The 56,259-nt window shown below is 61.2% G+C and carries 61 protein-coding genes (1 of these 61 only partly in view); 31 read left to right on the forward strand and 30 right to left on the reverse strand.

Translation table 11 applies throughout. The features are described from left to right. From ACR0JI_RS16025 to ACR0JI_RS16090, 14 genes are all read left to right on the forward strand, one after another. The coding region (locus tag ACR0JI_RS16025) for a zincin-like metallopeptidase domain-containing protein (protein WP_480880018.1) at positions 1-317 on the forward strand (317 nt) is incomplete at its 5' end. Between the two features lie 23 nt (positions 318-340). Beyond that, positions 341-550 (forward strand): DUF6330 family protein, encoded by a 210-nt coding sequence (locus ACR0JI_RS16030; protein WP_093993965.1) that lies wholly within the window; start codon positions 341-343, stop codon positions 548-550. An 87-nt stretch (positions 551-637) separates the two neighbouring features. After that, the gene (locus ACR0JI_RS16035; RefSeq protein WP_093993966.1) at positions 638-1,027 is read left to right on the forward strand and encodes a DUF3768 domain-containing protein; all 390 of its coding nucleotides are present in this window, start codon (positions 638-640) and stop codon (positions 1,025-1,027) included. 158 nt (positions 1,028-1,185) lie between these two features. After that, complete coding sequence (locus tag ACR0JI_RS16040; protein ID WP_480495402.1) at positions 1,186-3,168, forward strand: ParB/RepB/Spo0J family partition protein; 1,983 nt, start codon at positions 1,186-1,188, stop codon at positions 3,166-3,168. 72 nt (positions 3,169-3,240) lie between these two features. Continuing rightward, a complete protein-coding gene (locus ACR0JI_RS16045; protein ID WP_092765105.1) occupies positions 3,241-3,834 on the forward strand; it encodes a regulator in 594 nt (197 codons plus the stop codon). 102 nt (positions 3,835-3,936) lie between these two features. Continuing rightward, positions 3,937-4,590 (forward strand): DUF6927 domain-containing protein, encoded by a 654-nt coding sequence (locus tag ACR0JI_RS16050; protein WP_093993968.1) that lies wholly within the window; start codon positions 3,937-3,939, stop codon positions 4,588-4,590. Between the two features lie 125 nt (positions 4,591-4,715). Next, a complete protein-coding gene (locus ACR0JI_RS16055; protein ID WP_093993969.1) occupies positions 4,716-5,042 on the forward strand; it encodes a type II toxin-antitoxin system PrlF family antitoxin in 327 nt (108 codons plus the stop codon). Then, complete coding sequence (locus tag ACR0JI_RS16060; protein ID WP_093993970.1) at positions 5,039-5,557, forward strand: type II toxin-antitoxin system YhaV family toxin; 519 nt, start codon at positions 5,039-5,041, stop codon at positions 5,555-5,557. Before ACR0JI_RS16055 ends, ACR0JI_RS16060 begins: the two co-directional genes overlap by 4 nt. Positions 5,558-5,704: 147 nt before the next feature. Continuing rightward, on the forward strand, positions 5,705-5,857 hold the full coding sequence (locus tag ACR0JI_RS16065; RefSeq protein ID WP_017467972.1) for an antitoxin PaaA2 family protein: 153 nt from the start codon (positions 5,705-5,707) through the stop codon (positions 5,855-5,857). 102 nt (positions 5,858-5,959) lie between these two features. After that, complete coding sequence (locus ACR0JI_RS16070; RefSeq protein WP_480495398.1) at positions 5,960-10,222, forward strand: strawberry notch-like NTP hydrolase domain-containing protein; 4,263 nt, start codon at positions 5,960-5,962, stop codon at positions 10,220-10,222. 121 nt (positions 10,223-10,343) lie between these two features. Further along, positions 10,344-10,730 carry a DUF6878 family protein gene (locus tag ACR0JI_RS16075; RefSeq protein WP_480495396.1) on the forward strand — a complete coding sequence of 129 codons (387 nt, stop codon included), beginning with the start codon at positions 10,344-10,346 and terminating at the stop codon, positions 10,728-10,730. A gap of 1 nt (position 10,731) precedes the next feature. Beyond that, positions 10,732-11,193, forward strand: coding sequence for a DUF6915 family protein (locus ACR0JI_RS16080; protein WP_480495394.1), 462 nt, complete (start codon positions 10,732-10,734; stop codon positions 11,191-11,193). A 99-nt stretch (positions 11,194-11,292) separates the two neighbouring features. Beyond that, on the forward strand, positions 11,293-11,595 hold the full coding sequence (locus tag ACR0JI_RS16085; protein WP_164193116.1) for a hypothetical protein: 303 nt from the start codon (positions 11,293-11,295) through the stop codon (positions 11,593-11,595). 125 nt (positions 11,596-11,720) lie between these two features. Further along, entirely contained in the window at positions 11,721-12,449 is a 729-nt protein-coding gene (locus ACR0JI_RS16090) for a DUF736 family protein (protein ID WP_480495391.1), read from the forward strand. A 166-nt stretch (positions 12,450-12,615) separates the two neighbouring features. Here the strand turns inward: ACR0JI_RS16090 and ACR0JI_RS16095 are convergent, their stop codons facing one another. Together ACR0JI_RS16095 and ACR0JI_RS16100 are read right to left on the reverse strand one after the other, a co-directional pair. Continuing rightward, positions 12,616-14,955 carry a S8 family peptidase gene (locus ACR0JI_RS16095; protein WP_235958037.1) on the reverse strand — a complete coding sequence of 780 codons (2,340 nt, stop codon included), beginning with the start codon at positions 14,953-14,955 and terminating at the stop codon, positions 12,616-12,618. Positions 14,956-14,986: 31 nt separating this feature from the next. Further along, on the reverse strand, positions 14,987-16,069 hold the full coding sequence (locus tag ACR0JI_RS16100) for an AAA family ATPase (RefSeq protein WP_081536350.1): 1,083 nt from the start codon (positions 16,067-16,069) through the stop codon (positions 14,987-14,989). Between the two features lie 683 nt (positions 16,070-16,752). Between ACR0JI_RS16100 and ACR0JI_RS16105 the strand changes: the two genes are divergently transcribed. The 5 genes from ACR0JI_RS16105 to ACR0JI_RS16125 all read left to right on the forward strand — a co-directional run bounded on the left by ACR0JI_RS16105 (position 16,753) and on the right by ACR0JI_RS16125 (position 23,899). Beyond that, positions 16,753-17,682: a DUF2493 domain-containing protein gene (locus ACR0JI_RS16105; protein ID WP_093993982.1), complete on the forward strand. Its 930-nt coding sequence runs from the start codon at positions 16,753-16,755 to the stop codon at positions 17,680-17,682. Positions 17,683-18,220: 538 nt separating this feature from the next. Continuing rightward, positions 18,221-18,427, forward strand: a complete 207-nt coding sequence (locus ACR0JI_RS16110; protein WP_007120662.1) for a hypothetical protein — start codon at positions 18,221-18,223, stop codon at positions 18,425-18,427. Between the two features lie 561 nt (positions 18,428-18,988). Next, the gene (locus tag ACR0JI_RS16115; protein WP_480495384.1) at positions 18,989-19,582 is read left to right on the forward strand and encodes a helix-turn-helix domain-containing protein; all 594 of its coding nucleotides are present in this window, start codon (positions 18,989-18,991) and stop codon (positions 19,580-19,582) included. Next, complete coding sequence (locus ACR0JI_RS16120) at positions 19,569-21,902, forward strand: relaxase/mobilization nuclease domain-containing protein (protein WP_480495382.1); 2,334 nt, start codon at positions 19,569-19,571, stop codon at positions 21,900-21,902. Before ACR0JI_RS16115 ends, ACR0JI_RS16120 begins: the two co-directional genes overlap by 14 nt. A gap of 8 nt (positions 21,903-21,910) precedes the next feature. After that, positions 21,911-23,899 (forward strand): type IV secretory system conjugative DNA transfer family protein, encoded by a 1,989-nt coding sequence (locus tag ACR0JI_RS16125; protein ID WP_480495461.1) that lies wholly within the window; start codon positions 21,911-21,913, stop codon positions 23,897-23,899. A gap of 111 nt (positions 23,900-24,010) precedes the next feature. On the opposite strand, the gene ACR0JI_RS16130 is transcribed toward ACR0JI_RS16125, so the two are convergent. The 19 genes from ACR0JI_RS16130 to ACR0JI_RS16220 form a co-directional block, all read right to left on the reverse strand. Further along, positions 24,011-25,795: an ATP-dependent helicase gene (locus tag ACR0JI_RS16130; RefSeq protein WP_093994449.1), complete on the reverse strand. Its 1,785-nt coding sequence runs from the start codon at positions 25,793-25,795 to the stop codon at positions 24,011-24,013. Beyond that, positions 25,788-27,593, reverse strand: coding sequence for an ATP-dependent nuclease (locus ACR0JI_RS16135; RefSeq protein WP_093994450.1), 1,806 nt, complete (start codon positions 27,591-27,593; stop codon positions 25,788-25,790). The genes ACR0JI_RS16130 and ACR0JI_RS16135 overlap by 8 nt, the downstream gene beginning before the upstream one ends. A 106-nt stretch (positions 27,594-27,699) precedes the next feature. Then, entirely contained in the window at positions 27,700-28,791 is a 1,092-nt protein-coding gene (locus ACR0JI_RS16140; protein ID WP_480495379.1) for a beta family protein, read from the reverse strand. Further along, a complete protein-coding gene (locus tag ACR0JI_RS16145; protein WP_480495377.1) occupies positions 28,760-29,992 on the reverse strand; it encodes an ImmA/IrrE family metallo-endopeptidase in 1,233 nt (410 codons plus the stop codon). Before ACR0JI_RS16145 ends, ACR0JI_RS16140 begins: the two co-directional genes overlap by 32 nt. Before the next feature lie 249 nt (positions 29,993-30,241). Then, entirely contained in the window at positions 30,242-31,318 is a 1,077-nt protein-coding gene (locus tag ACR0JI_RS16150) for a TrbL/VirB6 family protein (protein ID WP_093994453.1), read from the reverse strand. Positions 31,319-31,330: 12 nt separating this feature from the next. After that, complete coding sequence (locus tag ACR0JI_RS16155; protein WP_093994454.1) at positions 31,331-31,744, reverse strand: hypothetical protein; 414 nt, start codon at positions 31,742-31,744, stop codon at positions 31,331-31,333. Further along, the gene (locus tag ACR0JI_RS16160) at positions 31,741-31,935 is read right to left on the reverse strand and encodes a DUF4177 domain-containing protein (RefSeq protein ID WP_093994455.1); all 195 of its coding nucleotides are present in this window, start codon (positions 31,933-31,935) and stop codon (positions 31,741-31,743) included. The genes ACR0JI_RS16155 and ACR0JI_RS16160 overlap by 4 nt, the downstream gene beginning before the upstream one ends. Next, positions 31,932-32,918, reverse strand: a complete 987-nt coding sequence (locus tag ACR0JI_RS16165) for an ATPase, T2SS/T4P/T4SS family (RefSeq protein WP_093994456.1) — start codon at positions 32,916-32,918, stop codon at positions 31,932-31,934. Before ACR0JI_RS16165 ends, ACR0JI_RS16160 begins: the two co-directional genes overlap by 4 nt. A gap of 4 nt (positions 32,919-32,922) precedes the next feature. Further along, the gene (locus ACR0JI_RS16170) at positions 32,923-34,302 is read right to left on the reverse strand and encodes a TraB/TrbI/VirB10 family type IV secretion system protein (RefSeq protein ID WP_480495374.1); all 1,380 of its coding nucleotides are present in this window, start codon (positions 34,300-34,302) and stop codon (positions 32,923-32,925) included. After that, entirely contained in the window at positions 34,299-34,994 is a 696-nt protein-coding gene (locus ACR0JI_RS16175) for a TrbG/VirB9 family P-type conjugative transfer protein (protein ID WP_093994458.1), read from the reverse strand. Before ACR0JI_RS16175 ends, ACR0JI_RS16170 begins: the two co-directional genes overlap by 4 nt. 1 nt (position 34,995) lies before the next feature. Beyond that, on the reverse strand, positions 34,996-35,649 hold the full coding sequence (locus ACR0JI_RS16180; protein WP_480495372.1) for a VirB8 family type IV secretion system protein: 654 nt from the start codon (positions 35,647-35,649) through the stop codon (positions 34,996-34,998). A gap of 17 nt (positions 35,650-35,666) precedes the next feature. Continuing rightward, entirely contained in the window at positions 35,667-36,476 is an 810-nt protein-coding gene (locus ACR0JI_RS16185; protein WP_093994461.1) for a type IV secretion system protein, read from the reverse strand. After that, entirely contained in the window at positions 36,476-37,630 is a 1,155-nt protein-coding gene (locus tag ACR0JI_RS16190) for a lytic transglycosylase domain-containing protein (RefSeq protein WP_211096263.1), read from the reverse strand. Before ACR0JI_RS16190 ends, ACR0JI_RS16185 begins: the two co-directional genes overlap by 1 nt. Then, positions 37,620-37,787, reverse strand: coding sequence for a hypothetical protein (locus tag ACR0JI_RS16195; RefSeq protein WP_168770641.1), 168 nt, complete (start codon positions 37,785-37,787; stop codon positions 37,620-37,622). The genes ACR0JI_RS16190 and ACR0JI_RS16195 overlap by 11 nt, the downstream gene beginning before the upstream one ends. Continuing rightward, positions 37,784-40,159 (reverse strand): VirB4 family type IV secretion/conjugal transfer ATPase, encoded by a 2,376-nt coding sequence (locus ACR0JI_RS16200; protein ID WP_480495369.1) that lies wholly within the window; start codon positions 40,157-40,159, stop codon positions 37,784-37,786. The genes ACR0JI_RS16195 and ACR0JI_RS16200 overlap by 4 nt, the downstream gene beginning before the upstream one ends. Next, positions 40,149-40,427, reverse strand: coding sequence for a VirB3 family type IV secretion system protein (locus tag ACR0JI_RS16205; protein ID WP_093994521.1), 279 nt, complete (start codon positions 40,425-40,427; stop codon positions 40,149-40,151). The genes ACR0JI_RS16200 and ACR0JI_RS16205 overlap by 11 nt, the downstream gene beginning before the upstream one ends. Continuing rightward, positions 40,420-40,713: a TrbC/VirB2 family protein gene (locus tag ACR0JI_RS16210; RefSeq protein ID WP_480495367.1), complete on the reverse strand. Its 294-nt coding sequence runs from the start codon at positions 40,711-40,713 to the stop codon at positions 40,420-40,422. Before ACR0JI_RS16210 ends, ACR0JI_RS16205 begins: the two co-directional genes overlap by 8 nt. Next, a complete protein-coding gene (locus tag ACR0JI_RS16215) occupies positions 40,710-41,330 on the reverse strand; it encodes a lytic transglycosylase domain-containing protein (protein ID WP_480495365.1) in 621 nt (206 codons plus the stop codon). The genes ACR0JI_RS16210 and ACR0JI_RS16215 overlap by 4 nt, the downstream gene beginning before the upstream one ends. A 43-nt stretch (positions 41,331-41,373) precedes the next feature. Further along, the gene (locus ACR0JI_RS16220) at positions 41,374-41,727 is read right to left on the reverse strand and encodes a hypothetical protein (protein ID WP_093993890.1); all 354 of its coding nucleotides are present in this window, start codon (positions 41,725-41,727) and stop codon (positions 41,374-41,376) included. Between the two features lie 202 nt (positions 41,728-41,929). On the opposite strand from ACR0JI_RS16220, the gene ACR0JI_RS16225 reads away from it, so the two are divergent. Both ACR0JI_RS16225 and ACR0JI_RS16230 read left to right on the forward strand, forming a co-directional pair. After that, a complete protein-coding gene (locus tag ACR0JI_RS16225; RefSeq protein ID WP_093993891.1) occupies positions 41,930-42,190 on the forward strand; it encodes a hypothetical protein in 261 nt (86 codons plus the stop codon). A 124-nt stretch (positions 42,191-42,314) separates the two neighbouring features. Continuing rightward, positions 42,315-42,572, forward strand: coding sequence for a helix-turn-helix domain-containing protein (locus ACR0JI_RS16230; protein WP_068241761.1), 258 nt, complete (start codon positions 42,315-42,317; stop codon positions 42,570-42,572). Positions 42,573-43,085: 513 nt separating this feature from the next. Here the strand turns inward: ACR0JI_RS16230 and ACR0JI_RS16235 are convergent. From ACR0JI_RS16235 to ACR0JI_RS16265, 7 genes are all read right to left on the reverse strand, one after another. Continuing rightward, a complete protein-coding gene (locus ACR0JI_RS16235) occupies positions 43,086-43,781 on the reverse strand; it encodes a hypothetical protein (protein WP_480495362.1) in 696 nt (231 codons plus the stop codon). A gap of 126 nt (positions 43,782-43,907) precedes the next feature. Then, entirely contained in the window at positions 43,908-44,432 is a 525-nt protein-coding gene (locus ACR0JI_RS16240; RefSeq protein WP_480495458.1) for a L,D-transpeptidase, read from the reverse strand. A gap of 140 nt (positions 44,433-44,572) precedes the next feature. Beyond that, a complete protein-coding gene (locus tag ACR0JI_RS16245; RefSeq protein WP_480495360.1) occupies positions 44,573-45,130 on the reverse strand; it encodes a methyltransferase family protein in 558 nt (185 codons plus the stop codon). After that, on the reverse strand, positions 45,127-46,044 hold the full coding sequence (locus ACR0JI_RS16250; protein WP_480495358.1) for a cation diffusion facilitator family transporter: 918 nt from the start codon (positions 46,042-46,044) through the stop codon (positions 45,127-45,129). The genes ACR0JI_RS16245 and ACR0JI_RS16250 overlap by 4 nt, the downstream gene beginning before the upstream one ends. Next, on the reverse strand, positions 46,034-46,789 hold the full coding sequence (locus ACR0JI_RS16255) for a transglutaminase-like domain-containing protein (RefSeq protein WP_480495356.1): 756 nt from the start codon (positions 46,787-46,789) through the stop codon (positions 46,034-46,036). The genes ACR0JI_RS16250 and ACR0JI_RS16255 overlap by 11 nt, the downstream gene beginning before the upstream one ends. A gap of 96 nt (positions 46,790-46,885) precedes the next feature. Beyond that, positions 46,886-47,464, reverse strand: coding sequence for a cation efflux transmembrane domain-containing protein (locus ACR0JI_RS16260; RefSeq protein ID WP_057796923.1), 579 nt, complete (start codon positions 47,462-47,464; stop codon positions 46,886-46,888). Positions 47,465-47,567: 103 nt separating this feature from the next. Next, complete coding sequence (locus ACR0JI_RS16265) at positions 47,568-47,996, reverse strand: MerR family transcriptional regulator (RefSeq protein WP_013959865.1); 429 nt, start codon at positions 47,994-47,996, stop codon at positions 47,568-47,570. A gap of 171 nt (positions 47,997-48,167) precedes the next feature. Here ACR0JI_RS16265 and ACR0JI_RS16270 point away from each other — a divergent pair, with 171 nt between their 5' ends. From ACR0JI_RS16270 to lnt, 10 genes are read left to right on the forward strand one after another with little or no spacing between them, the layout of a single operon-like run. Then, positions 48,168-48,770 carry an SCO family protein gene (locus tag ACR0JI_RS16270; protein ID WP_480495353.1) on the forward strand — a complete coding sequence of 201 codons (603 nt, stop codon included), beginning with the start codon at positions 48,168-48,170 and terminating at the stop codon, positions 48,768-48,770. 5 nt (positions 48,771-48,775) lie between these two features. Beyond that, the gene (locus tag ACR0JI_RS16275; protein ID WP_090735045.1) at positions 48,776-49,198 is read left to right on the forward strand and encodes a disulfide bond formation protein B; all 423 of its coding nucleotides are present in this window, start codon (positions 48,776-48,778) and stop codon (positions 49,196-49,198) included. After that, positions 49,195-49,854, forward strand: a complete 660-nt coding sequence (locus ACR0JI_RS16280) for a DsbA family protein (RefSeq protein WP_480495350.1) — start codon at positions 49,195-49,197, stop codon at positions 49,852-49,854. The genes ACR0JI_RS16275 and ACR0JI_RS16280 overlap by 4 nt, the downstream gene beginning before the upstream one ends. 23 nt (positions 49,855-49,877) lie before the next feature. Continuing rightward, entirely contained in the window at positions 49,878-50,345 is a 468-nt protein-coding gene (locus ACR0JI_RS16285) for a copper chaperone PCu(A)C (RefSeq protein WP_480495348.1), read from the forward strand. After that, positions 50,345-50,971: an SCO family protein gene (locus tag ACR0JI_RS16290; RefSeq protein ID WP_480495345.1), complete on the forward strand. Its 627-nt coding sequence runs from the start codon at positions 50,345-50,347 to the stop codon at positions 50,969-50,971. Before ACR0JI_RS16285 ends, ACR0JI_RS16290 begins: the two co-directional genes overlap by 1 nt. Further along, positions 50,968-52,341, forward strand: a complete 1,374-nt coding sequence (locus ACR0JI_RS16295) for a peptidoglycan DD-metalloendopeptidase family protein (protein WP_480495343.1) — start codon at positions 50,968-50,970, stop codon at positions 52,339-52,341. The genes ACR0JI_RS16290 and ACR0JI_RS16295 overlap by 4 nt, the downstream gene beginning before the upstream one ends. A 3-nt stretch (positions 52,342-52,344) precedes the next feature. Continuing rightward, the gene (locus tag ACR0JI_RS16300) at positions 52,345-52,800 is read left to right on the forward strand and encodes a DUF411 domain-containing protein (RefSeq protein WP_480495341.1); all 456 of its coding nucleotides are present in this window, start codon (positions 52,345-52,347) and stop codon (positions 52,798-52,800) included. A gap of 12 nt (positions 52,801-52,812) precedes the next feature. Continuing rightward, complete coding sequence (locus tag ACR0JI_RS16305; protein ID WP_038008344.1) at positions 52,813-53,595, forward strand: ZIP family metal transporter; 783 nt, start codon at positions 52,813-52,815, stop codon at positions 53,593-53,595. 28 nt (positions 53,596-53,623) lie between these two features. Further along, a complete protein-coding gene (gene lspA, locus ACR0JI_RS16310) occupies positions 53,624-54,082 on the forward strand; it encodes a signal peptidase II (protein ID WP_480495339.1) in 459 nt (152 codons plus the stop codon). Then, positions 54,049-55,656 (forward strand): apolipoprotein N-acyltransferase, encoded by a 1,608-nt coding sequence (gene lnt / locus ACR0JI_RS16315; protein ID WP_480495337.1) that lies wholly within the window; start codon positions 54,049-54,051, stop codon positions 55,654-55,656. Before lspA ends, lnt begins: the two co-directional genes overlap by 34 nt. On the opposite strand, the gene ACR0JI_RS16320 is transcribed toward lnt, so the two are convergent. Continuing rightward, positions 55,637-56,149, reverse strand: a complete 513-nt coding sequence (locus tag ACR0JI_RS16320; protein WP_480495335.1) for a L,D-transpeptidase family protein — start codon at positions 56,147-56,149, stop codon at positions 55,637-55,639. The genes lnt and ACR0JI_RS16320 overlap by 20 nt on opposite strands. 62 nt (positions 56,150-56,211) lie before the next feature. Next, positions 56,212-56,259 carry the 3' portion of a heavy metal translocating P-type ATPase gene (locus tag ACR0JI_RS16325; protein WP_480495333.1) on the reverse strand. The gene runs 2,319 nt beyond the window's last position, so 48 of the gene's 2,367 nt are visible here — the last part of the coding sequence; the start codon falls outside the window, past its right edge; its stop codon occupies positions 56,212-56,214.

Genomic DNA, 56,259 nt, shown 5'->3' on the forward strand with positions numbered 1-56,259 from the left:
GGGCGCATGAGCTCGCCCATGCCACCAAGGCGCGCCATCGGCTGAACCGCGACTACGGCCTCTCGCGCTTCGGCAACACGGCCTATGCCCGTGAGGAGATCGTCGCCGAGCTGACCTCGGTGTTCCTTGGCCAGACGCTCGGCTTTACGGCCCATACGCTCGAGATGAATGCCGCTTACCTCTACAATTGGCTGCGCGTTCTGCGCTCGGACAAGGGCGCCATCTTCAAGCACGCCGCTGACGCGCAGCGCGCCTGCGACTACCTGATCGCACGGTCGGAGGCGGGGAGGGCAGGGGCGGACGCCGAGGCCGCCTGACCACAGGGAGAACGGAGACGCCCATGTCACGCAAGGAACCCAAGACGCTGCGAGTGGCCTGCTCTGAAGGTGGCCGCCGCAAGATTATCACCTTCAAGCGCAGTGCCTATTGGTGGAGCGCGTCCGAGGGTGCCTATCCACTCTCGGCAGCGCTCGAGACCATCAAGGAACAGGGTGGCTGGGTCGAGACCATCCCCAACCCGAATTACCGACCCAAAGGGCTGTTAGGGTAGGGCGCCTTCGGCCTCGATTCATCCGCCGGGCGGAAAAGGAAAAGCGGGCTTCGGGAAGGGTGTTTCAACTTCTCAAAGGACAGCCCCATGACCAGCACCGCTCAATCCCAGACAGACAGCCCTGATCCGAGTGTGATCGCGGCGCAGAACGACGCGTTTCGCAAGCTCGCATGCCTCGGGGTGCCGCCCGCGCAGCCTATCCAGGGCCGGATGCATGTGACCCGCTCGCTTATGGAGGCCGGTGACGGCTTCATGGCCGAGGCGGTGAAGGCGACCGGCGAGTTTGCCACGTTCGAGCCTGAAAATGACCCAGAAGGCTGGCACGATTTCGGGGCGGTCGAGGTCCGCGGCGAAACCGTGTTCTGGAAAATCGATCTCTATGAAGCAGACTCGGATTTCCGCTACGGGGCTGAGACCCCGGACAATCCTGCCACCACCATGCGCATGCTGACCATCATGCTGGCGCGCGACTGGTAGAAGGGCAGGGGACACCCCCTCCTGACACCCCAGGCGATGAAGGCCCACTGACCCCTCAAAGGGAAAGTGGGCCTTTTGTCGTTGTGATCCCTGAAGCCGGGGATTGGTCACGCGCGTGAGCGCGCGGGCCACACCTCACCCTCCTGGAAGGATATCCCATGACCACAAGCTTTGCTCCCCTTACCGTTGCTATCGGCGATCTCGTCCCGCATCCCGCCAATGTACGCAGCAACGCGCCGGAAACTTATGACCCCGAGAACATCGCGCATCTGAAGGCCAGCATCGCTGTGCTGGGCCTGCTCCAGCCTCTCCTGGTCCAGAAGATCGACGGCAAATATGCTGTCCTCGCCGGTGGCCGGCGCCATGCAGCCCTGAAGGAGCTGGTTGCCGACAAGGCCACCAAGGGGTTCACAGCGAAGACCAAGGTGGACTGCCGCCTTGTCCCTGAGGACTGCGACGTCACCACGGCGCTGTCGCTCGCCGAGAACATCACCCAGGCACCGATGAATGCCATCGACGAGTTCGAGGCTTTCGCCCGGATGATGGAGGTCGACGGCCAGACGCCCGAGACCATCGCAAAGACCTTCGGCACCACGGTGGCGGCCGTGAAAGGCCGGTTGCGCTATGGCCTGATCCACCCCGACATCCGCGCCGCAGCCCGGGGCAAGGTGATCACGCTCGATACGATGAAGGCCTTTGCCGAGCACCCGAGCCAGGAGGCGCAGTGCGAGGTCTTCGAGGCGCTCACCAAGGACGGTGGCTATCTGCAGGCCTATACCGTCCGTCAGGCCCTCAAATCCCGCGGCGTGCAGGTCAGCGACGACATCGGGGCTTTCGTGCGCGAAGACTACGAGGCGCGTGGCGGTGCTGTCGCGGCTGACCTTCTGGAAGAGCATTCCGTGCTTGAGGATGCGGCGCTGGTCGAGACCATTTTGCTCGAGAAGCTCGGTGCCGCCGCCGAAGAGGCTCGCATAAAGCTGGGCTTTGCCTGGGCCGATGCGATGGTCCGCTATGATTACGCGACCATGGCCGACTACGGCCGCGTCTATCCCGGCCCCAACGAGCCGGATGAGGCTGCCCAGAAGCGCATCGATGAGATCACCGCCGAGCTTGAGAAATTGCAGCTCGAGATGGAGAATGAGGGGCTCGAGGACGGTGCCTACAACGCGCTTTACGACCGTGTGGACGCTCTGGAAGAGGAAGCCCGCGACCTGCAGGAGGCCTACAGTGCCGAGGACCTCGCGCGGTCTGGGGTGATCGCGTCGTGGTCGGGCGGGCAGATCACGCTCCATGTGGGCCTCGTGCGCCCCGAGGACACCGTCAAAGAGGAGGGCGCGCGCGGCACCTCGGCCAACCCGACCGGGGAGGAGGCCCCGGACGCCGGCGAAATCACTTATCCAGCCTCACTGGCCGAGGATCTCAAGACCGAGCGAGCCATGGCGCTTGGGGCCGCGATGGCGCTGCATCCGGAAGCCACGCTCGATCTGACGCTCTTCAAGCTGGTCAGTGACGTTCTGGGCACCGGCGTGAGCGTTACGCAGGCCATCAAGGTCGAGGCCCGCAAGGAATACCGCAACCACGCCAAGATAGACGAGATCGACGCAACCTCGCTCGAGCAGGTGGCGGCGGCGCATGATGCGCTGGACCTCTCGTGGCTTGATGACGCCCGTTCTCCCGCGGATCAGTTCGCGGCGTTTCGGGCTCTTCAGGCAGGGGAGAAGGCAAAGCTCGTCGCCTATGCCACCGCCAGCACCACGCAATCCTGCTTCGCGCGGGACCGCCAGCGCGACAGCCTGATGCATGCGTTCGAGATCGAGATCATGCCGGACATCCGCGCCCACTGGACGCCGAACGCGGCGCTCTTCAACCGCTTCAAGAAGGCCTGGCTGCTGAAGATCCTCGGCGAGGAACTGGGTCTGGCCCAGGAGGCTGTGACGCTGGCCTCTTCGAGCAAGAAAGAGATCGTCGCCTTCTGTGACAAGCTCTTCGCCGAGCCCTTCGCCACGCTGACGGATGCACAGCGCGCTGCCGTGGCCGCCTGGTGCCCGCCGATGATGCAGACGGCCGGTGTCGCCTGTGATGAGGTGGAGCTCACTGCGGACACCCCGGACCCTGACGGCGAGGTCGCGCAAGCGGCCTGAGCCATCATACGACCCGCGCGAGGCATTTCCTGCGCGGGTCGACCCTCCCACACCCAACGGAAAGACATCCCCATGGCTATTCTCAAGTTCTCTGCCTCCGCAGTTGCGGCGCAGATCGCGCATGCGCGCGCCTGCAAAACCTTCCTGCCCAACTGGAACGGGCCCGTGGACAGGCCCGCCCTGATCCTCATCGTCGGCAATGGTGTGCATCTGCGCTCGAACGGCATCGATGGCACGACCACCCGCATCGTCACCACCGAACAGGCCGATCCGTCCTTTGCCTTCGCCGACGGCATGAACCCGTTTCGGGATACCGACTGGATGGCGCAGCGCCGCATGGCGTTCCGCGATCTGACCGGCCAGTTCTACACCGACATCCTGGATGACGTGCAGGTGCTCATCGACCGGGGGCGGGGGGCCATCCGGCTCGCCACCGATGGCCACAGCATCCGCGTCTTCGTGCGCCGGGCTTCGGACTATCTCATCGGCGGGACCTACGAAGTGCCCTCGGGCCTCGGCGGTACCTTCCGTGTCATCCTCAAGGATGCCTGCGACACCTTCGCGATCGTGCAGAACTGCGGCAATTGCGAGGATTTCGACGCCATGCAGCCCTACCGCGTGCCGCTCGATGCGCTGATGGAACTCGATGACCGGAGGGCGGCTTAACGCGCCCTTTCTCAAACAAGCATCGCCAATACCCTGCCGGGCCTGCGGCCCTCTCGGGACATTGGCGACAACAATTTTCCCTACGAGAGAAAGGACTCTGAAATGGGTTGGCTCTTCTACACCGACGGCCGCGTCAAAACCTACGCGGATGAGAAAGCGGAGATTACCAGGCTTTGTACCTTCGAAGGCGACAGGCGCAGAACCGAACTGATCAAGGCCTGCAAGGTCGGCTCCACCTGGTATGCGGCGGCAAGGGTCACCAATCTCGACGGCACCGCTGTCGAAGACGCGACCTATGTGACCGATGTTGATGGCTCCATCACGTTCGGGGCTGTCTTCCTCACCCGATACGATGACGGCTGCTGGGGCTACAAGGACATGGAGGAAAGCGCTGGCCCGAACGCGTCGCGCGCGCCCCTTGGGCTGATCGATCTCCTCTCCGACCTGAAAGACCCGGACAGCTACGCCAAGGACTGGCGTCAGCGCTGCCGGGATTGGGCTGCGATCCCGGACTACGAGGAAGGCGACAAGATCAAGCTCGCAGCACCGGTGACGCTCACCGATGGCAGCACCTGCCAGATCGTCACCGCGACGCACTACAAGAGGGGGCAGCAAAAGCGCCGCTGCTACCGCATCGAGGAAACCGGTGGACTCGTACGGCTTTCGAAAGCCTCGCTTGCGGGCTCGGAGCTGCTCAGCTCCGCGAAGGGTTCTGCTAGCCCGGTGCTGGCGGAGTATCTCGCGGGGCGAAATTAGGTCCTGCGCCGAACCGTTGATCGACCTGCCCGGCGACAGCAGATCCTGCGGCTTGTCTTGACAAGACAATGCAAATGCATTACCTGTCGCGGGTAGCAAAGACCCTTTTCTTTTAGGAGACTGCCATGACAGTCCTCGCACAAGATGTCTCGAAGCTCACGGATCGGTATCAGACGACCGTGCCGGCGGGTGTGCGCAAACAGCTCAAGTTGGGCAAGGGCGACCAGATTCGCTACTGCACCGAGCCGAGTGGCAGGGTCTATATCGAGCCCGTGCGCAGCGACGAGGAAGATCCCGCGCTCGGCGCCTTTCTCGATTTTGTCGAGGCCGATATCAAGGCGCATCCGGATCGCATTCGGGCGTTTGATGGGGCTTTGCATGACCGTCTTGCAGCACTGGTCGGAGAGGTTGAGGTCGATCTCGATGCGCCGCTATCGCCCGAGGATGAATGACCGGCGATAGCGTGCCCGCCAAAGCGCCCCTTGTCGTAAACGGATGGTCGATTTATGCGCATCCGCTCTTTCTGGACCAGCTCGAAGGGCTGATTGAGGAGGTTGAAGCGCGTAAGGCACGCGATCCAAAGACCTGGCGCAAGAAAAACCCGACGAAACGGCTGGCCGCCATCTTCAAGCTGGTGACCGAGGCCATACCGGCGGATCCGGGTGCCGCGGCGTTCCGGCAAGGCAGTACACTCGGCGATCACCGCAAACACTGGTTCCGGGCGAAATTCTTCCAGCAGTATCGGTTGTTCTACCGGTTCAACAGCGATGCGAAGGTCATCGTGGTGGCATGGGTGAACGACGACAAGACCCTGCGCGCCTACGGCAGCAAGACAGATGCTTATGCGACGTTCAAAGGGATGCTGGAAGATGGCAATCCACCTGACAATTTCGACGCGCTCTTGGAAGAAGCTGCGGCGGCGTACAAGCGGTTCGAGACGTCCCTTGAAGCGGCGCCCGATCGGTAGGTGGCCCGGTTAGCTGTGAACCTTACGGCCTTGACGTTTACGGCACCATTGTGGGTGATGTAGCATCAACCCATCGCATAGTCGGAGAAAGCGCAATGGACCCAACGGGTAAGGAACAGCCGCACTTCGGTCTCGAGGAGCATTTCCGTGGCGGCTGATGTCAATTCGTATGACGCGTGGTTTCGCGCGCAGGTACAGGCCGCGCTTGAGGATGCGCGCGCTGGAACTTCACAGGTTCAGGTAATGCAGGCCGCGCAGGCTTTGATTGATGCGAAGCGCCAGGGCCAATCCAAGCCCTGACCAAGCCTTGGAGGTCAGCGCTGTCTGACCTCGTCACCTAGAAAAGCAAAAGCGGGCTTTTTGTCCTTTGGAACTCAGACCCTGAACCAAAGGAAAATCCCCATGACCAAGCCCAAACCGGCAAACCTGGCTACCTCAATCTCCGACGCTAACCTCGCCTCTGCCCTCGCGCAGATCGGCGCGGAGGTCGACCACCAACCCCTGCGCAGCTCCGCGCTCGCGCGCAGCATGCGCGAGACGTTTCATGGCAGCGATGCCGGCGGTGCCTGGGACTGGCGCATGGCATATGACCTGATGCAGGCCGCGGCTGTCCAGGTGCTGCTGCGTGGGGACGGCGTGGCAGGTGACATCGCCGCTGCAAGGCTGCTTGCCTCGCGGCTGCTGACGGAAACGCGCCGCTCCGAGCAGCAGATCCGGCTGCAGCAGTTTTCCACGCCGCTGCCATTCGCGGCGCTGGTCTTACGGGCCGCGGCGATCCGCAAGGGCGAGACCGTGCTGGAGCCATCCGCCGGCACTGGTGCCCTGGCCGGTTTCGCCGCCCGAGCTGGTGCCACCCTTGTGCTCAACGAGATCGACCCCTTTCGCCAGCGCCTCCTGCGCGTGGTCTTCGGCGGCGAGGTGACGAGCCATGACGGCGAGAATATCGACGATCTGTTGCAGACACCGGTCTTGCCCGATGTCGTGGTGATGAACCCGCCCTTCGCCTCTTCGGTCGACCGATCCCGCGACAAGCACATCGCCGCCAAACATCTCATCGCGGCCGCGAAGCGCCTGGCACCCGGTGGGCGGCTGGTTGCGATCATGCCGCTCGGCTTCACGCCCGAACGCGATGCCGCGCATTGGTCCCGCGCCTGCGGCCCCCTTACGCCGCGACTAGTGTTGACGATGCCGGGGCAGGTTTATCGCAAGCTCGGCACTTCTGTCGAAACCCAACTCATGGTCTTCGACAAGGTGCAGGTGGACGGCGAGTTCATCCGCGCCAGTGTGTGCGATCTGGATGAAGCCCTTCCTTTTGTCGACGCCGTGGCCGCAACCCGGCCCGAGATGCGCCCCGTACAACAGGCAGTGGCGATCCCTCACGTTCGGCGGACCGTTCTATCATCTGCCCCGCGCAAGACCCCAGCTGCGCCTGTCACCGCTTCCAAACCCCGGGCCAATGCCGTCTGTCCGCTCAGTTTCACGAGCCTTCAGACTCCGCGCGACAACACGCCCATCTCGGACATCTATGCGCGCTACCGGCCGCAGCGGATCGAGATTGCGGGTGCGCAGGAACATCCCACGCCGCTCGTTGAAAGCATCGCCATGGCCTCGGTTGCCCCGCCCATGCCCTCAAACATGGGCAGTGATGACTTGCGGCTGCCCGCACGGTTGATCGGGGAGGGACATCTCTCCGAGGCGCAGCTGGAAACCATCATCATGGCGCATGATGCCCATGGGCGCGATCTGCCCGGTCGGTTTACCATCGATGACGACCAGACCAAGCTGACGCGCGCCGATGATGACCCTAATGCACGGGCCTATCGCCTCGGCTATTTCCTCGGCGACGGCACCGGTTGCGGCAAAGGGCGGGAGTGCGCAGGGCTCATCCTTGTGAACTGGCTGGCCGGGCGCAGGAAGGCGATCTGGGTCTCCAAATCCGCCACGCTTATCGAGGACGCGATCCGCGACTGGACCGATCTTGGCGGCTCGCCCGCCGACATTCAGCCGCTCTCCAAATGGAAACCGGACCAGACCATTCCGATGGGCGACGGTATCCTCTTCGTGACTTACGCCACGCTGCGCTCGGCAGGCAAATGCGGCACCACGCGGCTGAGCCAGATGTTTGAGTGGATGGGTGAAGACTTCGACGGCGTGCTGGCTTTTGACGAGGCCCATGCCATGCAGAACGCCGCAGGGTCTGAGCAGGGCAGGGGGGGCAAACCCTCCCAGCAGGGCCTCGCGGGCCTGCGTCTGCAACTGGCAGCACCCCGCGCCCGCGTCTTCTACATCTCGGCCACGGGTGCCACGAGCGTGCACAACCTGGCCTATGCCGCGCGGCTAGGGCTCTGGGGGCAGGGGCCGGAATACCCCTTTCCAAGCCGCGAGAGCTTCGTTTCTGCGATGGAAGCCGGCGGCGTGGCTGCCATGGAGGTGGTCGCGCGTGATCTCAAGACGCTCGGCCTCTACACGGCCCGCGCCCTCAGCTTTGATGGGGTGGAGTATGACGTGCTCGAACACGCGCTCACTCCGGCCCAGATCGAGATCTACGACGCATACGCGGCTTCGTTTCGGACGATCCACCACAATCTCGAAGCCGCGCTGACGGCGACCGGCGTCAACGACGCCTCTGGCGAGACCAATGCCTCGGCCGCACGCGCCTCGGCCAAATCCCGCTTCGAGAGCACGAAACAGCGCTTCTTCAACCATCTCCTGATGGGCATGAAGGCGCCGACCATCATCCGCGCCATCGAGGACGATCTGGCGGCAGGCAACGCCTGCGTCATCCAGGTGGTCTCGACGGGTGAGAGCCTGCTGAAACGCCGACTTGAGACAATGGACCCGGAGGACGAGCTGGTCGAGGGGGCCTTGACGCCGCGCGACTATGTGCTGGGCTACCTCGAACAAGCCTTCCCGATCCACGCGCAAAAGCTCGTGGAGATCGACGGTAACATGGTGGCGGAACCCTTGCGGGATGAGACCGGCGCACTGGTTGTCTCGCGCGAGGCGCTCGCTCTGCGCGATGCGGCCATGATGGAGTTGATGACGCTGGCGCCGATCCCCTCGGCGCTCGATCAGATCCTCTGGGCCTTTGGTGAAGAGGCTGTCTCCGAGGTCACGGGCCGGTCCATCCGGCCCCTCAAGGCCGAGGATGGTCATCTCTTCATCGAGAAGCGCGCCGCCAGCAGCAATTCCTCCGAGACCCAAGCCTTCATGGATGGAGAGAAGGATATCCTGATCTTCTCGGATGCGGGTGGCACGGGCCGGTCCTATCATGCGGCGCAGACAGCAAAGAACCAGAAGCGTCGGCGTCACTACCTGCTGGAGCCCGGCTGGCGCGCAGATGCGGCCATCCAGGGGCTCGGCCGAACGCATCGTTCGGCCCAGGTCAGCGCGCCGTTCTTCCGGGTCTGCACCTCGGATGTGCATGGCGAAAAGCGTTTCACCTCGACTATAGCCAAGCGCCTCGACCAGCTGGGGGCCTTGACCAAGGGTCAGCGCGAGACCGGCTCGCAGGGCATGTTCCGCGAGGAGGACAATCTCGAAAGCCCGATCGCACGGGCGGCGCTGCGTGGGTATTTCGCCGATCTTGCCGCCGGGCGCGCTGAGGCGATGAGCTACGAGAGCTTCACCGACTGGACAGCCCTGCGGCTGATCGACAAGGACGGGGTGCTGCTCGAGGAGCTGCCGCCGATCCAGCGGTTTCTCAACCGGGTGCTTGCCCTTCCCATCCACATGCAGAACGCGCTCTTTGCCGAGTTCATGCGCCGGATCGCTGATCAGACGGAACGGGCGCGCGCGGCGGGCACGCTCGATCTCGGCGTGGAAACCCTGCGCGGCGAAAAGATCGAACAGGTCTCCACAGAGGATCTCTGGACCTGCCCGAAATCTGGCGCCGTGACGCGGATCATCGGGCTCGAGGTGACGGACCCGGTCCACGTGCTGTCGGCGGATGACGCCATATCGCGCAATCCCGACAAGCTGGCGATGGTTAATCGCGCCTCCGGTCGCGCGGCGCTCATCTCGGCGCGGCCCATGCAGATGTATGATGCGGACATCGTTACGCTGATGCGCAAGTTGGTGCGGCCAAACGGGTCGAGCTATCTCGAAGAGGCGCGGTTCGAGTCCTCGGCCTGGGAAGAGATCAGCAGGCCCGAGTTTGCAGGACTTTGGGATGCCGAGGCTGCATCCCTGCCAAAAACCACCACGACCAAGCTTTACCTGCTGACTGGGCTGCTGCTGCCGATCTGGAAGGACATTCCGACCACCAATGAGCGTATCTACCGCGTCACGCCGGACGGGGCGACCGCCATGATCGGGCGCACGCTGAGTGAGGAAGGGGCGGCCGCGCTGCGCGCCCGCTTCCTCGTCTCCAATCCCCAAACACCGGAGGATATGCTGACCGCCGCCCTCGGCACCACCGTACCTGTGGATCTGGGCCGGGGTCTGACCCTGACCCGTCGCCGGGTCGCAGGCGAGATGCGCCTTGAGTTGGGCGGCGTGGACAGGGGCATGATTGATGGCCTCAAGGCCCTCGGCTGCTTCACCGAGATCATCGCCTTCCAGCTACGGGTGTTCCTGCCGCATGGGGACGGGATCGACACGGGCCGCATTCTGGCCCGGATCGTTGGGCAGGGAACCACCAAAGCGGCAGAACAAGCCGCCTGAAAAGTCAAAGCGGGCTTTGGGTCGGGCGTCGCGGATCGGGATTTGGCCGGTCTGCGCTTTCCGGCCGTGCGCTGACCAATGCCACGCCCGGCCCCCCAAATTCAGATAAGAGGACAGACCCATGACCAATCCCCAGATCGATTATGCCGCAATGGCGGCTCAGTGGCGTGCAGAGCGCGAAACCACCTTGAAGGCAACCCGAGCGGAACTGATCGCGCAATTGCGCGCGCTTGGCATCAACGAGGTCACCGCCGAATACGAAGGCTATGGCGACTCCGGCAATGTCGAGAATGTGAAGGTTCAGCCTGCAGAGGTCCGACTGCCGGAGGCGCTTGCCACAGAGATTGGCGATTTCGCCTGGTCGCTCGCCTATCACCATCACCCGGGGTTCGAAAATAACGAGGGCGGCTACGGCACGCTGACCTGGGACTTGCGCAACGACAGCATCACCCTCGATCACGCGGACCGCTATGTCGAATGTTCGCACAGCTATGTCGAGGGTCTTTGAGATGGCCCATCCGCTTCATCATGCTGAAAGCTCTGCCCGGAAATTCGGCGGGGTGCCGTCTGACTATCAGTCCATACATGACTGGTTCGATGCCTCGAAAGAGCACCTCGCGCTCTTCACGCACCGGGCCTTGCGCCACCATACCCAAGGTCTGTTCGATGCTGAACGTGTCTTCGGCCTGACCCTGACCAATAGCGCGGGTCGGGACATCCCCGTGCGCTGGATCGGCGAGCAGCATGTCCGTGAAGACTGCCAGGGCCGCATCCCGAGCATGGCGGACTGGCTGCGACGGATACAGCCTGAGCCATGGATGGCCAATGGCCACATCGACCGGCATTCCGGCGATGAGCCCTGCGGCGACCCAAGGGTTGCCTGGGCCTCCGAGGTCGTGGCCGGAAGAACGGTTCTCGGCCTGAAGGATTGGATGGCGGCGCGCGCGACGCAAGCCACGCAAAGCGCATGACAGGACCCGGCTTTTTGCCAAACGAATGCAGCGCGGAAACTCGGTTGGACGACCGGGCTTCTTGCATCGTTTCCCACCATTCGTCGTCTGGAGGACCTTATGACACTCGATGAAATCAAGGCCGCCGTGGATGCCGGGCAGACCGTGCACTGGGCCAATACCGGCTACGTTGTCCACAAGGACCGGCTCGGTCAGTACCTCATCACCTATGTGCCGAATGATAGCTGCATCGGCCTGACCGACCGAAGCGGGCACCGGTTGAACGGCAAAGAGGCGGAGTTCTTCATCGCGCAATCGAAGGACGCCGCGGAAAATCCGGGCCGCCAATCAAGATCAGACGGACAGGAGAGGGGCGCAGCACCCGGGCGCGCGGTGGCACACCCATTCGGACGACAGCCCTGACCCACGGGCGGGGATGAAAGGAAAGCAGGCTTTCTGATTTGTGATCCCAGGAGGGGTCGAGAAAGCAATCCCGGATGCGCTGGCAAGAACGTCAGGCACCGGCCAATCCAAGAAGGAAATATCCCATGTTCGCAGGAACCCTCACCCGCAATGTCGAGACCGCAGCCGCCGAGTACACCGGCATGATCCACTCGACGCGCTTTGATATCGCTATCCAGCTGGAAGCGCGGGCCAAGATGTCCGAACGCAGCCCGGATTACGACGTGACGGCGGTCAACAAGTCTGGCCGCAAGGTGCGCATCGGTACGGCCTGGAACGAGACCGGCACGACCAGCGGCAATCCCTACATCTCGATGCAGATCGATGTCGGTTTGGGCCCGTTCCGCGTCAATGCCGTGCAGACGAAGGAAGCGCGCGCGGCCCAGAGCGGCGAATTCGAGATCATCCCGCTGGTCTCGAACGGCCTGATGAAATCCGGCTCGATCTCGGGCGAGCTCACCGCCATGGACGCTGAAAACGCCTTCACCGGCTACATCGCCAATATGATGTTCGATCTGGAGTTCATGCTGATCGAGAACAGCTACAAGTCCGAGGAGACCCACCCAGACTACCGCATCGAGGTCAGCTCGCCCCGGGGCACGCCGATCCGCGTTGGCTCGGCGTGGATGGCGAAGAGCAGCCGCACGGGCAATGACTACCTTTCGCTGCTGATCAACACGCCCGATGGTGATCTGCGCGTGAACGCCGTGCAGAACGAAGAGCAGCGCGGCGGTCAGACCTTCTCGATCATCCCGTTCATCGATAGCGGTGAGCCGTCGCACGATGCGGGCGCGGGGCTGTCGCTGGTCGCGTGACCTTGGTACGAGGCTTGAACATCTGAACTGCAAGGGGAGCCGTGGGTTCACGGTTCCCCTTTTGCTGTGCTTGCTTCAATAGAGCGATCGAACTGCCACTTCATATGGCGTTCCGGTGTAGATGAGACTGCTAGATCGGAAGTGCCGCGCGGAGTTTCGATTAAAGTCAGACTTGTACAACTGCTTGAGCGGCAATCAATGCGTCAACAGCAACTTGAACCTCGGCGTAGAGCTCGGTGTCCAACTCTGCTGCGTCGATTTCCACAATCAGTGCGTAGCGTACGGAAGGCAAACTCTCAGCGAGAAGCTTTTTCGACTTCCACCAACCGGTGACTGGGTGAACAGCCAGCAAGTTGCGCCGCGCCAGATCTGAAGCCCTGCATGTCAGCTGATCTATATGGAGCGACCCGACATGGCGCCGATTGCTACCGAAGTCCCAAAGATCATCTTCGTCGCTTGCAGGACCATCGGGCTGTTCGGCCGCCTTGCTGATCCGGGCCAGAAATTGGGCTTCGTTCTCGCCAGCGCGATTGAGTTGGAAACGTAAGTTGTGGGACGCGTAGCGATACCGAACGCCGCGCGAGGCTTCGGACGGGTTCGGAGCGATAAAGCTACTGAGTGCCACCCGCAAGGTCACATCGGCATTGCCGAGCGCGCGCAAAGCCTCAACGGGCCAGGGAAGGGCGAACAGCTTCATTTCATTGTGGACATCACCGCCGGTCTTCTCTGAAATCCCGTACGGCGTAATCGTATCTTCCACGATGAGGGTCAGCGCGTTCGACGCGCTGCGGCGGGCACGCGCCATGTCCGGCACACCATACCCATAGCGCTGAAAAAGGGGCGTGAAGTGACCCTTGTTTGGCTGGGCCGGCAGATGCGCACGCATCTGCTGCGTCCACCGCGCTGACGACACGTAGAGACCACGCACTGTCTCGGGCCAAAGCGTCGGATAGTCCGACCAGAGTTCCGTTACATCCTTCGCGGCAAGCGCGGTCGCCGCGCTGGTATCGAAGGTGAATGTGAAGGATCGGACTGGGTAATTGTGGTGAGTCGAAAGCAGCGATAACCATCCATGCCGCATTGGCGGTGGCATGGCACTTAGCGCCCAGTTTCCACCCTCAAGGACGACGTCCGGCTTGTTCGGCCAATGGGACGACCACGATGCAGTTCTCGAAGCTGGCGATAGATCGCCGAATGGTGCAAGCGCCTGGGCCGGCTCTCCGTCTGGCAGTACGGTCTTCTCTGTAAAGGCCCCAACAGACAGAACATTCCATGCCTGGGCCGGCGACTCGATTTCGTTGTCTTCGTGATCGCATCGGTCCAGGTAGTTTCCGGCACCAAAGGTGAAGTTGTCGGTATTCCCTGCGGAGACAAGCACCAAGCGTTGTTGTTTCACCTCACCTGAAACACCGGCGGCGAGCTGATCGACCTCCGTCGACCATGACGTCGGCGCGCCGTCATGCGGGGTGTCCTCACCCGTCGTCGTGGTCATGGTGAAGGTCCGGCGCCGGGGGCCGACCTGTTCTACTGTATTGATCGCCTGCCTGGTAACCGCGCCGAGGAGATGATGCGGGTTCATCCCTGCATCAGGCAGCAGCTTCACGGATTCCAGACGGTTCACGACAGAAACCGGATTCGCCTGGTGCAGTTTCGGCGTCAGGTCTCCAAAGAGCGCCAGTCCTCCCATCTGCGTGCCATGGCCCTTCACATCCTCCAGCCCCCAGGCCGGGTTGGCGGCATGTCGGTCATCCACGCTGAGCGCCGGCTGAATGAGAGGATGCGCGCGACTGACACCGGTATCCAAAAGCGTGACGTAGCTAGGATCGGGATTGTCAGTGTAGGTCGTACGACCCGCGAGTTCGTCGACCCACTGCGCCTGTTCTGCCACCGGCAAGCCGTCGAAGAAATCCGCTGTGATGGTGGGAGCAGCAAGGGCGCGCACGCCGCCTAGTCGGCGGACGGCTTGGGCGAGCTGATTGCGATCGGCCTCTACGATCACAACGATATCTTCGGGAAACTCCAGCCGATCTGCTCCCACGGTAACGCCATAGTTTGGTGCGGCCGCGACGAAACCTTCGGTCATTTGAGGCTCGAGCCAAACCTCCCAGACGGTCGCAACATCCGCTGCTGGAAATTTGCCTGAAGGGCTGCGCCAGAGGGCACGCAATCCCGCTTCCGTGATGGCAGCGACGCTCTGCACTAGATCCGCGTTCTTCGGACGGCCTGGGATGAATTCACCATCCTTTTCCCGGTCGGGTGTGTCTTCCGTCCGAAACTGCTCGACCTTCTTGCGCAGCTTTTCAATACCCTTGGCTGTCGCAAACACCGTCGCGCGCTCTTCGGTGCCACCGGGATCAGGGGTCTCGGCGACGCGAAGGAGAGTCAGGCCACTAGCGTCGAGGCTGCCTTTCTTCAGGCGCTCGTCGATACGCGAGCGTACTTCCAGATAGACGCCGGGAAGTTCGGCTGCTGGAATATCTGGCAGCGCGTCGATGGCCTGAAGCAATGCTTGGGCGTGCGCCGCGCGATTGGGGACATCACTTGGTCTTTTGGACCCGCCCCCGCCCTTTGCTTGGAACGGGCGAGGTTGTCCGAGATTGCGAAGGTGGAAGTGCCGAAGGTCTCGTGCCATTGTCATCGGTCCCTAGTTCTTGGAGCGACCGTCGGCGTTCGAGGGCATCAAGCAAATCCTGTGTCGCAATCTTGTCGGTATCATTCAGAACAGCACGTCGAGCGGCATCTTCCGCCGCTGCCACAACATCGGCCGTTGAGAGGCCTGTGGCAACGTCTATAACCCGTTTCCATCCCATGCGAGCGAGTGAGAAGCCGATCAAACGGCGTTCGAGCGCCTGCCGAATGGCAGGGCCATCGGGCATGACATATGGCAAAACAAGATCAAAGCGGCGCAGCACAGCGCGGTCAAGAATTCCCGGCAGGTTTGTAGTGGCAATGACGATCGAAGGCCCGGTATCCTCATCCAGGAATTGCAGGAACGAGTTCAGAACCCGCCGGGCCTCACCGACATCGTTCTCACCGCCCCGGGCCGCGGCCAAAGCGTCGATTTCGTCGAAGAGATAGATACCGCGCGTCGTCTTGACGGCATCGAATATCATCTTCAGCTTCTGCGCTGTTTCACCCATGAATTTTGTGATCAGTCCGTGGAGCATGACCGAAAAGAGAGGGTACTGCAGCTCACCGGCAAGCGCTGAAGCACTCAGGGTCTTGCCGGTTCCGGGAGGACCGGAGAGGAGAACGCGCCGCCGTGGCTTCAACCCTTTCGCCTCGAGCTTTTCGCGCATTCGTGTCTCTACAACGAGATGCGCGAGTTCGCTCTCAATCCTGTCTGGCAAGATGACATCGACGAGGCGCTCGGTCGGATAGGACGCGGCAAGGAACTCCGCCAGATCACCGCGGGGTGTTGCGATAGGAGTGATCGCAGGGGTTCGCTTCGAAGGCGGCTTCTGTCCCGCTTCGGCCCATTGTCGCAACTGTTCAGCCAGACGGGTATGTCCCTTCTGCTCTTCAGCCGCAGAGAGTTGCATCGCCAGATCGTAAAAACGATCAGCGTCCCCTTCTGCGTGGCTCTTGACGAGACCGATGAGTTGTTGGGCGGAAGCCAAGGTCGAGTTGCTCTTTCTGAATGATCATTTTCAATGATACTAAGGTCTTTTCTACATTCGAACCCCTCAGCAGACCAGACAATTTGCGCTGTTTGGAAGCAGAGTGTGTCGGTTTTGTGCTCTCGAGCATCGACTTGGATGCTTGCCTTGCGGCCTCCCCCGCTCGGCTTCGCGTGTCGCAGGGGAGAACGGCCCTTCGGTCCGTCGCGCATTCGGCCATGCGGCCTCACCGCGGCGTCACACCCGGCATCCCGGTTTGCCCGCCTCGCGAGCACGTCCCTCCCCGGCCGCTCCGCCGGATTGCGCTCTGGTCTGTTTTGCGGAGCAAAACGATCCCGCCGCTTCATCCGTCTTCCGCGTCCGGTCGGGCCGTTTGCCTGCTCGGGTCGGGCAAACCTACCGTCAAAACACACACACATGAGTGCGGAAGCATATCCTCCGGATGGCCCCCAAATCAGCCCGCGTCAAGGATCGCAAAACTTTTCGGCGAGGGCGGTACATATGGCTTGGGGCGATCCCGTGCGTGAGCGCGGGCCTGTGTCGGGTGCTGCGCTCGTAAAACTTTTGCGCCCGGCAAGCCGGCGGCTGCGCCGTCCCTGACCCGTGCAGATTCGGAAACCAGGCATTCGGCCATGCCCCCACACTCACGTGGTGGCCTAGGAACCGAATACTGGAGACCAGACATGGCTTACGACACCGCAAACACCTACGAGACCATCGAACTTTTCGGACTGACCGAGAAGGACGCGCAGCTGCCGATCCCGGAAGATCACATCCTGACCGACCACATCATCCGCGAAAGCTTCGAGGCTTTGCTCGGGCAGCTGCGCAATACCGGGCTTGAAGCCGAAATCGAACCGCTGGCCCATGGGCTCGCGACGATCCTGCAGCGGCGCAAGGTGGCGCTTAGCAAGGAGGTCGACCGCACCGCCGACAAGATCGGCGCTCTGGCAAAATCCCACGACGGATCGGAGATCGCCGAGACCGCGCTCGAAGAGGCGCAGATGCGCTTTCTGCAGCTGCGCGAGATTGTCAGCGCCATCGAGGTGATGAGCGAGGCTGCGGCGGAATGCTACGAGATCGAGACGGGCCACGCCTTCATCCCGGCGGCCGGGTCGCGGGCGAGCGTCCGGGCGCAAGAGACCGGGGCGGTCTTCGAGGCGCGGCAGCTCCTGGAGCAGCACGACCGTGAAACCGCCGCGAAGTCGAAAGTCGAGGGGGTTCCCCTGATCGTCTCAGGCGCTACAGACTGGACCGATGTCGATGTGATCTTCAACACGCTCGACAAGGTGCGGGACCGGATCAAGCAGAACCGCAACCAGGAGATCTTCCTCTGCCACAAGGGTGGCAAGCACGGGGCGGAGATGATTGCGGCTCGGTGGGCCCGGGCACGCGGGATAGCACAGGCGCGCTTTGATCCGCGCTGGTCCGCGCACGGGCGGGCGGCACCGTTCAAGTGCAACGACGAAATGCTGGACGACAAGTTCGCGGCGACGGGGGTTGTACTCTTCGGCGGCAACGGGGTCGCGCTGAACCTCGGGCAAAAGGCGGAAGCGAAAGGTCTGACGGTCATGCGGGTTGCGGACCCGGCTAAGAAGACTGCGCAGGATTGAAGAGAGGGGGTCGCGCCTGGCGCGGCCCTTTCGTCATGTCTCATGGCGCCTGCGGTCGGTCACGCGTTATCGGCAGTCTGCGGCGGCCAGCACCGTTATCCCTCTACCCAGTCCGTCAGAGTGCGGCCCATCCGCATCGGTATGGGCTGGGGATGGTGCGCACTTCACGCACATCGTCAGCAGCGCAAGACGCGAGGGGTCGAGACGTCGCACATGAGGCTGACGACCTGCACGTCCCTCGGGGCGTGTTTCGGAACATCGCATCCACGCGGGCGGGCTCCGTCAGCACCCCGGCCAGGCTCGGGGGGACGCGGACGCGGATGGTGGCGGCTGCGTGATGGCAAGGGTCATCCGGATCACTCCTTTTTGCTCATAGATGTGGATCGCACGGGGTCGGCCCGTTCGTGCCCTCAGCTCACGCTTCGGCAAGCACAAATACGGCTTCCACGGCTGGCCGCAGACCCTCCGCATTTGCGCTTGCGACCGGGCCTCTTGCCCCCGTGCCGGGTGATCCCCATCGCAACAAGGAGTAACCCAAATGACCAACCACTACGTCGCCACCGTCCCCGTCAAGTTCACCGACACCGATGGCCAGGAGCGCACCCGTTTTCAGCGCGTGGGCGCGATGTTCCGCAACACCCGCAACGGGGACGGATCGGAGTTCTTCAGCCTCAAGCTCGACTTCCCGGTCGCGGTCTCGGAGCTGGTGATGTTCCCGCCGAGCGCGAAAGATCCCCAGGACTGAATCCTCTGACGAGGATGGGCTGCCCCAGGACGATCTTGGGGCGGCCCGATCCCTGTTCCAGGGATGCCGCGTCCGGCGGTCAGATCGCCCGAGGCGACTTCACGAAGCCGTCGGCCGCTGCGCGTTCAACGGACGCACTCCCCCCGAAATGATCAGGCCGCGACAGGGCGGCCAGTCAGCCTCAAGGGGGCCATCCACAAAAACCTATCGGCCAGGGCCTCCCGGTTTTTGCGGCAGAGATTTGGCAAGCCAAATCTGGCCCTCCTTGACCCTACCTGTCCGCCCTGTCGGTAGGGTTTGCGCCCGCCCGCGGTTCCGTCCGAACACATGGGTGTTCGGCCAGACCCGCGGGCGGTGCTGGCGGACGGGACCCCTAGGACAGGTGGGTCGCCCGGTGGTGAGGGCGGCAGAGCCGCGTCCCTGCGGGCCGCGGGGGAAGCGGACACCAAGGCTGCCTGAGCCTGAATGCAACGTAAGTATATAATTGACAGTTTGGTATATTATCGTAAGGTAGGGGCAGCCTTGGTGGAAGGTGGCAGGAAATAGGGGGTCTTTCTTCGCATGTCTCGTTCAAAACGTCTCACCGATGCGGACCGCATGGAGATCGTTCGCGAGGCTGCGGAAGGCGTTTCCACTTCGGTGCTTGCTGAGCGGTTTGGCGTGTCGGTCCGGGCGATCCAGTACACGCTCAAGGCTGATGCCGAGCGCCAGACGGATGCCGCAATTCCGGTCTTAGCGGTCAGTGTGAAGGTTACGGCTGCGGAGCTTGCGGCGCTCGACGAGGTGCTGGCGAAGGCGGGGATCGAGAGCCGGGCCGAGGGGCTGCGGCGGCTCATTCAGGCGGCGGGCGGAGTGTTCGTTCCGGACGCGCAGATGGCGGCCGAGATGGCGCGCTACCGCGCTTCACTGCACGAGGTCGGCAATGGGGTCGCGCAGATCGCCAAGCAGATGACGCGGGCCAACCGGATGGGGCAGGGGGCCGCGGGGGGCACGCGTGCCGAGTTCACCGAATTGCGCCTTGCCCAGATGCGCGGGTTGGCGCGGTTCATCCTGGATTCTGCGGACGAGATCGATCTGCTTCTGCGCCGCCGTCGGGACGCGATACAGCTGCAGGCCACGGCCGCGCTGAGGGAGTTTGCGCATGCGGCTGAATGATGCCGTCCATGCCGTCACGGGCGAGGTCTTCCGGGATGGCTGGAGCCGCGTCCGGGGCTCGATGCAAGGTCTGCACGTGGCCAAGCAGACCCAGCTTGTGCGCGCGGCGGCAGGGCATCGGCCAGCCGTCTTCAAGGCGATCCGGGGCGGGGGGACGCATACGAAATCGCAGCTGATGAACCAGCTTGATTACCTCACCACCAAGTCCACCCATATCGTGGACAGTAGCGGGTTCCTCGATGGCAAGACGAAGCTCGAGGCGAAGGACATAAAGGACCTCACCGAGCGCTTTGCCAAGCGGTGGGATGCGGGCTTCAAACCCAAGCTTGGCCAGACCACGCACATGCTCATGTCCTTCCCCATCGGCACGCGCGGCGAGGATGTGCGCGACATCGCGACGGATGTGGCGGAGCGCTTCTTCCAGACGGACGAAGGGCATTTCGATTACATCATCGCGGTGCATGAGGACCGCGATCACCCCCATGCGCATCTGGTGCTGAACCGCCGCTCGCAGGAAGGCGAGTTCTTCTTCTTGGGACGCAACCATCGCTTCAACTATGACGACTTCCGCCTCGCCATGGTCGAGGAGGCGGAGAAGTACGGCGTGCGCCTGGAAGCAACGCGCCGGGTGGATCGCGGTGTCGTGCATTACCCAGCCCGCACCAGCGAGGTCTACGCCGCGAAAGAAGAGGGGCGCGCACCCCGCGAGCGCGAACGCGTGGGGCAGGACCTGACCCGGACGCTGGCGGAGCTCGCCAATACCAGAACCGTCTACCATTCGCTTGCAGCGGAGGCTTCGCGCGAGGCCCGCGAGGATATTGCCGCAGCCCTCTTTCGCGCGGGCGAGGTGCTGGCGCATGGCGGGCAGGTGGACCGAACAGGAGATGTGTATATGGCCGAGGATCAAAGCTTTGAGGATTTGAGAAGCCTCTATGCGGAAAAGCTCGCGCGGGTGCAGGGCATGATCGCCGAGAAGTCTGACGCGGAACGTCCCGTGCTGGAAAAGCGCCTCATCGAGATCCAGACGCAGGTCCAGCACATGCAGCCCTTGGGGCTGCGATCATCCACGCTGTCAGAGACCCCCTCGGAGGGCGGGATCTATTCCGAAGCTAATATCGACGCCAGCCAGCGCGAGCGACTGGCCGAGCCCAACCTGAGATCGCGCATTGACGCGGCACTACGGGGCACGGGGATCAGCACATCGGAAGTGGTGGCCCGGATCGAGACGGGCGCGTCAAATGCAGCGCTCGAGCATCAATGGATCGCAGATGATCTCTCCAAAGTGGCCGAGGCGCGCGATCTGAACCTCGAACGCCGCGCTGATCTGGAACAGGCGCGCGACATTCTCAACGATGTGCATGTCGCGCTTGGTACGCTTTTGGAGCGCGAGAACGTGCTGCGCCGGGATGGCGTCATGGAAGCGGAACCGGTCAGCGAGCGGTTCCATTATCACCGGGACGCGGTCCGGGCGATGGAAGGGACAATCCGTCAGGAGATGCGCGCAGACGGCCTGACTGCGCAGCAGATCGAGGACCGGGACTGGGAGGTTGTCTCACGGGCGGAGCGCCGGATCGAGACGGAGCAGCGTGCATATCTCGAAGCACACCCAGATCTGCTCGCACGCCCTGGCGATGTGATCGACCGGTCCGAGCCCTACAGGGAGACCATCACAGATGCGGCCCGCGCCAGCGAGATCACCCGCGAGGTCGACCGGATCATGGCGGGGCGCAACCTCCGAACGCCCGTTGCCGATGCTGTCGCGGATGACTTGCGCGTGCGCTATCCGGATATGCCGTCCCATCTCGCCCGGGGGCTCGGCGCGACCTATGCGGCAGTCGTCGAGATCCGCGACACGGAGGCCATCAACCAGGTCCGCCGCGAAAACGAGTTGCGCGAGGGGCTTGGGTCCGGCACGCGCGACGCACTCCTCGCAGCCCGCGGTGAAACTGCGCCGCAGTCTGCCCGTACCGACCGCCTTGCAGACGAGATTGCGCGTGTCCTGGACCATGAGCGGGCCGGGGAATTGTCCGCGCCCTTCGAGACCGAGGCGGAGCGGGACGCCTTCCGCGGCGAGATCGCGCGGGTGCTGGACGTTCGCCAACTAGACCGGCTCACATCCGGCGATGCCGATGCGCTGGACAAGGTTCTCGAGGACCGCCTCGACCGGCTCTATGTCGCCAAGGTCTACCTGCAATCGGATGCAGCGACGGCCAACACGGAGGCCTTGCGCCAGGTGGTCGATGATCTTGCCGACACCGAATATGAAAAACACCGCACTGGCGATGTGGATGGCGAGATCGAGCGGGGTCAGGTCCATTGAGCGCCGCCATGGGAAAAGCGCGGATCGCAACAGGGGTCCTTCTGGTAACGCTGGTGACCGGGGCCATGGGCTATACCATCGCCTCGGCGGTGCTGACCTACCAGGACCTTGGCTTCGGGGCCGAGATCGACTTTGCGTATATCGCGCAGAACTATCTGGCGATCCGCGATCGCCGTCCCGAAGATGCCCAGCTCATCCACCTGATCGTCGGCAGCTTCGCCGCTGCCGGCCTGATGCTGAGCCTCGCCCTCTCAGGGTCCGCCCTGACACGGTTTGGCCAGACCCATTGGCAGACCGCGCGCGAGATGAGGGCCAATGGCTTCTTCGGGGCGCCAGGGACCGGGTTCATCCTCGGCAAGCTGGGGCCGCCGGGCTCCCGCGCCAACTATATTTGCTCGAAGGTCTTCCCGCATGCGCTGATCGTGGCGCCCACGGGCCGCGGCAAGACCACGGGCTTTGTCATTCCAAACTTGCTGACCTGGCAAGGCTCCGCCGTGACGCTCGATGTAAAGGGCGAGTGCTTTGAGGCCACGGCCCGGCATCGCGCTGCCCAGGGCGACAAGGTCTATCGCTTTGCCCCCACCGATTGGGAGGGCAAGCGCACGCATCGCTACAACCCGCTCCTGCGCATCTATCAACTGAAAGACCCTGCCCGCCAGCAGATGGAACTGCAGCTTCTGGCGACGCTCTTCCTGCAAAGCGACAATGACCGGGTGCAGGGCCTCCTCAAGGGCGGGATCGATCTCTTTGTGGCGGCAGGGCTTTTGGCCTTCCAACGCAAGCGCCCGACCCTGGGCGAGATCTACCGCATCGCGGCCTCGGGCGGGAACAAGCAGAAGGAGTATTTCGCCCGGGGCCATGAGGTCGACAACAGGGCGGCCAAGCTGATCTTCACGCGGCTGGCGTCTACCAACAATGACACGCTGACATCTTATGTTTCGCTCCTGATGACATCGGGGCTCGACCAATGGCAGAACCCGGCCATCGATGAGGCCACTGCGGTGTCGGACTTTGATTTCCGCACGATCCGGAAAAAGCCCTTTTCGGTGTATCTCGTGGTCCAGCCGCTGATGGTGAAGCCGCTCGCGCCGCTGATCCGGCTGTTTTTCTCCGACCTGCTCTCGGCCATGCAGGAAAAGGATCCCGGGCCGGATGAACCCTGGCCGGTGATGATCATGCTCGACGAGTTCAATCGCTTGGGCAAAATGCCCATCGTGGTCGAGAGCATCGAGACCCTGCGAACCTATCGCGGACATTTGGCCGTGGTCACCCAAACGATCCCCGCTCTCGATGAAATCTACGGCGAGAACACCCGCCGCGCCCTGCAGGGCAACGCGGGCGTGAAGCTTTACTTGACACCTTCTGATGAAAAGACCGTCGAGGAGCTGAGCAAGGCGGTCGGCAAGACCACGAAGACCGTCATCACGCGATCCCAGTCCATCGGCAAGAACCCCTTTGAAGGGCGCAGCCAATCCACACGGACTGAAGAGAGCTCGTTGTTGCCCGAAGATGAGGCGCGCCGCCTGCCGCTCGACGAGATCGTCGTGGTCATCGATGCCCAGATGCCCGTCCGTGCAAAGCGGATCCAATATTTTGACGATCGGCTGTTCAAGGCGATCCATGCGGCGCAGACGGGCGAGTTGCCGTTTCCGGAGCCGGGGGGAGGGGGACCGCAGGGGAACCTGCCGCTGAGTGTGCGCGCCATGCCGACGACTCCGCCAGCGAGTGGACGACATGGATCTGAAACTGATGTGGTTGTGGACAGCGCAAGCCACGTTACGGGCAGCGGCCAATCTTCAGGGCAAACCGACATCGTCGCAAAGAAAACCGCGCCCGTCGTTCAAGCCGTCATCGCCGAGGAACAGCGCCAGATGGAGATGGATTTTGCGGTGCTGGTGCCTTCTGATGATCTGGCGAACGAGGAGGGAGACGAGCAGTTAAGGACCGCTTTGGCTGGCTTGGGCGAACTGGAGTCAGCCATGAATGAGAGGCATTAAGAAGTTCTGGTACCTTTCAGATTCGAGGATTTCTGGAAGTAGCGCGGAGACTTTGACATCGTTGAGGACGCAATTGGCAGCACGTTAAACTTGCCACATTGGGAAAAAAGTTCACTCTAACTTCAATCGATTTTGAAGTTCTGTCACAAAAGGCGACGGGCGTAAGTTAGAATGCATGATATGTACTTCTGATTTTGCCCGCGTAAATCCCACGTAGAAGAGACGCCGAGCTTCCGACTTCTGTGACGCAGTGGAGTTGTTTCTTGGAATGCTCCCCTGATCCATGCCAAACATAATGACGATCGAAAATTCTCGACCTTTGGCACTGTGAAGTGTTGAAAGATGCAGGCTGTCGTTCCCTTCGCTTTGGCCGGCGAACTGACTGACAGTCATATCTTCACAATCTTTGCCTGGTTGAGTGCGCGCGATGAACGTGTCCAGAGTTTCTCCCTCGTCTTTCATCGTGCGGCACTTGACAATCAGGTCTGTGATGATTGCCGCGCGAACATCTGACAACCATTGTCTCAGTACCAAGGTGCCATCGCGCCGCGACCAGAGGCATTGCATAAGCGCGCGTTGGAAGGCGAGGCGCATCTCGGGTGTGTTGATCTCTTCAGCGAACAGGCGTGCGCCTTCGTTGGCCAGATGGTTGAAACGCGGTGTTCCTGTTTGCCATCCACCCGAACACCATTTCGCACAGCTTTCCAGCCAGCGCATCAAGCGGCTAGCGCGAGGATATATTGCGTTCGTATCAGTTCTGATAACTGACAAGCCGACCTGCTGAGCTACTTCGGCAACCTTGTCACCTAGCCAGGCAGCGGGGTAGAGGAAAGCGATGTCTCCGGGTTCCAAATCCGGATGTCGTTTCGCGATGTCAACGATGACTGTCCTGAATGCCTCTGCAGCCTGGTGTTCGTAGCTGCCTTGCTGAGGGTGAAAGTAGACCGTGCCTTCCTCCGCACCTTCAGCCGCCTCGTAGTCTCGCGCTTCGCCAAGCGCAAAATTTGATGCCTCGACAATCTTCGATCCGGACCGATAGTTCAGCCGCAACCGTACGCACTCGACATCTTTTCGAGCCGCCAGCTCGCGGAGAAGTTGAGGGTTCGCGCCGTTGAATTCATAGATCGACTGGTCGGCATCTCCGACCGCGAACAGCCGCATGCCGGTGCTGAAACAGAGGCCCATGACCATACGATGGAGCGCCCGTCCGAGGTCTTGGTATTCATCGACGATGAGGACAGGGTACTTGGCGAGGATCGCACGTTGCAGCCATTCATGCTCGCGTAGGGCCCTTACAGCGAGAAGTGGCATATCGTCAAAGTCAATTCGCCCCATCGCTCTGAGCTCGGCTTCAAAGGCCTCCACCAATGTGGCCATCAAGGGATCGGTTTCACGCCATTCTGTGCTGTTTCTATTGAGAATGGATCGGCGGTAAGTTCCCATTGTGAAATCAAGCAGTTGCGGATTTTCGCGCCCGCCGATCACCTTCTTGTACGCTGTCTCCAATGCCTGACGTCGTTCCGCGCGGGTTGCTATGCAAAATTCATCGGGAAGGCCCATATCGGCCGCTTTGGCATATGGAAGGACAATCTGCGTCAGGGAGAAGGAATGGACCGTACCGACAAAAGCTCTTCGTCCGGGCTCTATGCCGAGCGCGGCGAGCCTAGTTTCCAGCTCCCGTGCGCATTCATTATTGTACGTGATGCACGCGAGGCCTCGTGGTTCCTGAATGTCTTCGGACAATAGGCGTGCCAGCTTGACGGTTAGCGTTTTTGTCTTCCCGCTACCTGGCCCTGCAAGGACAACACAGTGTCCCTTGGATTCGTAGGCTGCCCATTGTGCAGGGTTGGCCCGTAGAGCTTCGGCGGCTTTCAGATAGATGGACGCGTCAGACACGTTTCACCACATACTGGATAGCATCTTCGAGGTAGCGCGGTGGCTTGCGTCCCTCGATCTTCGAGGCAAGACGTTGAGCGAAACGCCCCTTGCCGACCCCATCGATCAGATTGAGCAACTCGTCTTGGTCGATGCTGTCGTGATCGGCAAGCCAGCCATCAATCTGCGCCTGCCGCGCCTTGCTCCATTTTTCTTCATTGAGGGTTGCTAGAATGTCGTCAGCGAACCCTCCTTCGTACAGATCGGTTTCAAGGGTCCGGATGTTGGTATAGATGCCAAAGTCCTCGAAGCGATCAGCGAGGTCGTCTTCATTCTTGTTTTCGGCAATATCTTTCAGTTCTTCGGCGAGCGCTGTTGGAATTTTTTTCGTTCTCACGCGCTCGATCGCGACAGCGAGTTTGATGCCCCGATTCACGGCTAATGGCTTGCTCTTCGGCATCGGGTCCCAATCTGTGATGACCGAGAAGGGGATGTCCAGCGCGGTCAGGAACTTTGCGTATGGCATAAAATTTGTCCCCGCGACCGAGCAAACGGTTATTCCGAGCATATCGAGCGAATAGCCAAGTGCCTCAGCGAAGAGTGGCACAAGAAACTTTTCGGCATCGCCTTCTACCAAGATGATGCCGCGCGCGAAAAGCATCTCGGCGCGCGTTACATCCAGATACCGCGCCAGATCTTCAGCCTCGCCTTCTGTCAATTTTATCGATGCAGTAGAGCAGCCGACCGTGCCCTCGTCAGCTTTCTCTTTGAGCAGAAGAATTGAACGTAGCGGAGCCACGCTGGCGATATGCGGGGAATGAGAAGTCAGTAGCACTGACATCTGTTTTTGCTGGTCAGGGTTGTCGACCGACTGGAAAAGGTGACGGTAGACTGATCGCTGCAGATGTGGATGAAGGTGGGCTTCAGGTTCTTCGATGGCCAATAGTGTGTGATCTCGATGGTTCTCGGAAATCAGTCTGCTCAGTTCCAGCGATTTGAGGCTCAGGAACATTATGTTGGCCGAGCCAAGGCTTGCGTCGTTGATTGTCCGTCGGCCGTCATCGATCAACAGTCTTATGTTGCGATACAGGCGTGTGACATCGGTTGCACCAAAACCCAAACGCGGTGTCACATCCTGCTTTGGGCCACTCATGGCGGCAAAGAGTTGGCCGAGGTTTTTCTCAAGCTCACCGACGCTCTTGAACGCCGTCAGCTTTTCAGTTGCCTCTTCGATAGCTTCGCCGATCTCATCAAGGTCTGCCTGGTTGATGCCGGCAAAAGCTTCTTCAATGAGCGGGCGCAGCGGCGACCGTCGCCAAGCTGCCAGATCACCTTCTGCGTCACGAAGAGCTGGTAACAGGTCCATTGTCAGGCGGCGGCGGAGGTCATGTCCGAACCGTTTCGTCTCGCTTTCACCGCCGAAGCAAATGAATTCCAAATCGTCGTCCGATGCCGGCGCATGGCCCAGTCCCGGTCGGGCGCGACATTCGTAGGTCAGGCGGACCGTATCCGGGTCATCGTCGAGGCGGAAGTCCGTGAGTAAGGCCAGGATATCGAGGTCGGTGTGAAATTCTTCGATTTCGACAGTAATGACTATTTTGTCATCCACTTCAGGGCCACCAAGGCCGTCCCAGAAATCAACGAGACCAAGTTGCCGCGCGCTGTCAGGTAGAGAGGGATCGAAAAGCAACCTGAGGGCGTGCATCAGGTTGCTTTTGCCAACCTTGTTTTCACCAACCACAACGATATTCCCATCGAGGGCCACGTCCAGCTTCGAAAAGTTCCGGAAATTCTCAATCAATATTCGTGAAAGATGCATTTTTGCTCACTCAACATAAAAAAGACGGGACGCCTGCAGCGAGAGCCAGAAGCAGTTTGCAAATTTGGAGGACGATCCGCGATTAGGTAAACTCGAAGGAAAAACTCTAGAACAAGCTTTCCTGCTCCGAGTACTCGGCGACAGCATCTTCCTTGAACTCGATGCCAGACATGGCGCCCAAGTCCGTGACGATCCTCACCAGGTGGTGCGCGGTGTTCAGCTCCCGCCAGCCAGTCGCGTCGCCGCAGGTATCAGTCAGTCCCTTCGCGTTTCGCCAGATACGGTCGTCCGCGGGGGAGAAACTCCTGCCGCTGTACTCCTTGCTCTCGATGATCTGCTTGCAGACGTCGCGCATCGTCGGCGTGAAGGTTCCCGAGTCGCTGCCCCTTATCACCAAGGTGTGGGACTTGCCGGTGTAGCGCAGATGCGGCCTTGGCCTTCCGCCGCCCTTCCCCTTAGGAAACATCATTCGCCCGCAATCTGCGCCAAAGTCACCGTAGGCCAGTCGGTCCGGTTGGACGCCTGTCTCCTTGAGTGCCGCCTGGAAGGTGGTCCACTCTGCCCTGGCGATTAACGTGCGTTCGTTGGCACCGACCGGCAGCTTGTCCGGGTAAGCTGACGCTTGATAGACGATCTTGCTCCACCGCGACGCGCCGTCCAATTGATCGAAAATTTCGCCGATAGCAGGCGCGAAGTCGGCACCGAGGGGGGCTCCGGTGAAATCCACGAAGAGGACGCAGTGTTCCGGCCGGAGGCCCGCCTTCTTCACCGCCTCGACCAAGGCAGCCGGATCAACCTCCTCGAAGTCCATGTAGATACCCGTCCTGACGTCGCCGTCCCGAATGAGCGCCTGGCGGGCCGGGTTGGTCAGATCGGCGATCGTCAGGACTGGAAGCAGGCGGGAGTTTACCGCCCTGGCGATGCGGAAGAGCGTAGCCACTCCTTCGTCGCCGAGGGCCGCCGCCGCCAGTTGCGGGTCGAGGAACGCACGCCGGTGGGGCCAGCTCTTTCCGAGGCGCTCCCCCATTATGTGGGCGATTTCGTCCAGCGTGGGTACGCGCCCCTTTTCGGGGTCGGACTCAGTGGGAGGCGGCACCACGAAGCGCGGGCAAACGTACCCCTGATAACGGGAGGCCAGCCTGCCGCAGGCCGCGAACTCGCCGGGCTTAGCCCTTAGGGCCGGGTAGTATGGGAGCATCACTCTTTCCTTTCTGGGCTTCACCCACAAACAGTTTCTTCACGGTGTTCCTCCCGATCTTATTTGTGAACAGGGACCACTCGCCCCGCTCCTTGCGTATCCGCCCGAACACAATCGCCGGATGGATACCTAGCTCGTTAGCGAAACGCTCGATGACCGCAGCCGACTTCGCAATTCGGGCGGTAGAGCGCCGCCAACGTTCTTCCGGGATGAGCAAGTTGGAAGCGAAGCGGTTGGCTTCCTCCTCCTGTTCATCGACCGATGTCTCTTGGTCCGTCTGATCGTAGAAGCCTACGGCCAGCCCAGTGGAGAAGTGAAGCGTAACATGGGCAAGTTCGTGCATCAGCGTGAACCAAAAGTTGTCCACAGTGTCGGTCCGCAAAGTCATTCCGATGATCGGCCTTCCGTCCACGATGAACGCAGCGCCGTCGATCTTTAGGCCGGGCACCTGCGGCTCCACGATCAACACAATACCTTGGCTGGCAAGCACTTCTACTGCCAGAAGTGGTCCATGGGGCTCTTTGCTCAGCCGGACCAGGTCGGGCATCCACTTGAGTTCAAGCGGCTCGTGAACGTCCTCGACCCCCGCGAATGCCTCGCGCGCCCTTGCTGTGACCCTTGCGCGCCAAGCGTGGAGCATGACGTCTTCGGTGTGATCCACAACGTTCAGGCCAGTTCTGAGAAGTCCAGGACTTCCAAAGTCGATCCGGTTCTCGGCGATGTAGCGACGAAGTTCGGCCTCGGTGAAGTCCTCGGCGAACCAGCTGTTTTCGCGTCCATGCTTGAGGATTTTCTTGATTTCGGCTTTCGACACCCCGTCGATGACCTTGTCCAGCCCGCGGAGTTCCGGTTGGTCGGACATGTCTGCCCACGGACGCACACCGAGCAGCGCCGCCACGCGATGGTAATTCTTGAGGCTGATCTGCCCATATCGCTCAGCTTCCCAACGCTGGACCTGTTGCTCCTTCACGCCGAGGCGCCATGCCAGGTCCTTCTGAGAGAAGCCGTTGGCGATCCTCGCCACAATGAGCATCAGCCCAAGGTCACGATTTACGAGTGCCTTTAGAGCGGTGGGGCGTTGGGTGTCCTTGGCCTCTTCGTATGCCTCGACCGCGTGGGTCAAGCGCTCGCGCTCGGCCTTCATCATGCGCGAGACTTGAGAAACCACCTCAGGCGGCAAGCCGGCAACAACCGGCTTCATTGCGTGCTCCGAGTTCAGTGCCTCGGTTAGACGAGAGATACGGGAGCGTGTTTCCCGCGCCTCCTTCTCGTTAAGGGTGATTCCATTCATCGCCATGCCTCTCTTTACACAACTTTTCTGTTGTGCTCAAGTACACAACCGATAAGTTGGGTTCAACGCCTTTCTGAGCGCTGAATGTGAGTTACGATCGTCATTAAGCGACCTACCCTGCAGCAATCCGTGGTGGCAATAAAGGCTGGTAACCTAAACTCATCGTCGCCCCAGCCTTCCCAAGCGTGCCAGTTGCGCCAGCATTTGAGACCCGGCTCCCGATGACACTGAGCCACTTGCTTGACCCGTCTGCCCCATCCCTTGCCTGACAGGCATCTGCTGCACCCCGAAGAACTGCCGCGCCCTGAGTGCTGCGTATTCTGCGCCGCTTGCGCCTCCGATCAGATAGCGATTGTAGGCCTGTTGGCTTCCCATGGCGGCGCGGGCGAAACTGTATCCGCCACCGAGGCCTCCGGAGAGGGCAGGCATCATGATGTTGCCGGAGATCGCGCGGACAATGAAGGGTGTTGCGATGATGAAGCCCTTGGCCATGAGGACCATCATGAAGAAGGGGATTAGTGCGCCGATGTTTGAGGCCCCTTCGGGGTCGCCTAGTTCGCCGATGAGCGCTGAGGAGACACCTGTGATCGTTGCGAACACGCCTGCGACGACAATGGGGTAGAGCGCAAAGGAAATCAGCGCCGACAGCCAGCGCGCGAAATAATCCTTGGTCACCTCAAACAGCGTCAGGAAAATCATCACCGGGGCGATCCCGATCAGAAGCGCGATCATCAGTCGGGAGGCCACGAGGATGAAGGCGGCCAGCCCGCCGAGGATAGAGAGTAGAAGCACACCGACGATGTCGAGCATGGCGCCAGCCATCCAGTTCAGCTCGGACCCGGCAGCGTTCAGATAGTCGCCCAGCTCCGCGATCAGCCGGTCGAATTCCTCCGCGAAGGTGCCTGAAGGGCCCGGGCTGCCGCCGCCGACTGAAGCTACAAGCGCGCCCGCGATACTGTCGATCCCATAGAGAATGGCAGACGAGAACGCGTTGAACTGCATCCAATTGGTCGCGAATATCCCGATGAGCCCGATCTTGACCGCGAGCCAGAAGGCTGTGTGCCCATCCATGGCCCGGTATTGATAGATCATGTTGATTCCGACGAGGATCACCACCAGCGTTGTCCCCAAAATCAGGAGCGTGCCGACCGTTGCCGCAACCGCACCAAACTGGGTTTCGGCAGCGGTGTCGAGATAGGCTTGGGAGGTTTCAACGAAGTAGGTGACGACACTCATCGCGGCGCTGCCTTACCAATTGCCTGCGGCGTCGCAGATTGCCTTCGCTGCAGGGCGGGCGGCATTGGCGCGGCGGTTGTAGGCGTTCGAGGCTTGCAGCATCTCCCATCGTTCGTCGCTCGCGTACCTCTCCCGAAACACGGCCTCGGCCGCGTCCCAAGAGGGGAACCGGATCTCGCAAGCGCAGCTGCCAGTCTCTACGATGCGTTCAAGATTTTGGGCTCGGTAGATGTCTTGAACCAGCACGCGCTGATAGGCTTGGCGCAGGGGGATCTCCTGCATCCACACGGGTTCAGCGGGCCGTTCTGGACAGACGTCGAAACTGCGCTCGAGGGTCGGCACGAGATTGCGCTCAGCGAAGCCGGGTGCCGACGTCAGGCCCAGGACCAGCGCAATCAGTGCGAGGGTACAGCCCGCCTGCCTCATGCCGTAGCTCCGGCGGGTGTGGTCTCACGCTTCAGGAAGACCGTGTGTCCCACATTGGCGAATTCCGAGGAGCTGATCGACACCACCTCCCAGCCTTTCGCACCTTTGGCATTCAGGCTGGCCTGCATGTCGGCAAGGCTGGTTTTGCGGGTCATGGGAAAGGACAGGATATCGTATTCAAATGTCTTCATGGAGAAGTTCCAATCTCAGTTGCGCCGGGGAGGTAGAATTCTGTGATGCCGCGTTTGCCGTCATGGCGGCCGGCCTGGATGATCACATCGATGGAGTTCTCGATGTACTGGATCATGTCTGTATAGGTCATCGGGATCTCGGTCTTGAGCGCGGCGATGGCCAGACGCTGCACGGCCAGTTGCGGGGTTTCGGCATGAAGGGTGGTCATGGACCCGCCATGGCCGGTATTGATAGCCTCCAGGAAGGTCATGGCCTCCTTGCCGCGCACCTCGCCAAGGATGATCCTGTCAGGGCGCATGCGCAGCGTCGCGGTCAGAAGCACATCTGCGGTTTGGAATTCCGCGTCGCGGTTGGCGATGAGGGTCACGGCATTGGGCTGGGTCGGCAGAAGCTCGGCGGCTTCCTCGATGGTAACGATGCGTTCCTCGGATGGCACATGAGAGAGTATCTTGCGCGCGGCCACGGTCTTGCCGGTCGAGGTGCCGCCCGAGACGATCATGTTGAGCTTGTTGTCTACGCAGAAGGTCAAGGCATCGTCTATGACGCCCGCTTCCACAACTTCGCGCAGTTCCCGGGTTTTCTCGAGGCGGAGTTCTTCGAGTTTGCGCTCCTTGCCATACAAGAAATCAAGCGCGATCCCGTCGAGCGGCAGGCTCGAGAAGAACCGCAGGCTGATCGACATCGCCGAGAGCACGGCGGGCGGGGTGATGACCTGAGCGCGGATCGGACGGCCCTTGTAGGTGATCGAGACCGAGACGATCGGCCGGTCCTTGCTCATCGTGGTGTTGGCGGAGGAGGCGATCTGGTTGCCGAGGTCTTTGACTTCTGTTGCGGTCAGCGTCTGGTCCAGCTTTCGCATGAAGTGATCGCCCTGGAATTCTCCCCAGCAGCTGCCGTCAGGATTGATGCAGATCTCGATGACATCGTCGCGGGCGGCGGCGTCGATCCGGTCGAGCGAGGTCTGGAGATAGCTCAGCGACATGGGATCAAAAGATTTCCAGATCGCGGTCGACCATAACCGTCACGCGGGCGCCTTGGTCGACATAGATGACGGGACCGATGGAGAGGTAGTCGCCAATCACAGAGTCCGTGGCATCGGCAAGATCATCGCTCACGTCTTCCAGCACGTCCGCGGCGGTCTCGTCCTGAACATTCGCAGCGGCGGCGCTCGGTGCGGCGGATATCAGCGAAATCAGTGCCGCCGAGCCAAAGCGTTCATCGAAGCGGGTATCCACAAAGCCGGTCACGCCGGAGCGGCCCAACTCATCACCGCCGAAGGAGCTGATCCGGATAGTTTGATTGTCAGGCAGGATGATCCGGTCCCAGGCGATCGTGACCCGGCGCTGCGCGATATCGACGCCGGAGCGATAGCGCCCGATGAGACGGGACCCGCGCGGGATCAACAGCCGCGATCCATCGAAACTGAACACGTCTTCCGAGACGACAGCCCGGGTCTGGCCGGGCAGGGAGCTGTCGAGCGCGGTTTCCATGACGGCCTGGATCATGGTGCCCTGGATGATCGTGTTGGAGGGATTGGCGATGACTTCTGCCTGTGTCACCGAAGTGGGCAGCGCGCCGTTCAGAACGAAATCCGTCACTTCACCAAAGGTTCGTTCGGTCAGCGCCGTCTCATTCGCACCGGACGTGCCGCCAAAGGCGATGGTGGGCGAGGTGATGCGGCGCTCCTGAAACGCGCGCTCCTCAGCAGCGCGGCGTTCAAGTTCCGCGAGCCGCCTTGCTTCCTCCTCGCGGCGGAGCCGTTCTTCTTCCCGCGCGCGCAACTCGTCCTCGGTGGGCCCGATGGGCGCGGGGAGGGGGCGATTGGCTTCGAGCTCAGCGAGTTCTAGGTCCATGCGGAGTTGCTCCAGCTCCCGGTCGCGCGCCGTGAGCTCATCACGAAACTGCTGTTGCGCGGATTCTGAGGCCGATTGCAGAGCCGCGATCTGCGCGGTCAGCGCATCGATTGCTTCTGCAGCAGCAGTGTCTTCCTCGACCACCGGTTCGGGCGCGTTGCGCAATTCCTCGATCTGGGCCTGAAGGGCTGCGAGCTGCGCCAGAAGCTCGGCATTCGGTTCTGCCGGTTCCGGTGCGACCAGAATGACTTCGGGCTCGGGTGGGGGAAGGGTTTCAATGGCGCCGAAGCCGTCGCCCTCGTTCTGGAACACATCCGGTGTCGCTGTGGGCAGGGCTTCTTCTTCCTCGGGTTGGGATAGGAGATAGAGCAATGATCCACCCGCCCCGATCACAAGGACAACGACCAATGCGAGCAGCGGCGAGCGTCGCGGGGCAGGGGGTGAGCTCGCGCCCTTGCCCTGTTCTAGAGCAGCGAGGCGTTTCTCGAGGTCCGCGTTTCCGGTATCGCTCATGAGCCTACCCCCGCAGGCGGTGTGGCCTCGATACAGACCACCTCTTCCCCGATCCGCAGAACCCATTGCCTGTTTACCCCCGAGACCCGGATCACGCCGTCCTCGGTGGCTTGCGTGTTGACCGTCCGTTCGCGGCCATTCGCGTAGCGAAAGATCGCAGGTACCGGTGCGTTCCGCGGGAACTCGAAATACGTGAAGGTCCCATCATCCCAGACGCGGGTCGGGGTAAAATCAGTGCGCGCGCTGGCACCGTAATTGTAGTTCGGGGCCTGGGCCGCGATGGCACGCGCGGGCCGTGCATTGTCTTCGGGGTAGCGGAACTGGACCACGTAGAAGGTCGGGCTGCGGGTCTCCTGGACGTTGAAGTAGTAGCTGCGGCGGTTGGTATAGACCGTGACATTGGTATGGACGCCGCGCGCCACAGGCTTGATCGCGAAGGCCTGGCCGCCAGGAACGCCGTCGATCTCGAAGCCTTCCGTGTCGCCCGCGATGATCGAACGGATGCTCTCGCCTTCGCCGAACTCGATGGTGGTCACATGGGTGAGCGAGACATTGAGACGATAGACTTGGCCCTCTTGGTAGGTGGCCAGCCGAACCCGATTGTCGTTGGGCCCGCCGCGCGGGATGGCTTCAGCAAGGGCGAGGCCGGGCAGCAGCACAAGCACAATTGTTACGAGGGCCTTATTAAGCAAACTAGTTCTCCAATCTGTCGGAGCGGATGGAATATTCGAGCACGGTGAAGCCGAAAGGGTTGGTCCAGACCTCGTCGATGGAGCGGCGGGTCTCGGGGCGGAACTCGAATAGTAGAGTGGCGGTGAAAAGCCCCGTTTGGACGCCATTGATGGATGTCAGGCGTTTGCGCAGGCGCACCGTGGCGCGGTTCGTACCGATCCGGTTGATGCTGAGGATTTCCACATCCAGCCGGGCATTGGGGCCATAGACCGTCGGCGGGTAATTCTCGTTGGCGCTGTTCCAGATCTGGCGCAGCCCGCTCTCGGCAGCCCCGTCCGAGCGGCGCAGGACGCTGCGGATGCGCAGATCGTTGTCGAGCTGGTTATAGACCTCCCGGTCGGTCACATAGCGGAAGACTTCCGCCTCGATGATCGCCTGGTTGGCTGTGACCGACGTCGCGCCCACCGAAGCCTCGGGGAGCGCGAAGCCGGTGGCGGGATCATAGGGCACAACCACGGGCGGCGGATCGACATCGAGAATTGCGACAGCCGCCGCACTCAGGCATCCGAGAATGCCGAAGATGAGCCCGAAGAGCCCAAGGCGCTGCCAGAGCCGTTCGCGGCGCAGGGCACCATAGACCAGCTCTTCTTCGATGATTTCCTGTTCAGTAGCCACCCCTCATTCCCTCACGATCAGTCAGCCCGCAGGTCCGGCAGGGTGAAATCCATGAAGCGCTGCTCTTCAGCGATCGTCGCGGCATCGATCACGCCGCCCGTGCCGTCGCCCACGGTTTGCACCGCCTCGAGCTGCCACATGGCGACGAGCGCGATCGCCAGTTCCGCCGTAACGCGCGTGTTGAGATCGATGCTTTCTTTGAGTTCGTCCATGTCATCGATCAGCCCGACGAGCCGGTCGACGCGTTCCAGCGACTGGCCGGCATCCTCGTAGCTGTTCTGGGCCGCCGCCGAGACCAGCGCGCCAGTCGTGGCTTGTGTGGCCACGCGATTGGCGCCCGGATTGCCGCTGGTGGCCATTTCCGAGAGGGTGTCATCGTCAAACCCGAGATCGGCCAGCACCCGGTCCATCTGGGTTTCGATCTCGCCCGCGCCGGAGCCGGACAGGCCAGAGAAATCCCCCCGCTTGATCGCTTCAATGGTGGCGAGGATGTCTCCGAATTCCTGATCGAGCAGGCCGTTCAGCTCGTCCTCCATCTCGGTGCGGATGATTTCCGGCAGTTCAGCGAGGCGGGTGAGGGCCTCGTAGGTTCGTTGCAGCTCCGCGAGTTGGTCCGTGAGCGTGGCAAGCTGTTCGCGGAGCTGCGTCAGCTGCTCGTTTTGCAGAATCTCGTCCTCAATCATCTGCCGGAGCTGCTGGATGTTTTGCGCGATGTTCTGGGTATCGACGACGGGCACGCCTTGTGCTGCGGCAGGGGGTAGGGCGCTGAACTGCAAGCCAATGCCAAGTGTCGTGGCCAAAGCTGTCCTCAAGAGCAGATGTCCCATCATTCAATCTCCCTGATCGTAAAATCCATGAACGCGCCCTCGGACAGCCGGGCGCTGGCCTGGGCCAGCTCTTCGGCGGAGAGCACGCGGGTGCGGGCGGCCTGAAGCCGGATGCGGGCGGCCACGAGACGCACGAGTTCGGCGCGGGCATAAGTGTTGAGCGCAACGCTCTCCTGCACATCCTCGGTCTCGGAAATCCGTTCGACGATATCCGCAATACGCAGGGCGGCTTGCCTGATCGCGGCGGGTGAGTTGTTGCCATAGAAGGCCGCGCCGTGCCCAGTGAGCGAGAGGTTGGCATTGGCGAGAAGCGCCGGATCGATCGTGCCAAGTGCGTCGATCCCGCCGATACGGCTCAGATAGAGATTGTAGCGCTCCGGGATAACCTGGACGTAATGTTGGGTCTCGCGGAAGGGTGGCACGCCGCCATACTCGAAAACCCGGCCGGGTCCGGCGTTATAGGCCGCGAGGGCGTTGATGATGTTGCCATCGAATGTGTTGAGCTGGGTCGCGAGATAGCGCGCGCCGCCATGCACCTGAAGATAGGGGCTGTCGTAATATTCCGGGTTGATGCCGAGATCGCTGGCGGTGCCCGGCATGATCTGGGTGAGACCATAGGCGCCTACGGGAGACCGTGCCCCAATCGTAAACCGGCTTTCCTGCCAGATCAGCGCTTGCAGCAGCGCGCGCCATTGGACGGGGGAGAGTCCTGCGCGTCCAACACCCGCAAAGCCGCTGGTCTCCTGGGCAACGCGGATGATGAGCTGCTCGATGTTCTCGGCGGCGTCGCCGAACATCTGCGCACCGCCGGGATTGGGATCGATCTCGCCCGTGCCATAGACGGCTTCTACGGCGCGGTCGGGATCGCCGCTGCCGCTTTCCAGCCTCGAGACCATAGCCGGCAAGCCCTGACCGCCGAAGCTGGTCTGGGCATCGAGGATGCGTTGCAGGGTTTCCAGCTGCTCCCGTTCGATCTCGGCGATGAGTTCGCGCACTGCCAGCTTGTCAGCCTGAACAGCCAAGTCTGCCTCGCGATCGCCGGTCTCGACGATGTCACGCGCGGTCAGCCCACTGTCATTGGTCGGCACGCCTTGAGACAAGGCGAGACCGGGCAGCAGGCAAAACGCGAGGATATGAGGCAGGCTAGACTTCAACGTCGCCCTCCCGCGCGCCGAGCGGTGCGAAGTGGCAATCCTGGGCTGTCGCTGCCGTCGAGGCGAGAAAGGAAAAGCAGTTCGCCTGCGGCTCCCGGTACTGGGTGCAGGAGGCCAGCGCGCCGAGCGCAGCCAAAGCGACAAGAATACGGATCATGAAAGCCTCCAGAAGTCTGGGCGGTCGCGGTAATCGGGGCCGACGAGCGCTTCGCCCTTTTCCATGCCGCCAAGGATGGTGAGATTGGGCCCAAGTGCGCTCAGATCGGCATCGACGACGATCGAGCCCTGATCGTCCCGGATCAGTGCGAGGCGGCTGTTGCTGCCCGTGTTGAGAAGGACGTCGAGCTCCTTCTCCGTGAGGTTCAGCATGGCGTAGTCCGCAGGCTGCGCGCGGATATTGGGCAGCAGGATCTGCGTCGGCACCGCCTCGACGATGGTCTTGCCGGTCCGGGTGCGCTCAAGCTGGCTGGCATATTGCGTCATCATCACCGCGACGGTGTTCTGCTTGCGCGCAGTCACGAGCCAGTTCGACAGCCGTTCGGCGAAATATGCGTTGTCGAGCGCCTTCCAAGCTTCGTCGATCACGATGATGGTGGGGCGGCGGTCCTCGATCTCGCGCTCGACCCGGCGGAAGAGATAGGAGAGGACCGCCATCCGTTCCTTGTCGGCCTCGCTGTCGAGAATGCCGGTCAGATCGAAGCCCACGACATCGCCCTTGAGCGAGAACGTGTCCTCGAGGCTCTGCCCGAAGATCCAGCCATAGCGGCCGTCCTCAGACCACTCGAGCAGGCGCTGGTGCAGATCGCCGCCATCATCGGTGGACACAAAAAGCGATGCGAAATCCCGCCAGTTCCGCAGGGCCGGATTGGAGGCCTGCGCGTTCTGGCGCACGACTTCCTGGATGCGGTTGGTCTGTGCCGGTGTGAGCGGCTTGTCGGCACGGTAGAGCAGGGTTGTGAGCCAATCCGAGAGCCAGGCGGTGCCGCGCGCATCCGTCTCGGTCCAGAGCGGGTTGAGGCCCGTGGGCTGGCCTGCGTTCAGGGAGGCGTAGCGCCCGCCATTGGCACGGACGGCCATCTCCATACCGAGACGGTAATCGAAGACGAAGATCCGCGCCCCTGCTCGACGGGCCTGCGTCATGAGAAAGGCCGAAAGCACCGACTTACCCGATCCGGGTCGTCCCATGATTAGCGTGTGGCCGCTGGTCGGTTCTTTCTCGGGGCTGCCTTGCTCGTGATAGGAAAATCGGTAAGCGCTCTGTTCGGGCGTGGGCAGATAGGTGATGACCTTGCCCCAGGGGGTTTTCTGAGCAGGCTTGCCGAGCTGGGTCCGATGAAACGCCGCAAAATCCGCGAAGTTGCGATTGGTGATCGCGCTGGCGCGCACGCGCTTGGGCTGGTTGCCGGGATGCTGGCTCAGGTAATGCGCCTTGGCGGCGACCCGCTCGCCAATCATCTTCACGCCCTCGGCGGCGGCGGCGTTGACGATCTCGGCGCTCAGTGTCTGCAACTCGTCCAGCGTATCGCAGAAGATCGTCACGACCATGTGGTGCTCGCCGAAGCTTTGGCGTTTGGCCTCAAGATCGTCGGCGGCGATGTCCAGCGCTTCCATGAGCGACAGGGCTGCGTCCTGTGAGGCCTGCATCTGGCGCTTTTGCCGTTTGATCCGACCCGCCATGAGGTTCGAGTTGATCGGCGTGAAGGAGTGCGTGACGATCATGTCGACAGGCAGGTTCAGCATGTCGAACATGGTGCAGGAGGTGGCCTCGGAGTATTCCCCGATGGTGAAGCTCTTGCCGTAGCGATGGCCGACGACGCCTTCGGAGAGCTTGAAGTGATCTCCTTGAAACGTCACGCGGGTATTGGCGACGTTGAAGGACAGAAAGCCGTATGTGTTGGCCGGGTAGAGCGGCAGCTCGGTGCCCGTGTTGAGCGCGCCCAAAAATCCCACCAACTCTCCCGATCCGGCTGACAGCAGGCGCGGCTTGAGCTCGGTAAGCCCCGAGAGGAAGACGTTCACGGCTTCACCGAGGCGCTGCAGGCGTTTGCGGGTCTCCTCTCTCAGCCGATCTGGCGCGCTACGGTTCAGGAAGGGCAGGACGCTTTTCGGAGGCGGGCGATGGATGACGGTGAGCGTCAGGGTTTTATCGCGCAACCCGCTGGTCTCGAGTTTCGCGCGCCAGAGCCGGTCAACTTCACCTGCAAAACTGTCCTCGCGCACAGGCTCGAGGTCCGGCGTGATCGCTTTCGAGACCTTATGGACGTAGTAACTGAACTCCGGCCCCAGCTGCGCGATGATCCGGGCAACGAGCGCGGCCACCTTGTCGAGATAGGCATCATCCGTGGTGTAGCTGTTGACGCCATCGAGCCGGATGCATTGGAAGAGCTCGTTCACCCGCGTCCGCACGGTGCGGTCGTCGACGAGGCTGACGTAAGGAAGCATATGCGCGAGGCGGGTTTCGCGCGCATACCAGTTCGGCGTCATTGTGCGGTGATCGAGGGCTTCGTCCAGAACTTCACTATGGCGCATAGCTGTCCCCGCCGTGGATAGACCGGTTCCGCGTCGGCGGTGTCTCCTGCAACGCCGTCATAATCACGTCGATGAAGCGCGGGTCCCAATCCGCGGCCTTCCAAAGCACGGGATAGAGCAGGGCGGCCACGCCCAGCACGGCGATGTGCTGGACCCAGACGAAGAGCAGCACCGAGCCAAAGAGCCAGACCATTGCGTACATGATGGGCAGGCCCAGAAGCTTGGGCGGCCGTACGAGACCCAGAAAGAGGGGCGAGCGCTCAGCCACCGGCAAAGACCGCGGCAACGATAGTGGGGGCGGCGGCAACACCGGCGATGCCAACGAGGACCCAGAGAGCCTGGCGCAGATCGATGATATTGAAGAACCAGCTGAGGAAGACGCCGAGGACTGCGAGCGTCGCGATGACGACGCCAAGCGGGCCGGTCAGCGCATCGACGATACCCTGAAGCAGGCTCTGGATCGGGGAGAGATCGATGCTTTGAGCAAGGGCCGGCTCTGCGAGGAGCAGGAACAGCGCCAGCGCCGCGACGAATAGGTTTGAAATATTTCTCATGAATTTGATCCTTCCAATCGGGCCACGACGGCCATGACACGGGCGACGTGGTTCTGGGTTTCTCTGTAGGGGGGAATGCCGCCGTACTGGCGCACTGCATCTGGGCCGGCGTTGTAGGCTGCGAGCGCGAGCCGCGGATCGCCGAACGTCTCCAGCATCATCGCAAGATAGCGGGCGGACCCGTCGAGGTTCTGCATCGGATCGCGCGGGTCAACGCCGAGGTCCCGCGCCGTCGCGGGCATCAATTGACCAAGGCCAATGGCGCCAGCGCTCGAGACCGCATCCAGTCGATAGGCGCTCTCCACCTCGATATTGGCGCGATAGAGGGTCAGCCAATCACGAACCGAGAGCTCCGTGCTCCGCAGCCCGGGATGACCGGCGTAGCGAAGGGCGGTGGCCTCAATGGCCGCCAGAACATCGGCGCGGGGCAGGGGCGCAGGCCGGGCAAGGGCTGCAAAACGCAACGCGTCAGGTTCAATAGCTGGTTCATCTTCACCGAGGATCGCCAGCTCATCAGCCGCCGAACCCTGGCCAATGCCGTCATTGTAATTGCGGGCAAAGCTGTCCTGGGAGCGGGACGGGGTCAGAGAGCCATCGCTCTCCATGACCAGTACCATCTGCGCATTGGCGGAACCCGTCAGGAACCAGAAAAGGAGAAGGCTACTTGCGGCCGCCCTTGTCGGTCGCAGCCAGCTTGTGGGTCGTCCGCTGGCCTTCTTCGAGCGGGACATCGGCGTGGGAGAAACCGATCCCGATGAGGAAGGAGACCACGCCGGTGATGGTTTTGAATTCGCGGATCTTGATGTCGTTATAGGTTGTCCGGGTGCGGGCCGTGACCAGCAGCTTTTCCACGCCCTCGTCAGAGACGACGCGCATGATCCAGACCCCATAATAGCTGGGGCCCTTCTTGTGTGCCGACTCCTGGCACAGGATTTCAGCGCTATAGCCACTTTCCACGAGTTCGCGGAAACGTGCTTCCGTAACCACATTTGGTGCTTCGATGTCCCAGTTCATGGCCCGGCTCACGCTTTCTTCAACGCGCAACGACTAGGCATTCCCACTTGAAGCCTAGAGTTACGATAGTATATTATTAACCGCAAGATATAATGCGGAAGATACGGCTGTATCTCGGTTACTCAAACTCTAGGCACGGCCATTGGCGTCTATCAAGGAAAATAGGGGTTTTAGAAACCTGTGGTTGAGCCGATGGGTGAAGATGCAGGCTATGGCCTTGCTGATGCTCGTTCCGGTCGCAAGCCAAGCCGGATCCTGTCTCGCCCCGATCCGGCCTTTCGTACTAAGCGATTCGCAGGCCGCCCGGGATTTTGCCGACTTCATCCGGCGGGACTTTGAGGTCTACATCACGGACGTCCAGGACTACTTTCGCTGCCTTGAACAGGAGCGCGCGCGTGCTTTCGAGGAAGCCCGTGAAGTCAGTCTGGACTACGGTCGGTTTCTGGAACTGGTGGGGGATTGATGGGCCACTGGGCATGCACCAGACGTGCACCCCTTGGAAACCAGACGCCGATAACACCCTCAAATATCTACTTTTTAGATAACAGATTTCATCCGCTAGCGACGTCACAAAAGGTATGTGACGCGTGGCGAAAACAATCAGAACAAATGGCCAGTTGGCGCTCGTCCGTGCGTTGGTCGATGCACGCCAGAATGCGGGTCTCAGCCAGCAGCAGTTGGCGGCGAAGCTCAAACGCCACCAGTCATTTGTGGCACGTCTCGAAAGCGGCGAGCGTCGTATCGACGTCGTGGAGTTTACAGTTCTGGCGAGGGTCATTGGCTTTGACAAAAATGAAGTCCTGTCGATTGTCGAAGCCGCCACGGAGCCCGACCACAAGATTTGAAAACAAAGAAATTTTGGGGCGTGCCGCATTGGACGTCCCCATGTGAAGTGAGCTCCTTCAAGGAAGAGTAGTCAGCAAACATCCACCAATTGCGTCATGCTGTGCAGGCTAGGCCTGGAAACACGATGCCGCGGTTGCAGCGCCAGAGTGCAGGAAGTCAGTAAACAGTGGACGATGATAAAGGTGAAGGCGTCGCGATCGCCAATCTGATTGGGACCAATGGGTGCAGCATCGTTGGTTGAGTTTATCGCTGGAGTACGAGTGAGCTTGCGGTGATGTGGGACGACTGCGGGCCTAAGCCGGTGTCGGAAATCCGGCCGGATCTCACTGCGGAACAGAAACAGGAAATCGACTTCGATGCGCTCACGCGGATCGAAAGAGACGAGGACGGGTGAGGTGAGGACCCGCAATGTTTGCCGAAATGCCAATTTGCTTGTGGACCGCGACGGGTACGCGGTGCCGTCGTACAAGTCAAAGAAGCCGAGTTCCGTGGCAAGTCAATGCGGTGGCAGGTCAGTAGTTCACCTGCTCAAAGCCGTAGTTGCCCTCGTAGTCGCGCCAATCGACGAAGACGGATCGATGATAGATACCGGGGCAATTCTGGCCCCATCGTTCGAGACCGACATGGTCGGCTGGTAGGGCGGCTATGGAAGACCTCTGCCAGGCGAAGTCACCTTGCGTCCCATATGTGCCGAGGACCACGGTGGCGCTACGGTTGCAGTCGCCGTCACGTCCGGATTCGTGCTGTCGCGCATACCGGACATCGAAGACTCGGATTGATCGTACGAAGTTGAACTCAGGTCCGCTGATATCGATGTCCGCGCGATCTTGAACGAGCAGGAGGGCCCAGTCGGCTGGAACGAGATCGTAGAATGGCGAGGATTGGAGCGGTCGACGGTTGTCGGGCCGGTACAAAACTTCAAAGATGCGCCCAGCGTTGTTTGATGGCCGATCGCGCTCGTAGGAGGCACCCATGGGACAGCGCCAGATTTGCAGCGGCGGTTCCACCGGCCAGGGCGTAATCCGCCGGATGAATTCGGCGCGGGCCCGGGCGCAAGGGACGGAAGCGGGCCAGCCACCAGACAGACACAAGAGGATCGCGCAATCGATCGGGTATGTCTGCGCACGCGCAGGTATCGGCAGCGAAATACCTGTCACGGTCAAAGCGACTGCGACCGAGGGCAGGAGCTTCTTGAGTAGATGGCGCATGCTGCGGAACCTCCGTGAGAGGAGTTCAGCATACTTACGATAATATACTAGCGCAACACTAAGTATAAATACGCATAATGAAGTTTATGTAAAAAATTGGAAGTATCAGCCAGCTTTCCTTGGCTTTCAGAAAATCCTGACTTGGGTACCCACTTCTGCGAGAGCAAATAGTTCAGCAATGTGCTCGTTGTACAGCCCAATACAGCCGTTTGATGACTGGCGCCCGATCTTGCGCGTGTCACCGGTTCCGTGCACCCTGTAGTACTGCCATGACAGATAAAGTGCGTGTGTTCCTAGCGGGTTGTCAGGGCCCGGCGGCCAATAGTCAGGCCATTCGGGGTTACGCTCTTTCATTGATGGAGTGGGCCGCCAACTCGGCCCCTCCACCTTCCTTATAACCTCTGTATATCCTCGGCGGGTCAACTCTTCCGAGGCAGGGACACTCGACGGATAGAGTTTGTAGACACTTTCGTCTTCCGACCAATACTGGACTGCACGCGAGTCGATGTCGCACAAAATTGCACCGTGCCGAAGGTTATCGAAGTGATCTTGCCAGGGATCTGCACTGAAAGACGAAATATTTCTGCGTACCGCCGAGGGCTCCTGCTCCTGAGCACGGAGAAGGGAAGGTGCTGCCAGAAGTCCGATCATAGTTGTCGAAACGAACTGGCGTCTTGTTTTCAGTGTTTTTGTCATATGCCTCGCCTCACTCTTTTGTTGGCTGACGGATACGATCTCTAGTAGCTAGAGGTTCAACTGAAAAACGATGACGTTCTCGTGAGGCAGCGAGTTTACAGGTATCGACGCGTTTCAGCGCAATAATCGCGATACTTGGAGCCGTATTGTTCATGCAGCCATGGCTCTTCCGCGAGCGGGGCAAGGGCCAGCGCGGCAACTCCAACGATGACGATAGGCCAAACCCATGATGAGGCGAAGAGAAGACCAAAACCTATCAGGATGGCCATGTCGGCAAGGTACTGCGGATGCCGAGAGAAACGGTAGAGACCCGAAGTGATAAGCTCGTCTCTCGCACCGCTGGTGGCTTTCAGTCCAATGCTGAATGCCCCCCACCAGACGATCAGATTTCCGATTGCGATCAAGAACGGCCCGACCGCCCAACGGAGTGCGTTGGCCATAGAAGCGGATTTCCAATCCAAGATGCCCAAACCGATCACCGCCCCAAACACGGCCAATGTGAGTCCCCATGCAATGTTTGGTATGACTGAATGCTCTCTGTTTGGAGGCCAGATGCGCTTGGACGGGCGGGCGATCGACCAAAGGAGCGCACCAATCAAAACCAGACCGGATAGCAGGCCAACGACCACTAGTATGCCTTGGGCAATCGTCATGAGCGGTGTCCAAACACCTGCGCCTCCTGATGCGCATTGTCGCTCGCTTCAAATTCAAGCGTGGAATGCTCGATTGAGAAACGTTCATGCAGTACCGATTTGACGTTTTCTTTAATCTTGTCGGTCTCACCCATCCGTTCGCGTTCGACGACAATATGGCAGTCCAATGCCGCAGCGTGCTCCTGCATTTGCCAAAGGTGGACATGATGCACGTCGACCACGCCATCGACACCTTGGATCGCTGTGACCACGTCATTTCCGTCAATATCTGGTGGGCTCCCAAGCATCAGGGTTCGGATTGGGGCGCCTATTTCGGTAAAGGACAGATACAGGATGTAGAGCGCAATGCCGATGGTGATGGCAGGATCGACCCACCGCATGTCGTAGATGATGATGAGCGTCCCGCCGACTATGACGGCCACTGAAGCCAACGCATCCGACAGGTTGTGGAGAAAAAGCGCACGGATGTTCACGCTCCCCTTCTGCATCGAATAGGTCAGCATTGCGGTCAGCGTGTCGATCACAAGCGCAATTCCACCGAGAATGACGACGGTCCACCCCATGACTTCGGGTGGATCAATCATGCGCATGCCGCCTTCGTAGATCAGGTAGAAGCCGATCACGATCAGGGTCGTGTAGTTGATCAGGGCCGCGACGATTTCGACCCGGCCATATCCGAAGGTCATGCGCTCATCGGCCGGTCGGCGCGCGATCTTGCGTGCGGCAAAGGCAATGACAAGCGAAGCCATATCGGAAAAGTTGTGCAGCGCATCTGCTATCAGTGCCAAACTACCCGAGAATATGCCCCCGACGATCTGCGCAACGGTAAGAAGCCCGTTCGCCCAGATCGCGATGGCAACCCGCCGATCGCCAGAATCCGGATCGATATGGGCGTGCCCGTGGTCATGTGGCATTGGCAGGCTCCGCGTGCGCGTGTGTCGCGCGTCGGTCAGTCTTCAGGCGGTCGCTGCGGAAACCACGAACGCGCGCATTCATCCAGTGGCGTATGATATGACGGTAAAGGGCACCACGCAGCCATCCAAAGGATTGCTCATGGGACAAATAGAAGGCGTCCGGCGTATCAAACACGCCGAAATCCTGCACGATGCCGGTTTTCTGAATGTAGGTATCTTCTCCGTTCCAGGCGACGGGAGGCGCGCCAAGGCAATCCGTGCCCGCGCCATAACCGCAGAGACTGTCCGTGTCCGAGAAAGACTTTTGCAGGACTGTCAGGAAAGCGTCATCCAGGATGAAGCCTTCAAGGTTGATCCAGGCACCTTGATATTCGATCTCTACCCATGAGTGGAGAATTTCTTGCGGAGCAAGCGGATACACCAGCTCAGGTACAACACCGCGCTGCAAGCCTTTGTGGATCGTAAACCCATGCAACCGGCAACGAATGCCAACACCACGCAGCAGCGCCATCAAGAGCGTCCCTTTGGTATTGCACTGCCCATAGCCGTCGGAAAGCACATCCGAGGCGGGGATGTCGTCGGCTCGATTGTATCCGAACGCGATTTCATTCCGAACGAAATCATAAACTGCTCCGATCCGATCGTATTCGGATAAGCCGCGCCAGCCGCGGGCCTCAATAAGATGCGCAAGAGGCGCGGCCTCAAAATCCAGTAGTTTGGTGGGTGCAAGTAGGGGGTCGGTCATCTGCAACGGAGTCGCTCCTCGAATCGTCTTGGAACAAACTTAATTGCTATAGTCACTATAGCTTCAACCCTTTCTTTCAGAAAGAATCTCCCGCAACTATTTGTCGGTGTGAACCGCTTTGTAGTGTTCGCCGTGTGCGTCGCGCAGGATGTCGATACCGCCCCAGGCCGCGATCCCGGCGACGATCACACCGACGACAAGGTCCGGCCAGTTGGTTCCTAGCCAGGCGACGAGGCCACCGGCCACGACGATCCCGAGGTTCGCGGCGAAATCGTTGTAACTGAAGGTGTTGGCCGCGCGGATGTTGACGTCCGGATTTTTGAGCTTAGCGAGCAGCCAAACGCAGACTGCGTTGATAGCCGCCGCGATCAGGGCCATTGCAATCATGATCGTCCCGAGCGGATCTGACCCACCGATGTAGCGGCGCCACGCATCGTAGAAGATGCCTGCAGCGAACAGGATCAGCAGCCCGCCGGAAACGTTCGCCGCCCCGCGTTTCCATTTGGCGGATCGGGACAAAGCGAAAAGGCTGATCGCGTAGACGAAGCTGTCGGAGAGGTTATCGAGCCCGTTGGCGATCAGGGCACTTGAGTCGCCGAAGGCGCCTGTTGCGAAAAAGGCCACGGCCAAACCGATATTGAGCGCCAGAACGATCCAAAGCGTCCGTCTCTCCATTAAATCTTGTCTAGCGGCCATTTTGTGGTTCCAGCTTGTGTTGTACGACACATTAACTTCTGCGGCTGATCTGCGTTCCAGCCGGAATGTTGGCTGAACTCCTTCAGGCCCCGATTTCCTCGTGTTCGGTCAAGCATTCCGAATGGTCCCGCAACACCTCAAGCACCTTGCAATCTCCCGTCCGCCCGCCGCTGCATTCGTGAACCATGCGTTTCAGTTCCGTGCGCAGCGCCTTCAGGCGGGCCATGCGCTGCTCCACCTGTTTGAGCTGGCGACGCGCGATGGCATCAGCCTCATCACAGGGCCGGTTGGGATGGTCGCTGAGGTCGAGCAGCTCGCGGATCGCATCAAGCGAGAAACCGAGTTGTCGCGAGTGGCGGATGAAGGACAGTCGATCAAGCTGTGCATTGTCGTAGCGCCTCTGTCCGCCTTCGGTCCTGCCAGGTTCGGGCATGAGTCCGATCTGTTCGTAGTACCGGATGGTCTGCACTTTTGTGCCAGTCTTCTTTGACAGAGTACCGATCGTGAGCATTTTCGCCTCCATGAAAAAGATACAGTTTGTGTAGGTTTTGCCGTCGGAATAAACAAGTGTCGGATTCACAGACGCGTGAGTTCAAGCTATACCATGATTTCGTGCTTGAACCTCTAGCGGCTAGAGGATGTATCCGCACAGGCAATAAGAATCAAAAACAGGCGAACAGGATTGTCCCTTACATCGGCACAGAAGTTTCTTTGGGTTTTGGCAGGCGTGGCAGCGCTTGCCTTCGTATGGCTTTTGCTTTGGTCCGATTATCGTGCCGATAGCGCCCGAAATGACGTCGAGCCGCCTTTTTTCGCTGAGTTCGAACTGACGGACCACCAGGGTATGGTTCAAACCGAGGAGGACTTTGCGGGGCGCTGGATGCTGGTTTTTTTCGGCTTTACCAACTGCCCCGACGTCTGCCCGACGACCCTATCTGAGGTCGCGGCGGTGATGGACGGTCTGGGCGACGATGCCGCCAAGGTCCAGCCGATTTTCATAACAATCGACCCTGAACGAGACACGCCCCCAGCACTCGCCGAATACGTCCCGCTGTTCGATGCGGGCATCATCGGGCTGACGGGCACGCCGGAACAGATCGCCGCCACGTCCGAGACGTTTCCAATCTTCTTTGAGCGCGTCGAAGAGGCCGCAGCGCCGGATGGTTACACGATGGGCCACACGTCGCATCTGTTCCTCTTCGACCCCGAGGCAGGCTTCGCCGACTCGTGGCCCTACGGCACCTCCGCCGAAGAGATTCTCGCCGATCTGGAAGAGAGGATCTGATCGACATGAACCGCATATCCGGAGAAACAGCCCTCGGGCTGGCGTGGATCATCGCGCTTGTCGCCTCGCTTGCCGTGCTTTTCATCGGCGAGGTGCTGGGGCAGACGCCCTGTGTGCTGTGCTGGTTCCAGCGCGCCTTCATGTTTCCCTTGGCCATTGTCCTCGGGCTCGGCCTTTGGTGGCGGGACGGCCGCGTGGGGCGCTACGGCATCGCATTGGCGCTTGGCGGCGGCGCAATCGCCCTCTGGCACATGGGGCTGTACGTCGGTCTTGTTCCCGAACGCATCCAACCCTGCACGGCCACCGGCCCCTCTTGCACCGATGACAACCAACTGGTCTTCGGCATCCCGATCCCGCTGATGGCGCTCGCCGCCTTCGCGCTGATCGGGGCGCTGTCGGCCCTTTCATTGAAGGACACACGAACATGAACCGACGCGGCCTGATCCTGTCCGTTCTCGCCCTCGGCGTCGCCGGTTTCGGCGGAGCCACCTGGTTTGCAACCCGCCCCGGCCCGGTGGCCGAAGCGGAGCCTGTTGCGCCGGAACTAGCGGACGCGATGATCCGCCCCTACTCGCCCATCCTCGGGCCTGCGGAAGCGCCCGTCACGATCGTCGAATTCTTCGATCCGGCCTGCGAGGCCTGTCGCGCCTTTCATCCCATCGTGAAGGACATCATGGCCGAGCATGGGGATGCTGTCCGCGTCGTGATCCGCTACACGCCCTTCCACGGCGCGGCATCCGAGGAAGCGATCCGCGTGCTCGAGGCGGCGCGCATGCAGGACGTTTACGTGCCGGTGCTCGAGGCCGTTTTGCGGGAACAGCCGAGATGGGCGTCGCACGGTGCCCCGGAGCCTGGCCTGATCCTTCAGATCGCCGCCACGGCCGGACTCGATGCCGAGGCCGCGCGCACGCAAATGCTGGCACCGGATGTCGTAGCAATTCTGAACCAGGATCGTGCTGACGTCGAGACCGTGGGAATTCGCCAGACGCCCACATTCTTCGTGAACGGCAAGCCGCTCGATCCGTTCGGAGAGGCAGAACTGCGGCGATTGGTGGCTGCCGAAGTCGCTGCCGCGCAAAGCTGAATGGAAAGGGCAGGATCAGAACGATGAAAAAGTATATTTTGACCAGCACACTGGCGGCGCTTTTGACCCTTGGAGGGTTCTCAGCGCCCGCGCTGGCCGGACCCGAGGATGTTGTCGTCGTGAACGCGTGGTCCCGCGCCTCTATCGGGATGAACCGTCCCGGGGCCGCTTACATGACGATCCGCAACACTGGCGACGAGCCAGTGACGCTGATCGGCCTTACAACACCTCTCGCGATGATGCCCGAAATTCACGAGACGAAGACAAATGCCGAAGGTGTGAGTTCCATGAGCCCGGCGGGGGAGATCGCGATCGCCCCGGGCGAGAGCGTCGCGCTCGAACCGGGGGGCCTGCACGCAATGCTGATGCGGCTACAAGAACCGATGACGGAAGGGGACACCTTTCCGCTGACCCTGCTTTTCGACGACGGAGGCGAAGTGACGGTCGAGGTGCCGATCCTCGGCATCGCCGCGCGGGGGCCAGAGGACTGATGCGGCGACCGGCGATCCTGGGGTACGGTGCGGCTGGTGTCGGGGCGGTCGCCCTGATGCTCTTTGCCGGTTGGTGGCAGGTCGATGGACCCGGTGGACCTGGGCCTATCGGGCAGCGGCCTGTGGCTCTGACCGCGATGGATTTTCGTCTGACGGATCATGAGGGCAACGCGGTCGGGCCGGAAACCCTGATCGGGCGACCGACGATGGCGTTCTTCGGCTTCACCTACTGTCCCGATGTCTGCCCGACCACGCTCTCGGACATTTCGGGATGGCTCGACGATCTGGGAGACGAGGCCGACGAGATGAACGTGGTTTTCATCACGGTCGATCCCGAGCGCGATACCGTCGCGGCGATGGCCGAATATGTCGGCTACTTCCATCCGGCGATTCGCGGCTGGACGGGGCCGGAGGAGCAGATAGCGCGCGTCGCGGACGGCTTCCACGCCACCTACGAAAGGGTGCCGACGGAGAGCGGCGATTACACGATGAACCACAGCGCGAGCGTCTTCCTGTTCGCAGCCTCTGGGCGGTTCGTCACCATGATCGACTATCACGAACCCAGAGAATTCGCGGTGCCGAAAATTCGCCGTGCGCTGGAAGAAGAAACGGAGGGGGCGACATGAGGCTCAGAACTATGGCGGCTTGTGTCGCAATTGCGGGGATGGTTTCGGGAGCGGCTATCGCCCTCTCTGATTTCATGTCGAAAGAACCCGTGCCGCCGGAACTTGCCTCGGCAGGTAAATGGATGCCCCAAGGTCCTGAAGCTCCCCAAAACGTTGATATCCTCGTGACGCTGCCCGCGACGGCATGGGCAGAAGATGCACCCGACCTCGGCCCCCTGCCCCTTCTGCAGGTCGCGTTTGCCGACAGGCCCGTGCAGGCGATCGAGCCACCCCTGTCGACATGGTCGCGCGACATTGCACCCGGCGAGACGCTCGATTTCTTGCTGTCCGAAGCCGGTCTTGCGGCACCTGACAGAGCGGAAGTTGCCCTCGCGCTCGGTGCCGAATACGATCTGCGACGGCTGCGGCCGGGGCACTCGGTCACTGTTGCTTCGACCATGGACGGCAGCCCACGCACCGTCTCACTCGCCGTCGAGGACGGGGTTCGGATCGAGGTGGTTTTCGGCGAGCAGTTGTCCACAAAGGTCGTGGCTCCGGATCCGGAGATCGTAACCCTTGCCGGCGAAGCGGTGATCGACAGCTCGATCTTCGCGGCACTCGACGAAGCCGGCATACCCGCCCGTTTTTCCGTGGACCTGGCGCAGATGCTCGGTGGGACCGTAGATTTTCGCCGCGAGTTGGCCGGCGGCGAGACACTGAGGCTTCTCTGGCGCGAGGCGCGTGTGGGCGAGGACAGGATCGGACAACCCGAACTCGCCTTCGCCGCACTGGAGATCGGCGGTTCGCTTTACGAGATCGTATGGCCGGACGACGGCAGCGGGCAGGCGACGATCTACGTCGATGGTGACGTGCTGCGCGTCTTTGCACAGCCGGTCGAGGGCGCGCGCCTCAGCTCGGTGTTCGGACGCCGCACGCATCCGGTCTTTGGCAACGTCCGGATGCACACCGGCGTCGATTTCGCAGCGGCACGTGGGACACCGGTTCAAGCGACGGCACCGGGGCGGGTCAATTTCATCGGCTGGCGCGGCGGCTATGGTCGCGTGGTTGAAATCTCGCACGGGTCCGACACCATGACGCGCTACGCGCATCTGAGCGCCGTGCCGGAAGACCTGGCACAAGGCCAACGCGTTGCGGCGGGAGACGTGATCGGCCGCGTCGGCGCGACTGGCACGGCGACAGGTCCGAACCTGCACTACGAAGTCCTCGTGGATGGGCGCCCGACTGACCCCCTCTCTGACGACCGGCTCGCCGAAGCAGCCGAGAGCGATGCGGATGATACCGCCGCGCTCTCGCGTCTGGCCGAGGCACGGGCGCTTCTGAATGAAAACCTCGGCAGCGAGATTGCCGAAACGATAACCGAAAGGCTCTGATCCATGAAACGCATGACCCAAGCTCTGGCCACCACGCTCGCCCTTTTCCCGGCGGCACAGGCCCTCGCAGAGGCAACGGCGATCGACGTCCGCAAGACGAACGGATGCGGCTGCTGCCTCTCGTGGATGAACCATCTCGAAGAAAACGGTTTTGCGCCGACCGGCCAGGACATGTTCGGTGGATCGCTGGTTCGCTTCAAGCTCGACAACGGCGTGCCGCAGCGCATGGTCTCCTGCCACACCGCGCTCATTGATGTCTACGTGATCGAGGGCCATGTCCCGGCCGCTGACATCCGCCGCCTTCTCGAGGAGCGCCCGGACGCCGTCGGCCTCGCCGTTCCGGGGATGCCCTATGGCTCGCCCGGCATGGGGCCAGAAGACGACCGCGAGGCCTATGATGTCTTCCTCATCCGCAAGGACGGGTCGACGGAAGTCTTTTCGAGCTACGCCGAAGGATAATCTGGCCCGCCCATGGAAAATCTGTCTCCGATAATGCTCGGCTTTCTCGGAAGTCTTGCCGCCGGATCGCTCACAGCAGTCGGAGCAGTTCCCGTGCTGTTCGGGCGCATCCCGTCCCGGGCCACGCGCGATCTGTCGCTCGGCTTCGCTGCCGGTGTGATGCTCGCCGCTTCTTTCTTTTCGCTGATCATCCCGGCATTGGATGCGGCGGAGCCGATGTTCGAAAACGGCGCGATGCCTGCGGCCATCGTATGCGTTTCGATTCTTCTGGGCATGGGGGCTGTCGCCCTGATGAACGAAAAGCTGCCGCACGAGCACTTCAAGACGGGACGCGAAGGGCCCGAAGCGGCGTCTTTGCGGCGGGTCTGGCTGTTCATCATCGCGATCACGATCCACAACTTCCCCGAAGGTCTCGCGGTCGGGGTCGGCTTCGGATCCGGAGGTATGGAAGGCGGCCTACCGCTCGCCATCGGCATCGGGCTTCAGAATGCGCCCGAAGGATTGGCCGTCGCTGTATCTCTGCTGGGCGAGGGATATCCGAAGCTGCGCGCCTGGGGCATTGCGGCGCTGACGGGCATGGTCGAGCCGATTGGCGGTTTGCTCGGGGCCGGCATCATCACACTGTCGGAACCGCTGCTTCCATGGGGTCTGGCCTTTGCCGCGGGCGCAATGCTCTACGTCATCAGCCACGAAATCATCCCCGAAACCCATCGCAGCGGCCATCAGAACAGGGCGACGCTCGGTCTCGCAGTCGGGCTCGTTCTGATGCTGTTCCTTGATGTCTGGTTGGGATGAGGCAATGTCACTAAACAAGGTATCTCCGATGATCGGCGTCTTCGCAGCACTTGCTGCGTTCGCGATCGATCAGATCACCAAAGCCATTGTCGTTGCGAATGCCGCCACTTTTAGCGCCGGAATTTCCGTGTTTCCGGGATTCAACCTCGTCTTTTCTCGTAATGACGGCGTGACTTTCGGGATGCTGGGCGGCGCGCCGTGGTGGAGCCTCACCGCTCTCGCTCTTGCCATCTGTGTTTGGCTTGCTGTCATGCTGTTTCGCGTCGAAAATGCGGCCGAAATACTTGCCTACGGCGCGATCATTGGCGGAGCGCTGGGCAATGTCATCGATCGTGTGCGCTATCGGGCTGTAACAGACTTTCTCGATTTCTACATTGGCACAACACATTGGCCTGCCTTTAACATGGCCGATGTATTTGTCGTCAGTGGCGTAGGGCTCTTGCTCGCCGCGCCATGGATCAGCGCGCGGCGTCCGATCAAGTCGTGAAGACGGAAATTCTGAACCGCATAGCACTGCGCCACCGTTTGCTTTCGCGGATGACGCTTGGTTTCGCCGCCGGGGCGCTGACGGTTCTGACTTTCCCGCCTCTTTCGATTCTCCTGCTCGTTCCCGTTGCCTATTCCGCGTTGTTTGTCGGGCTTCGCGATCTCTCCTTCGGGCGCGCTTTCCTCGTCGGCTGGGCGTTTGGTCTCGGCCAGTTCGGTTTCGGGATTTCGTGGATTGCAGAGAGTTTCTACGTCGAGGCCGAGCGGTTCGGGGCGATGGCGATCCCGGCCGTCGCGGGATTGTCCGCAGGTCTCGCGATTTTCCCGGCCATTGCCGCCGCGCTTTTCGCCGAAATCGCGCGGCGTGGAGCCATGGGCAGTCTCTTGGCCTGCCTCCTGTTCGCGACCTCCTGGACCGCTGCCGAGTGGTTGCGAGGTCACGTTCTGACAGGTTTTCCGTGGAACCTCGCCAGCTACGCTCTGGTCGATTACGCCGCTCCTCGCCAACCCGCCGCCTGGGTCGGAAGCTATGGGCTAAGCTTTCTCACCGTGTTCGTCGCGGCACTTCCCGGCGCGGCTGTCATGGCGTCCGTGCGGCAACGATTGACCGTTTCGCTCATGGCGCTGGCCGGCATCGCGGCTATGTGGGCCGTCGGCACGCTTCGCCTCCAGTCAGATCCACAACAGCCACCCGGTGTCGACCTGCGCATCGTCCAGGGCAACATTCCACAAGAGGAGAAATGGGCGCCCGAGAACCGCGAGGCGAGCTTCGCGCGCTATCTTGAGCTTTCAACCCAGCCCGGCGATTTCGACGTTCTTCTTTGGCCGGAAACCGCCTTTCCGGGTTTCCTCGATGAGGATACGGAGGCACGGGATCGCATTGCCGCTGCGCTCACAGAGGGCAGGGTGCTCCTCACCGGTGTGCCGGACCGTGTACCGAGCGACGATGGCACCCGATATTTCAACACGGTCCAGGCTTTTGGCGCGACCGGCAGAATCCTGACCGGATACGCGAAACACCATCTCGTACCCTTCGGCGAATATGTGCCATTCCGTGGCTGGTTGCCCATCGAGCGGCTCACGGCGGGTCTGGGCGATTTTACGCCCGGACCGGGCCCGCGAACGCTTGCGCTTCCGGGTGTGCCGCTGGTCGCCGTGGCGATCTGCTATGAGATCATCTTCCCAAGCCATGTGGTCAACGACCTTTTCAGGCCAGACTGGATCTTCAACGCCACCAACGACGCCTGGTTTGGCACCAGCATCGGACCTGAGCAGCATCTGGCTTCCGCACGTATGCGCGCCGTAGAGGAAGGCCTTCCTGTAATTCGAGCTGCGAATACGGGCATCTCCGCGGTCATCGACGCGAGCGGTGAGATCGTTGCGCGGCTCGATACCGGCGAAACGGGCATCATCGACGCTAGCCTGCCCTCCGCGCGGCCGCCGACCCTCTACGCGAGCTTCGGGGACTGGATGCTGTTAGCGCTCATCTTGGCTTCGTGGAGCTGGGCAATGGCGGCCAATGTGACGGCTCGCTACCGCCGCATAAGAAAGACCGTCATGCAAAGATGTGGATAGGTGTTCCGTCCTTCACCATTGCATAGATGTCCTCGATCTGCCGATCTGTGACCGCGATGCAGCCAGCTGTCCAGTCGCGGACGTCCGTCGGGTCGATGCCGGGGCGTGGACCACCATGGATGAAGATGTCGCCACCGGGGGATCGGCCCTGCGCCTTGGCAAAGGCGATGTCGGCCTCATTCGGATAAGAGATGCCAACTGAAAGATGATAAGTGCTTTCAGGGTTGCGCTTATCGACTACGTAGTCGCCCTCCGGGGTCCGACCGTCTCCCTCGAATTGCTTGTGACCTTCGGGCGCGAAACCCAGCCCGACCGGATAGGTTTGCAATACCCGGTCGACTCCGTCGAGAACAAGCAAGCGCTGCCCCTTGTAAAGCCGAACACGGGTCACCTCGGGTCCGCCATAGCTGCGGAACTTGCTGGCACAGCCGGACAAAAACGCTGCGAACCCGCCCAACAGGACGGCGCGGCGGGGAAATCGGATGGTTTTCACTGCTCATGCCTCTTTGGTGAGGTCTGATATGGATTTTACGGTACCTTGCAAATGCTGCGTGATCAATGTGCATGGGCAAGCGCGGCCTTTGTCATCTGTGGACCAACCTG

The organism is Ruegeria sp. N10, from assembly GCF_056531545.1.

Coding starts and splice junctions, on each gene's coding strand:
- ACR0JI_RS16295 (WP_480495343.1), top strand. CDS start 50,968: ATGAGGCTCAGAACTATGGCGGCTTGTGTCGCAATTGCGGGGATGGTT.
- ACR0JI_RS16200 (WP_480495369.1), bottom strand. CDS start 40,159: ATGCGCCATAGTGAAGTTCTGGACGAAGCCCTCGATCACCGCACAATG.
- ACR0JI_RS16140 (WP_480495379.1), bottom strand. CDS start 28,791: ATGCTCCCATACTACCCGGCCCTAAGGGCTAAGCCCGGCGAGTTCGCG.
- ACR0JI_RS16120 (WP_480495382.1), top strand. CDS start 19,569: ATGCGGCTGAATGATGCCGTCCATGCCGTCACGGGCGAGGTCTTCCGG.
- ACR0JI_RS16225 (WP_093993891.1), top strand. CDS start 41,930: ATGCAGGCTATGGCCTTGCTGATGCTCGTTCCGGTCGCAAGCCAAGCC.
- ACR0JI_RS16210 (WP_480495367.1), bottom strand. CDS start 40,713: ATGAGAAATATTTCAAACCTATTCGTCGCGGCGCTGGCGCTGTTCCTG.
- ACR0JI_RS16305 (WP_038008344.1), top strand. CDS start 52,813: ATGGAAAATCTGTCTCCGATAATGCTCGGCTTTCTCGGAAGTCTTGCC.
- ACR0JI_RS16160 (WP_093994455.1), bottom strand. CDS start 31,935: ATGAAGACATTTGAATACGATATCCTGTCCTTTCCCATGACCCGCAAA.
- ACR0JI_RS16145 (WP_480495377.1), bottom strand. CDS start 29,992: ATGAAGCCGGTTGTTGCCGGCTTGCCGCCTGAGGTGGTTTCTCAAGTC.
- ACR0JI_RS16250 (WP_480495358.1), bottom strand. CDS start 46,044: ATGCCACATGACCACGGGCACGCCCATATCGATCCGGATTCTGGCGAT.
- ACR0JI_RS16070 (WP_480495398.1), top strand. CDS start 5,960: ATGACCAAGCCCAAACCGGCAAACCTGGCTACCTCAATCTCCGACGCT.
- ACR0JI_RS16085 (WP_164193116.1), top strand. CDS start 11,293: ATGACACTCGATGAAATCAAGGCCGCCGTGGATGCCGGGCAGACCGTG.
- ACR0JI_RS16075 (WP_480495396.1), top strand. CDS start 10,344: ATGACCAATCCCCAGATCGATTATGCCGCAATGGCGGCTCAGTGGCGT.
- ACR0JI_RS16170 (WP_480495374.1), bottom strand. CDS start 34,302: ATGAGCGATACCGGAAACGCGGACCTCGAGAAACGCCTCGCTGCTCTA.
- ACR0JI_RS16195 (WP_168770641.1), bottom strand. CDS start 37,787: ATGATCCGTATTCTTGTCGCTTTGGCTGCGCTCGGCGCGCTGGCCTCC.
- lnt (WP_480495337.1), top strand. CDS start 54,049: ATGGATCAGCGCGCGGCGTCCGATCAAGTCGTGAAGACGGAAATTCTG.
- ACR0JI_RS16215 (WP_480495365.1), bottom strand. CDS start 41,330: ATGGTACTGGTCATGGAGAGCGATGGCTCTCTGACCCCGTCCCGCTCC.
- ACR0JI_RS16260 (WP_057796923.1), bottom strand. CDS start 47,464: ATGGAGAGACGGACGCTTTGGATCGTTCTGGCGCTCAATATCGGTTTG.
- ACR0JI_RS16090 (WP_480495391.1), top strand. CDS start 11,721: ATGTTCGCAGGAACCCTCACCCGCAATGTCGAGACCGCAGCCGCCGAG.
- ACR0JI_RS16060 (WP_093993970.1), top strand. CDS start 5,039: ATGACCGGCGATAGCGTGCCCGCCAAAGCGCCCCTTGTCGTAAACGGA.
- ACR0JI_RS16240 (WP_480495458.1), bottom strand. CDS start 44,432: ATGATCGGACTTCTGGCAGCACCTTCCCTTCTCCGTGCTCAGGAGCAG.
- ACR0JI_RS16290 (WP_480495345.1), top strand. CDS start 50,345: ATGCGGCGACCGGCGATCCTGGGGTACGGTGCGGCTGGTGTCGGGGCG.
- ACR0JI_RS16185 (WP_093994461.1), bottom strand. CDS start 36,476: ATGGGACATCTGCTCTTGAGGACAGCTTTGGCCACGACACTTGGCATT.
- ACR0JI_RS16300 (WP_480495341.1), top strand. CDS start 52,345: ATGAAACGCATGACCCAAGCTCTGGCCACCACGCTCGCCCTTTTCCCG.
- ACR0JI_RS16165 (WP_093994456.1), bottom strand. CDS start 32,918: ATGTCGCTGAGCTATCTCCAGACCTCGCTCGACCGGATCGACGCCGCC.
- ACR0JI_RS16045 (WP_092765105.1), top strand. CDS start 3,241: ATGGCTATTCTCAAGTTCTCTGCCTCCGCAGTTGCGGCGCAGATCGCG.
- ACR0JI_RS16220 (WP_093993890.1), bottom strand. CDS start 41,727: ATGAACTGGGACATCGAAGCACCAAATGTGGTTACGGAAGCACGTTTC.
- ACR0JI_RS16115 (WP_480495384.1), top strand. CDS start 18,989: ATGTCTCGTTCAAAACGTCTCACCGATGCGGACCGCATGGAGATCGTT.
- ACR0JI_RS16275 (WP_090735045.1), top strand. CDS start 48,776: ATGAACCGCATATCCGGAGAAACAGCCCTCGGGCTGGCGTGGATCATC.
- ACR0JI_RS16040 (WP_480495402.1), top strand. CDS start 1,186: ATGACCACAAGCTTTGCTCCCCTTACCGTTGCTATCGGCGATCTCGTC.
- ACR0JI_RS16235 (WP_480495362.1), bottom strand. CDS start 43,781: ATGCGCCATCTACTCAAGAAGCTCCTGCCCTCGGTCGCAGTCGCTTTG.
- ACR0JI_RS16035 (WP_093993966.1), top strand. CDS start 638: ATGACCAGCACCGCTCAATCCCAGACAGACAGCCCTGATCCGAGTGTG.
- ACR0JI_RS16265 (WP_013959865.1), bottom strand. CDS start 47,996: ATGCTCACGATCGGTACTCTGTCAAAGAAGACTGGCACAAAAGTGCAG.
- ACR0JI_RS16050 (WP_093993968.1), top strand. CDS start 3,937: ATGGGTTGGCTCTTCTACACCGACGGCCGCGTCAAAACCTACGCGGAT.
- ACR0JI_RS16155 (WP_093994454.1), bottom strand. CDS start 31,744: ATGAGGCAGGCGGGCTGTACCCTCGCACTGATTGCGCTGGTCCTGGGC.
- ACR0JI_RS16055 (WP_093993969.1), top strand. CDS start 4,716: ATGACAGTCCTCGCACAAGATGTCTCGAAGCTCACGGATCGGTATCAG.
- ACR0JI_RS16030 (WP_093993965.1), top strand. CDS start 341: ATGTCACGCAAGGAACCCAAGACGCTGCGAGTGGCCTGCTCTGAAGGT.
- ACR0JI_RS16080 (WP_480495394.1), top strand. CDS start 10,732: ATGGCCCATCCGCTTCATCATGCTGAAAGCTCTGCCCGGAAATTCGGC.
- ACR0JI_RS16110 (WP_007120662.1), top strand. CDS start 18,221: ATGACCAACCACTACGTCGCCACCGTCCCCGTCAAGTTCACCGACACC.
- ACR0JI_RS16245 (WP_480495360.1), bottom strand. CDS start 45,130: ATGACGATTGCCCAAGGCATACTAGTGGTCGTTGGCCTGCTATCCGGT.
- lspA (WP_480495339.1), top strand. CDS start 53,624: ATGATCGGCGTCTTCGCAGCACTTGCTGCGTTCGCGATCGATCAGATC.
- ACR0JI_RS16255 (WP_480495356.1), bottom strand. CDS start 46,789: ATGACCGACCCCCTACTTGCACCCACCAAACTACTGGATTTTGAGGCC.
- ACR0JI_RS16280 (WP_480495350.1), top strand. CDS start 49,195: ATGAACCGACGCGGCCTGATCCTGTCCGTTCTCGCCCTCGGCGTCGCC.
- ACR0JI_RS16125 (WP_480495461.1), top strand. CDS start 21,911: ATGGGAAAAGCGCGGATCGCAACAGGGGTCCTTCTGGTAACGCTGGTG.
- ACR0JI_RS16105 (WP_093993982.1), top strand. CDS start 16,753: ATGGCTTACGACACCGCAAACACCTACGAGACCATCGAACTTTTCGGA.
- ACR0JI_RS16285 (WP_480495348.1), top strand. CDS start 49,878: ATGAAAAAGTATATTTTGACCAGCACACTGGCGGCGCTTTTGACCCTT.
- ACR0JI_RS16150 (WP_093994453.1), bottom strand. CDS start 31,318: ATGAGTGTCGTCACCTACTTCGTTGAAACCTCCCAAGCCTATCTCGAC.
- ACR0JI_RS16135 (WP_093994450.1), bottom strand. CDS start 27,593: ATGCATCTTTCACGAATATTGATTGAGAATTTCCGGAACTTTTCGAAG.